This is a genomic window from Paractinoplanes globisporus DSM 43857, assembly GCF_000379645.1.
Taxonomy (GTDB): Bacteria; Actinomycetota; Actinomycetes; order Mycobacteriales; family Micromonosporaceae; genus Actinoplanes; species Actinoplanes globisporus.
Genome location: NZ_KB903312.1, coordinates 58,298 through 114,424, shown reverse-complemented (window position 1 = coordinate 114,424; position 56,127 = coordinate 58,298). Strand labels below are relative to the sequence as shown.

General features: G+C 68.8%; 54 protein-coding genes and 3 pseudogenes (1 of these 57 running past the window's edge). 30 read left to right on the top strand and 27 right to left on the bottom strand.

The window, feature by feature from the left end; translation table 11 throughout:
* Window positions 1-80: 80 nt before the first annotated feature.
* Both A3CQ_RS0127095 and A3CQ_RS0127090 read left to right on the top strand, forming a co-directional pair.
* Window positions 81-380, top strand: coding sequence for a hypothetical protein (locus tag A3CQ_RS0127095; RefSeq protein WP_020514092.1), 300 nt, complete (start codon window positions 81-83; stop codon window positions 378-380).
* Window positions 377-1,870 (top strand): MFS transporter, encoded by a 1,494-nt coding sequence (locus A3CQ_RS0127090; protein ID WP_020514091.1) that lies wholly within the window; start codon window positions 377-379, stop codon window positions 1,868-1,870. Before A3CQ_RS0127095 ends, A3CQ_RS0127090 begins: the two co-directional genes overlap by 4 nt.
* 358 nt (window positions 1,871-2,228) lie before the next feature.
* On the opposite strand, the gene A3CQ_RS57725 is transcribed toward A3CQ_RS0127090, so the two are convergent.
* The 4 genes from A3CQ_RS57725 to A3CQ_RS0127070 form a co-directional block, all read right to left on the bottom strand.
* Window positions 2,229-2,885, bottom strand: coding sequence for a hypothetical protein (locus A3CQ_RS57725; RefSeq protein ID WP_020514090.1), 657 nt, complete (start codon window positions 2,883-2,885; stop codon window positions 2,229-2,231).
* An 897-nt stretch (window positions 2,886-3,782) separates the two neighbouring features.
* Complete coding sequence (locus A3CQ_RS54165) at window positions 3,783-5,534, bottom strand: ATP-binding protein (RefSeq protein ID WP_084699238.1); 1,752 nt, start codon at window positions 5,532-5,534, stop codon at window positions 3,783-3,785.
* 77 nt (window positions 5,535-5,611) lie between these two features.
* Entirely contained in the window at window positions 5,612-6,082 is a 471-nt protein-coding gene (locus tag A3CQ_RS54160; protein WP_084699237.1) for a response regulator, read from the bottom strand.
* A gap of 207 nt (window positions 6,083-6,289) precedes the next feature.
* Entirely contained in the window at window positions 6,290-7,276 is a 987-nt protein-coding gene (locus A3CQ_RS0127070) for a quinone oxidoreductase family protein (protein WP_020514087.1), read from the bottom strand.
* A 109-nt stretch (window positions 7,277-7,385) separates the two neighbouring features.
* Here A3CQ_RS0127070 and A3CQ_RS0127065 point away from each other — a divergent pair, with 109 nt between their 5' ends.
* A complete protein-coding gene (locus A3CQ_RS0127065) occupies window positions 7,386-8,042 on the top strand; it encodes a hypothetical protein (protein WP_020514086.1) in 657 nt (218 codons plus the stop codon).
* Between the two features lie 228 nt (window positions 8,043-8,270).
* The gene (locus tag A3CQ_RS0127060; protein ID WP_020514085.1) at window positions 8,271-9,851 is read left to right on the top strand and encodes a GMC oxidoreductase; all 1,581 of its coding nucleotides are present in this window, start codon (window positions 8,271-8,273) and stop codon (window positions 9,849-9,851) included.
* A 6-nt stretch (window positions 9,852-9,857) separates the two neighbouring features.
* Here the strand turns inward: A3CQ_RS0127060 and A3CQ_RS0127055 are convergent, their stop codons facing one another.
* Window positions 9,858-10,901, bottom strand: a complete 1,044-nt coding sequence (locus tag A3CQ_RS0127055; protein ID WP_020514084.1) for a cytochrome d ubiquinol oxidase subunit II — start codon at window positions 10,899-10,901, stop codon at window positions 9,858-9,860.
* Entirely contained in the window at window positions 10,898-12,319 is a 1,422-nt protein-coding gene (locus tag A3CQ_RS0127050; protein WP_020514083.1) for a cytochrome ubiquinol oxidase subunit I, read from the bottom strand. The genes A3CQ_RS0127055 and A3CQ_RS0127050 overlap by 4 nt, the downstream gene beginning before the upstream one ends.
* A gap of 196 nt (window positions 12,320-12,515) precedes the next feature.
* Here A3CQ_RS0127050 and A3CQ_RS0127045 point away from each other — a divergent pair, with 196 nt between their 5' ends.
* From A3CQ_RS0127045 to A3CQ_RS54155, 3 genes are all read left to right on the top strand, one after another.
* Window positions 12,516-13,847, top strand: a complete 1,332-nt coding sequence (locus tag A3CQ_RS0127045; protein ID WP_020514082.1) for an NAD(P)/FAD-dependent oxidoreductase — start codon at window positions 12,516-12,518, stop codon at window positions 13,845-13,847.
* An 11-nt stretch (window positions 13,848-13,858) separates the two neighbouring features.
* Window positions 13,859-15,250, top strand: coding sequence for a glucose-6-phosphate dehydrogenase (gene zwf / locus A3CQ_RS0127040; protein ID WP_020514081.1), 1,392 nt, complete (start codon window positions 13,859-13,861; stop codon window positions 15,248-15,250).
* 80 nt (window positions 15,251-15,330) lie between these two features.
* Window positions 15,331-16,677 (top strand): chloride channel protein, encoded by a 1,347-nt coding sequence (locus A3CQ_RS54155; RefSeq protein ID WP_020514080.1) that lies wholly within the window; start codon window positions 15,331-15,333, stop codon window positions 16,675-16,677.
* Window positions 16,678-16,837: 160 nt separating this feature from the next.
* Here A3CQ_RS54155 and A3CQ_RS0127030 read toward each other — a convergent pair whose 3' ends face one another.
* The 4 genes from A3CQ_RS0127030 to A3CQ_RS54150 all read right to left on the bottom strand — a co-directional run bounded on the left by A3CQ_RS0127030 (window position 16,838) and on the right by A3CQ_RS54150 (window position 19,462).
* Window positions 16,838-17,698 carry a phosphotransferase enzyme family protein gene (locus tag A3CQ_RS0127030; protein WP_020514079.1) on the bottom strand — a complete coding sequence of 287 codons (861 nt, stop codon included), beginning with the start codon at window positions 17,696-17,698 and terminating at the stop codon, window positions 16,838-16,840.
* An 86-nt stretch (window positions 17,699-17,784) separates the two neighbouring features.
* Window positions 17,785-18,633, bottom strand: a complete 849-nt coding sequence (locus A3CQ_RS0127025; protein ID WP_020514078.1) for an MBL fold metallo-hydrolase — start codon at window positions 18,631-18,633, stop codon at window positions 17,785-17,787.
* A gap of 27 nt (window positions 18,634-18,660) precedes the next feature.
* Window positions 18,661-19,098 (bottom strand): Rrf2 family transcriptional regulator, encoded by a 438-nt coding sequence (locus tag A3CQ_RS0127020; RefSeq protein WP_020514077.1) that lies wholly within the window; start codon window positions 19,096-19,098, stop codon window positions 18,661-18,663.
* 112 nt (window positions 19,099-19,210) lie between these two features.
* Window positions 19,211-19,462 (bottom strand): hypothetical protein, encoded by a 252-nt coding sequence (locus tag A3CQ_RS54150; protein ID WP_169516314.1) that lies wholly within the window; start codon window positions 19,460-19,462, stop codon window positions 19,211-19,213.
* A 112-nt stretch (window positions 19,463-19,574) separates the two neighbouring features.
* Here A3CQ_RS54150 and A3CQ_RS0127010 point away from each other — a divergent pair, with 112 nt between their 5' ends.
* Together A3CQ_RS0127010 and A3CQ_RS0127005 are read left to right on the top strand one after the other, a co-directional pair.
* Window positions 19,575-19,823: a hypothetical protein gene (locus A3CQ_RS0127010; protein ID WP_020514075.1), complete on the top strand. Its 249-nt coding sequence runs from the start codon at window positions 19,575-19,577 to the stop codon at window positions 19,821-19,823.
* Between the two features lie 11 nt (window positions 19,824-19,834).
* Window positions 19,835-20,302: a hypothetical protein gene (locus A3CQ_RS0127005; protein WP_020514074.1), complete on the top strand. Its 468-nt coding sequence runs from the start codon at window positions 19,835-19,837 to the stop codon at window positions 20,300-20,302.
* Here A3CQ_RS0127005 and A3CQ_RS0127000 read toward each other — a convergent pair.
* Together A3CQ_RS0127000 and A3CQ_RS0126995 are read right to left on the bottom strand one after the other, a co-directional pair.
* Complete coding sequence (locus A3CQ_RS0127000) at window positions 20,299-22,512, bottom strand: WD40/YVTN/BNR-like repeat-containing protein (protein WP_020514073.1); 2,214 nt, start codon at window positions 22,510-22,512, stop codon at window positions 20,299-20,301. The genes A3CQ_RS0127005 and A3CQ_RS0127000 overlap by 4 nt on opposite strands.
* A gap of 17 nt (window positions 22,513-22,529) precedes the next feature.
* A complete protein-coding gene (locus tag A3CQ_RS0126995; RefSeq protein ID WP_026206250.1) occupies window positions 22,530-22,766 on the bottom strand; it encodes a hypothetical protein in 237 nt (78 codons plus the stop codon).
* A gap of 141 nt (window positions 22,767-22,907) precedes the next feature.
* Between A3CQ_RS0126995 and A3CQ_RS54145 the strand changes: the two are divergent.
* Together A3CQ_RS54145 and A3CQ_RS0126985 are read left to right on the top strand one after the other, a co-directional pair.
* Window positions 22,908-23,613: pseudogene (locus A3CQ_RS54145) on the top strand (IS6 family transposase).
* A gap of 193 nt (window positions 23,614-23,806) precedes the next feature.
* Window positions 23,807-24,409: a dihydrofolate reductase family protein gene (locus tag A3CQ_RS0126985; RefSeq protein WP_026206249.1), complete on the top strand. Its 603-nt coding sequence runs from the start codon at window positions 23,807-23,809 to the stop codon at window positions 24,407-24,409.
* Here the strand turns inward: A3CQ_RS0126985 and A3CQ_RS61070 are convergent.
* The 5 genes from A3CQ_RS61070 to A3CQ_RS0126965 all read right to left on the bottom strand — a co-directional run bounded on the left by A3CQ_RS61070 (window position 24,390) and on the right by A3CQ_RS0126965 (window position 32,152).
* Entirely contained in the window at window positions 24,390-24,791 is a 402-nt protein-coding gene (locus tag A3CQ_RS61070) for a hypothetical protein (protein ID WP_157296382.1), read from the bottom strand. The two genes, A3CQ_RS0126985 and A3CQ_RS61070, sit on opposite strands and share 20 nt — an antisense overlap.
* Window positions 24,792-24,850: 59 nt before the next feature.
* Window positions 24,851-25,690: an alpha/beta hydrolase gene (locus tag A3CQ_RS0126980; protein WP_020514068.1), complete on the bottom strand. Its 840-nt coding sequence runs from the start codon at window positions 25,688-25,690 to the stop codon at window positions 24,851-24,853.
* A gap of 35 nt (window positions 25,691-25,725) precedes the next feature.
* Window positions 25,726-26,562, bottom strand: a complete 837-nt coding sequence (locus tag A3CQ_RS0126975) for an alpha/beta fold hydrolase (protein ID WP_020514067.1) — start codon at window positions 26,560-26,562, stop codon at window positions 25,726-25,728.
* A gap of 132 nt (window positions 26,563-26,694) precedes the next feature.
* Window positions 26,695-29,445: a helix-turn-helix transcriptional regulator gene (locus A3CQ_RS0126970; protein ID WP_020514066.1), complete on the bottom strand. Its 2,751-nt coding sequence runs from the start codon at window positions 29,443-29,445 to the stop codon at window positions 26,695-26,697.
* A 40-nt stretch (window positions 29,446-29,485) separates the two neighbouring features.
* Window positions 29,486-32,152 carry a helix-turn-helix transcriptional regulator gene (locus A3CQ_RS0126965; RefSeq protein ID WP_157296378.1) on the bottom strand — a complete coding sequence of 889 codons (2,667 nt, stop codon included), beginning with the start codon at window positions 32,150-32,152 and terminating at the stop codon, window positions 29,486-29,488.
* A 405-nt stretch (window positions 32,153-32,557) separates the two neighbouring features.
* Here A3CQ_RS0126965 and A3CQ_RS63930 point away from each other — a divergent pair.
* Window positions 32,558-32,734: pseudogene (locus A3CQ_RS63930) on the top strand (EthD family reductase); the annotation flags it as partial.
* Window positions 32,735-32,775: 41 nt separating this feature from the next.
* On the opposite strand, the gene A3CQ_RS63735 reads toward A3CQ_RS63930, so the two are convergent.
* The 6 genes and pseudogenes from A3CQ_RS63735 to A3CQ_RS0126940 form a co-directional block, all read right to left on the bottom strand.
* Complete coding sequence (locus tag A3CQ_RS63735; RefSeq protein WP_020514064.1) at window positions 32,776-32,904, bottom strand: hypothetical protein; 129 nt, start codon at window positions 32,902-32,904, stop codon at window positions 32,776-32,778.
* Window positions 32,905-33,875: 971 nt separating this feature from the next.
* Entirely contained in the window at window positions 33,876-34,421 is a 546-nt protein-coding gene (locus A3CQ_RS54140; RefSeq protein ID WP_245577346.1) for a nuclear transport factor 2 family protein, read from the bottom strand.
* A 51-nt stretch (window positions 34,422-34,472) separates the two neighbouring features.
* Window positions 34,473-34,553: pseudogene (locus A3CQ_RS63040) on the bottom strand (IS6 family transposase); the annotation flags it as partial.
* 232 nt (window positions 34,554-34,785) lie between these two features.
* Window positions 34,786-37,530: an AAA family ATPase gene (locus tag A3CQ_RS0126950; RefSeq protein ID WP_084699235.1), complete on the bottom strand. Its 2,745-nt coding sequence runs from the start codon at window positions 37,528-37,530 to the stop codon at window positions 34,786-34,788.
* Window positions 37,531-37,959: 429 nt separating this feature from the next.
* Window positions 37,960-38,250, bottom strand: a complete 291-nt coding sequence (locus A3CQ_RS0126945; RefSeq protein ID WP_020514061.1) for a hypothetical protein — start codon at window positions 38,248-38,250, stop codon at window positions 37,960-37,962.
* A gap of 143 nt (window positions 38,251-38,393) precedes the next feature.
* The gene (locus tag A3CQ_RS0126940; RefSeq protein WP_020514060.1) at window positions 38,394-38,852 is read right to left on the bottom strand and encodes a hypothetical protein; all 459 of its coding nucleotides are present in this window, start codon (window positions 38,850-38,852) and stop codon (window positions 38,394-38,396) included.
* 234 nt (window positions 38,853-39,086) lie between these two features.
* On the opposite strand from A3CQ_RS0126940, the gene A3CQ_RS0126935 reads away from it, so the two are divergent.
* The 5 genes from A3CQ_RS0126935 (at window position 39,087) to A3CQ_RS63030 (ending at window position 43,376) form a co-directional block, all read left to right on the top strand.
* Window positions 39,087-40,085, top strand: coding sequence for an AAA family ATPase (locus tag A3CQ_RS0126935; protein WP_026206247.1), 999 nt, complete (start codon window positions 39,087-39,089; stop codon window positions 40,083-40,085).
* Between the two features lie 606 nt (window positions 40,086-40,691).
* Window positions 40,692-41,561 (top strand): hypothetical protein, encoded by an 870-nt coding sequence (locus tag A3CQ_RS57720; RefSeq protein WP_157296376.1) that lies wholly within the window; start codon window positions 40,692-40,694, stop codon window positions 41,559-41,561.
* On the top strand, window positions 41,530-41,826 hold the full coding sequence (locus A3CQ_RS0126925; RefSeq protein ID WP_020514058.1) for a helix-turn-helix domain-containing protein: 297 nt from the start codon (window positions 41,530-41,532) through the stop codon (window positions 41,824-41,826). The genes A3CQ_RS57720 and A3CQ_RS0126925 overlap by 32 nt, the downstream gene beginning before the upstream one ends.
* 375 nt (window positions 41,827-42,201) lie before the next feature.
* A complete protein-coding gene (locus A3CQ_RS63035; protein WP_245577343.1) occupies window positions 42,202-42,783 on the top strand; it encodes an IS110 family transposase in 582 nt (193 codons plus the stop codon).
* An 8-nt stretch (window positions 42,784-42,791) separates the two neighbouring features.
* Window positions 42,792-43,376, top strand: a complete 585-nt coding sequence (locus A3CQ_RS63030; protein WP_245577342.1) for a transposase — start codon at window positions 42,792-42,794, stop codon at window positions 43,374-43,376.
* Window positions 43,377-44,380: 1,004 nt separating this feature from the next.
* On the opposite strand, the gene A3CQ_RS61065 is transcribed toward A3CQ_RS63030, so the two are convergent.
* The gene (locus A3CQ_RS61065) at window positions 44,381-44,995 is read right to left on the bottom strand and encodes a hypothetical protein (protein ID WP_157296374.1); all 615 of its coding nucleotides are present in this window, start codon (window positions 44,993-44,995) and stop codon (window positions 44,381-44,383) included.
* Between the two features lie 220 nt (window positions 44,996-45,215).
* Here A3CQ_RS61065 and A3CQ_RS61060 point away from each other — a divergent pair, with 220 nt between their 5' ends.
* Complete coding sequence (locus A3CQ_RS61060; RefSeq protein WP_157296372.1) at window positions 45,216-45,989, top strand: hypothetical protein; 774 nt, start codon at window positions 45,216-45,218, stop codon at window positions 45,987-45,989.
* 496 nt (window positions 45,990-46,485) lie between these two features.
* On the opposite strand, the gene A3CQ_RS54125 is transcribed toward A3CQ_RS61060, so the two are convergent.
* Genes A3CQ_RS54125 through A3CQ_RS59385 form a run of 3 tightly spaced genes read right to left on the bottom strand, consistent with a single transcriptional unit; the run spans window position 46,486 to window position 48,538 of the window.
* Window positions 46,486-46,953 (bottom strand): NUDIX hydrolase, encoded by a 468-nt coding sequence (locus A3CQ_RS54125; RefSeq protein WP_051115364.1) that lies wholly within the window; start codon window positions 46,951-46,953, stop codon window positions 46,486-46,488.
* Window positions 46,950-47,768: a hypothetical protein gene (locus A3CQ_RS61055; protein WP_157296370.1), complete on the bottom strand. Its 819-nt coding sequence runs from the start codon at window positions 47,766-47,768 to the stop codon at window positions 46,950-46,952. Before A3CQ_RS61055 ends, A3CQ_RS54125 begins: the two co-directional genes overlap by 4 nt.
* Entirely contained in the window at window positions 47,765-48,538 is a 774-nt protein-coding gene (locus tag A3CQ_RS59385; protein ID WP_084699234.1) for a GntR family transcriptional regulator, read from the bottom strand. The genes A3CQ_RS61055 and A3CQ_RS59385 overlap by 4 nt, the downstream gene beginning before the upstream one ends.
* A 183-nt stretch (window positions 48,539-48,721) precedes the next feature.
* Here A3CQ_RS59385 and A3CQ_RS0126910 point away from each other — a divergent pair, with 183 nt between their 5' ends.
* From A3CQ_RS0126910 to A3CQ_RS0126855, 12 genes are all read left to right on the top strand, one after another.
* Window positions 48,722-48,961, top strand: coding sequence for a DUF6284 family protein (locus A3CQ_RS0126910; RefSeq protein ID WP_026206246.1), 240 nt, complete (start codon window positions 48,722-48,724; stop codon window positions 48,959-48,961).
* Window positions 48,961-49,689, top strand: a complete 729-nt coding sequence (locus A3CQ_RS0126905) for a DUF2637 domain-containing protein (RefSeq protein WP_020514055.1) — start codon at window positions 48,961-48,963, stop codon at window positions 49,687-49,689. Before A3CQ_RS0126910 ends, A3CQ_RS0126905 begins: the two co-directional genes overlap by 1 nt.
* Window positions 49,690-49,699: 10 nt before the next feature.
* On the top strand, window positions 49,700-49,915 hold the full coding sequence (locus tag A3CQ_RS0126900) for a hypothetical protein (RefSeq protein WP_169516313.1): 216 nt from the start codon (window positions 49,700-49,702) through the stop codon (window positions 49,913-49,915).
* Window positions 49,916-49,921: 6 nt separating this feature from the next.
* Window positions 49,922-50,113, top strand: a complete 192-nt coding sequence (locus A3CQ_RS0126895) for a hypothetical protein (protein ID WP_020514053.1) — start codon at window positions 49,922-49,924, stop codon at window positions 50,111-50,113.
* Between the two features lie 243 nt (window positions 50,114-50,356).
* Window positions 50,357-52,573 carry a hypothetical protein gene (locus A3CQ_RS0126890; RefSeq protein ID WP_020514052.1) on the top strand — a complete coding sequence of 739 codons (2,217 nt, stop codon included), beginning with the start codon at window positions 50,357-50,359 and terminating at the stop codon, window positions 52,571-52,573.
* A 143-nt stretch (window positions 52,574-52,716) separates the two neighbouring features.
* Window positions 52,717-52,965, top strand: coding sequence for a hypothetical protein (locus tag A3CQ_RS0126885; RefSeq protein WP_020514051.1), 249 nt, complete (start codon window positions 52,717-52,719; stop codon window positions 52,963-52,965).
* Window positions 52,962-53,300 (top strand): hypothetical protein, encoded by a 339-nt coding sequence (locus A3CQ_RS0126880; RefSeq protein WP_020514050.1) that lies wholly within the window; start codon window positions 52,962-52,964, stop codon window positions 53,298-53,300. The genes A3CQ_RS0126885 and A3CQ_RS0126880 overlap by 4 nt, the downstream gene beginning before the upstream one ends.
* Window positions 53,300-54,007: a hypothetical protein gene (locus tag A3CQ_RS0126875; RefSeq protein WP_020514049.1), complete on the top strand. Its 708-nt coding sequence runs from the start codon at window positions 53,300-53,302 to the stop codon at window positions 54,005-54,007. Before A3CQ_RS0126880 ends, A3CQ_RS0126875 begins: the two co-directional genes overlap by 1 nt.
* Entirely contained in the window at window positions 54,007-54,378 is a 372-nt protein-coding gene (locus A3CQ_RS0126870) for an RRQRL motif-containing zinc-binding protein (protein WP_020514048.1), read from the top strand. The genes A3CQ_RS0126875 and A3CQ_RS0126870 overlap by 1 nt, the downstream gene beginning before the upstream one ends.
* Entirely contained in the window at window positions 54,375-55,046 is a 672-nt protein-coding gene (locus tag A3CQ_RS0126865; RefSeq protein WP_020514047.1) for a DUF4417 domain-containing protein, read from the top strand. Before A3CQ_RS0126870 ends, A3CQ_RS0126865 begins: the two co-directional genes overlap by 4 nt.
* Complete coding sequence (locus A3CQ_RS0126860) at window positions 55,031-55,477, top strand: hypothetical protein (protein WP_020514046.1); 447 nt, start codon at window positions 55,031-55,033, stop codon at window positions 55,475-55,477. The genes A3CQ_RS0126865 and A3CQ_RS0126860 overlap by 16 nt, the downstream gene beginning before the upstream one ends.
* Before the next feature lie 191 nt (window positions 55,478-55,668).
* A protein-coding gene (locus A3CQ_RS0126855) for a bifunctional DNA primase/polymerase (protein ID WP_020514045.1) crosses the window boundary here: on the top strand, window positions 55,669-56,127 show its 5' portion. The gene runs 408 nt beyond the window's last position; 459 of the gene's 867 nt are visible here — the first part of the coding sequence; its start codon is at window positions 55,669-55,671; its stop codon lies off the right edge, out of view.

Below are 56,127 nucleotides of genomic sequence, written 5' to 3'. Positions count from 1 at the left end.
AGGGCGGGCGGTGGCGTCTACCCGGTTGGAGGCCGTCCCAGCCCGGGACACGCCCCGGATACAGAACAGGACCACAAATCATGGCCAAGTACGTCTTCTCCTTCCGCGTGCCCTCCGACTACCGGCCCAACGGCGGGACGCCGGCCGAGTGGCAGGCCTGGTTCGGCCGGCTGGGCCCGGCCCTGATGGACATCGGCCACGCGGTGACCGACTACGCCTCGCTCGGCGAGGTCGGCGGCAGCGACTCCAGGATGATCGCCTATTCGGTCGTGTCCGCCGAGGACATGGACTCCGCGCTGGCGCTGGCCAAGGACTGCCCGGTGATGCGGGTCGGCGGTGGGGTCGAGGTCGGCCCCGTGATGGAAGTCGCCGGGTCGTGAGCGACACCATGACCGCATCGACGGCGTCGCGGGAGGGGTCGTTCCTTTCGACCGGGCGCGGCAGGATCACGCTGGCGCTGCTGTGCGCGGTGACGTTCCTGGACGTCGTGGACGGCTCGATCGTGAACGTCGCGCTGCCGACCATCCGTACGCATCTGGGCTTTTCGGTGCAGAACCTGCAGTGGGTGGTCAGCGGCTATCTGATCACCTATGGCGGGTTCCTGCTGCTGGGCGGCCGGGCCGGGGACCAGCTGGGCCGGCGGCGGCTGCTGATCGCCGGGACCGCCCTGTTCGCGGCCTCCTCGCTGGCCTGCGGATTGGCCGACAGCCAGGGGCTGCTGGTCGGCGGCCGGCTCGCCCAGGGCTTCGGGGCGGCGATGATGTCCCCGGCCGCGCTGTCCATCCTGACCACCACCTTCCAGGGCTCCGACCGGCACAAGGCGCTGGGCGTGTGGGCCGGGATCAGCGGGCTGGCCGCCGCGGTCGGGGTGTTCTTCGGCGGACTGCTCACCCAGGACTTCGGCTGGCGGTGGGTGTTCTTCGTGAACCTCCCGCTGTGCGCGCTGGTGCTGCTCGGGGCCTTCCAGATGCTGAAGTCCGACCACGGCCGGTCCATGCCGGGCGGTTTCGACGCGGTCGGCGCGGTGCTGGTCACCGCCGGCATGCTGCTGCTGATCTTCACGTTGGTGAAGGCCCCGGACGAGGGATGGGGTGCGGGACGCACCATCGGCGGGCTGGCCGCCTCGGCGGTGCTGATGGCCGCGTTCGTGTTCAATGAGCAGCGGCGCGCCCATCCGCTGGTCCCGATGTCGATCTTCCGGATCAAGGGCCTGGCCGCTGCCGATGTCACCCAGGTGATCGCCTGGGCCGGGTTCTACTCGATGTTCTTCTTCGTCACCCTGTACATGCAGAACGTCCTGGGCTACTCCCAGCTCCGGACCGGGATCTCCTATCTGCCGGTGACCGTCGGCATCGGGTTCGGCTCGACCGTGGCGACGAAGATGTTCGTCCGCACCGGTACCCGTCCGATCATCGTCTCTGGTGCGCTGCTCGCTGCCGGTGGCATCTTGTGGCTCTCCCGCATCCCGGCGGACGGCACCTATCTAGGCAACCTGCTCGCCCCGCTGGTGCTCATGGCGGCCGGGTTGGGGCTGCTGTACGCCGGTGTGCAAACGGCCGCGAACGCGGGCGTGCCGGAGGATCAGGCCGGACTGGCCGCGGCTCTGATCACCGCCTCGTTCCAGCTCGGGTCGGCGCTCGGCCTGGCGGTGTTCAGCGGGATCGCGACCAGCCGCACCAGCGACCTGCTGGCCGCACACACCCCGCCCTCGGAGGCGCTCACCGCCGGATTCCAGCGGGCCCTGCTCGTCGGTGCCCTCTGCCTGGTGGCGGCCGGAGCCATCGCGCTGCGCGCCTCCAACACCCGCGGCGAACCCGCCGCGACACCAGAAATCCAGCAAAACCCGCAACCGTCCTACGGCCCCGCATAACACAGCACAACGAAATCCCGGGATGGCCTTCAGCGCCATCCCGGGATTCTCTCTACCCTCGGGTCAAGACCACGCCGGGCAGAAGGCCGAGAGATAGGGCGGGTCTGCTGTGTTGGCCGACTGGAAGATCTAGGCACGCTGAGCAGTGATGCGTGCAACGCGGTCTCGCGTCTGGTCGCCTCCTCGCTCAGCGTCCGCCGGGTTCCGGTTCCCGGCCGAGATCACCGCCGAGCCGATGACCTATCCCGCCGCGGCCGGAATCCCGGTGATCGTCGAGCCCCCCAGTGTCGAGCACGAGGGCCGCACGTACGACATCGCCCTCCTCGAATCGCTGCGACAAACCCGGGCCGAAACCCTTTCAGCGGCCAGGCAGCTGCGCGAGCCCCCTGTACACATGACCTGAGCACGCATCGACGCCCTCGTAGCGCTCGGCGCCATGCCGGCCCGGACGTTGCCGATCGGCGCGTTTGCGCCGCAGTACGACGATCGCGGCGATGGCGCCGTTGACCACGCCGAAGTACACCGGATACAGCAACAGCTCGGGTTGCAGAGATCCGACCGAGGCCGCGCCCAGCCCGCCCGCGATCCCGGCGAGCAGGAAGCTCGACGCGGTCTCCGAGTCAGGGTCGCGCCACATCTTGGGCAGCATCAGCAGGGCACCGGCCAGGTCGGCCACGACCACGCACACGGTGGCGAGCACCGGCGTCGACAACGCGAGCCAGCCGGCGAGGCCGAGCGCCGCGACGACCAGCAGGGCGAAGTTTCCCAGATCCAGACCGCCCACCCCGCGTGTTGTCGACAGCACGAGGATGACCGTGATACTGACCGCCTGGATGCCGAGCATCAGCAGGCTCCAGCCGCCGCCGTCGGCCGCTTGGGACGCGAACGCGGTCACGCCGAGGATGCTCCAAATGCACCAGGTGCCGCGGTGCGGACGGGTGCTGCCCCGCAAGATGCCACGGATGTAGGGCACGGCGTCCACGCAGGAGATCATCCCGGCGAGGATGCCGAACACCGCACATACGCTCACCCGTCAGTGTCCGTGCTGCGTCGTCTGCGGACGCCGATGAACAGCGACCGCCGTCGGCCGTGATCTCCGGCGGTGCTCGTTGATGATGGCTGTGCGCCGTTCATGTATGCCTCTCCGAACGTCGGTCCTGTGCGCCCATGCTGACCCGGACCGCCCTGCGGCCTCATCGTGGAGCCATACGGAGATTTCGAGCCTCAGCCTCGACCGCGTCACCACCGGGCAGGCGCAAGACCGACCCGGTCGACACGTACAGCGTCGAGGTCGCCGAGGGCGGCCTGTTCGGTGGGGCTAGTCGCTGGCTCCACGCGCCGCCACGGGCGACGGCGGCGGCGCGGCCAGTCCGGACCGCGTACCGCCCCTGACAGGGCCAGGAGCACGGACAGTTCGAAGGCCCGGATCCCGCGGCCGGCTGGACTCGAAATCCAGCACGCCGGTCACCGCCCCGGTGTCCGGGCTGACCAGCACGTTGGACGCGGCGACTCAGCCCTCGTCCTCTTCCTCGTCGTTGAGGTCATGCAGCGCGGGGACCCCCAGCGCGAGTCTCGGCACTGGGAACTGTTCGAGGAGGCCGTACCGTGCTCGAGATTCGGGTGGGACGTCCGGGTCGGGTATTGCGTGCCCTGCGTGCCGTAGCAGGTTGGCCAGGTCGTGGCGGGTGCGCTCGACGGCTCGACCGAGATCGCGCTGCCACCGGCGGTCAGCGTCGGACCATTGTCCGTCGGTCATTGGACCATCAGGGCTGGGCGCCAGCTGGAGCACGCCTCGGCGGCCCAGTTGTGCAGCGCGATTGGTGACACGTCGTCCGGGTCGATTTCAGGTTTGGATGGCACCGCTTCGGCGTTTCGATGGTGGTTGTCACCGGCACGGTAGATCCCGAGGCGGTCAGGGTGTCGGTGACGCTTGCGCGGTGGGCAGCGCCGCTGGTTTCGGTCGTTGCGGATCGTCGGCGTGGGGGCCGAGGTGCTGGTCGAGGGTGTCGAGGAGTTCCCCGACGGCTACGGGTTTGGTGAGGTAGCCGGAGACTCCGGCGGCCTGGAGTTGTTCGATGTGGTGTTGGGTGGCGTCGGCACTGAGCACCACGACGGGGATGTCGTGGGTGGCCGGTTCCTGGCGTAGCAGCGCGAGGAGTTGTTCGCCGGGCATGTCGGGCAGGTGCAGGTCGAGCAGGATCAGGTCGGGGTGGCGTTCGCGGGCCAGGTCGAGGGCGACGCCGGCGAGCATGGCGGGGACCAGGGTTACTGAGGGCCGGCGGGTGAGGATTTCCTGGACGAGGCGGATGTTGTCGGCCAGGTCTTCCACGTAGACGACGGTTTTGGTGGTGGGGTAGTCGTGTCGGGCGAGGTTGTCGGTGTCTTCGGTGTGGTGGCGGTCGGCGCCGGGCGTGGTGGTGGGCAGGTCGATCCAGAAGGTGCTGCCGCTGCCCGGGTGGCTGGACACGTCCAGGTGGCCGCCCATGGCTTCGGCGAGGTGGCGGGATAGAGCCAGGCCCAGGCCGGTACCTTCAAAGCCGGCCTGGGCGGCGTCGAGGCGTTCGAACGGAGTGAACAGCTTGCCGATTGATTCGGCGGCGATACCGCGGCCGGTGTCGGTCACCTCGATCCGCAGCCACCGCTCGGGTCGGTGGTGCACGCCGATGGTCGCGGTTCCACCGGGGTGGTTGTACTTGACCGCGTTGGACATCAGGTTGATCAGCACCTGCCGCAGTCTTTGCCGGTCGGCGGCCACGCACAGGTCGGCCGGCACTGCCGGTGCCGGAGAGAGTTGGACGGCGGCGGTCTCGGCGAGGGGCCTGATCAGATCGAGGACGTCAGCGAACAGCGATCCGACGGGCACCGGTTCCAGAGATACCGGTAGGTTCCCGCTTTCGATGCGGGAGATGTCGAGTACGTCGTTGAGCAGGGTGAGCAGGTGCCGTCCTGCCTTGAGGATCAGTTCGGTCCAGTCGTGCTGCTCGGCGGTGAGCTCGTCGACGCTGAGCAGTTCGCTGAAGCCGAGGACGGCGTTCAGCGGGGTGCGCAGTTCGTGGCTGACGCGGGAGAGAAAGTCGTTCTTGGCTCGGTCAGCTGACCGCAGCGCCTGGTTGGCGTCGTGCAGTTCCTGGGAGCGGCGCAGGATCTCCGCCTGCATCTGCGCGGTCGCCTCCCGCAACTCGGCCGTCTGGATGCGGGCGCGGCTGTCCTGCTCTCGCAGCAGCACGAACTCGGTGACGTCCTGGACCTGATGAATGAGGTAGCGCGCCTGCCCGTCCGGGCCGAGGACCGGGGTGTTGCACGGGCTCCAGTAGCGTGCTTCGAAGCCGCCGCCGGCCGACGCCGGGCGGGCCACGTCGTACTTCTGGACCGCCATCGTGTCCGGCACCCGCCGGTGCAACGCCCGCTGCAGCGAGGCCCTCAGGTTGGCGACGCCGGTCGCCTCCGGATCGTCTGGATTGTCGGGGAACACGTCGAAGATGTCCCGCCCGAGGATCTCCTCCCGGATCGTCATCGTCGCGGCCAGGTAGGCGTCGCTGACCGCCACGATCCGCAACCCGGAATCCAAGACCAGGTAAAGACCGGGGGCCGACTCGAACAACGCCCGGAAGTCGACAGAGTCCCCGACGCCGCCGCCTTTCACGGAGCCATCAGATGCGGTCATACCGGACACCTTTCGAGGGCTCGACGCGGAACCGGGTTCGTCGGCAGACTCCCCGATGGCACGCGGGGCGATGGCTCCTAGGCGCTCTCGCGACCGGGCGGCCGGGGTGATCTCCCATGGTCCGCGGGGGCCGTGGCCGACGCCGACGCAATAGGGCTGCCGGCGCCGGAGCTGGTCGCCGCCCGATCGATCAGCTCCTTGACCCCTGACTGTAAGTCAGCGGCAGCGATCGGCTTCGCCAGATAGCCGTCTGCGCCGGCCGCGTGCGCGGCGGCGACATCGGACTCGAACGTCCATCCCGACACCACCAGCACCGGGATTCTCGCTGTGGCCGGGTTCGCGCGGATCGCCCGGCACACATCCAGCCCGGTCATCGACCCGGCGAGCGAGAGGTCCAGCAGCACCAGATCCGGCAGCCGCCGTGCCACGATGTCCAGCGCGGCCGCCCCCTCGCCGGTCATCAGCACCCGGTGCCCATCGCGGCGCAGCACCGTCTCGGTGAGTACCGCGTTGATCGGGTCATCCTCCACAACCAAGACCACGCCCACCGCACTCGCCCCCGTCTCCCCAGTGCCCGCGACCGTACGTGCCGACGGCCGGCGAACGTCCTAACCGCAACGTAGACCCCGACAAAGCACGAGGTCACGGGCTTGGATACATCCGCCGACGCGGATCCCGAGCCTCGATCACCCGTGGAAGCCGTGTGAGCAAGCGCTGTTTGCGGGAGGAGCGGGCTCTCCCGGAACAGGGGCCCGTCAGGCTGGGGTGAGGACGATGCGACCGTTGACGGTCCGGTTCTCCATCCGCTCGTGCGCGATGGCAGCCTCGGCGAACGGGAGCACGTCGACCTCGGTGTCGCCCAGCCCCGCGGCAACCGCCTTCAGCGCCGCTTCGAGTGCGGGCCGAACCAGTTGCGGGTGCGTCGGCAGGTAGGCGCCGGCGTTGAAGCCGGACACGGTGATGCTTCCCAGCCAGAGCCGGTTGCTGCCGATCTGATGAGTCCAGTCGCCGCCGGCGTTTCCCACCACCAGCAGGCGCCCGCCGGCAGCCAGCAGGTCCAGGCTCTGGGTGCGAACCTCGCCACCCACCGGGTCGACGATGACGTCGAACTTCTCACCGCCGAGGGCGTCCCGCAGCTCGGCCGAGTCGACGATCTTGTCGTACGGCAGCTTGGTCGTCGAGGCGGCGTTGAGCTTGCTCGACCGCACCGACCCCACGACCCGAGACGCTCCGAGTTGCCGTGCCATCCCGGGGAACGCCGCGGAGAAGCCACCGAGGGCGCCGTGCACGAGGACGCTCTCGCCCTCGGTGAGGTGGGCGACTCGGGTGAGGGCGATGTGAGCCATCGCCGCGTTCGGCACGATCGAGACGGCGAGCGCGGGATCGAGGTCGTAGCCCTCGGTCGACACGACCAGGGGCGCCAGAGCGAGGTAAACCGACGCGTAGCCGCCGGTGCCCCCGCTGCCCGACATCGAGACGACCTTCTCGCCGACTCTGAACCCGGTCACGCCGTCGCCCAGCTCGCGGACGGTCCCGGCGACCTCGAGGCCGGGAATGAACGGCGGCTGCGGCATTCCGGGCCGGTCGGAGAACACCCCCTGCCGGAAGAACACGTCGACGAGGCCGACCGCGGCGTGGGTGACGTCGATCGTCAGCTGGCCCGGGCCGGGTGTCGGATCCGGCAGGTCGGCGAGCGCGAGCGAGGCCGGGTCTCCGAACCCGATGACCTGAACTGCCTTCATGAGGGCTTCTCCTTCGAACGTGGAGCGCGTTAACGCACTCCGTGATGCGCTAACGGACCGTAGCACGCGGCGGCAGTTAACGCATCGTCGAGTGCGCTAAAGTTGCCGGATGCGCCAGCGGGCTCGATCGACCGATGACAAGGCACAACGCTCCGAGGAGCTCTTGGCAGCCGCGGAGGCGATCGCCCTGGAACGCGGCGGTGTTCGGTTCGTCACGCTCGCGCCGGTCACCGCACGGGCCGGCCTGCACCGCACCGGCGTACGGCGCTACTACGCCAGCAAGGAGGAACTGCTCCTCGAACTGGCCGAACGGGGGTGGCGCGAGTGGAGCGCCGCGATCAATCAGATGCTCGGTGATCGCGAAGATCTGCAGCCGCGGGACGTCGCGGCGGTGTTGGCCGACACCATTGCGTCACTGCCGGTGTTCTGCGACCTGCTGACGCACGTGACCTTGAGCCTGGAAGGCGATGTCGACATCGAACGAGCCCGGCAGTACAAGACCAACTCGTTCGCCGCCTATGACGAGATCGTGAGCGCGCTGGAGAACGCGAGCAGCATGGCAATCGAGCAGATCCAGGCCCTGGTGGCCGCCGCGCTCGCGTTCGCCGCGAGCTTCTGGCAGGTATCACACCCCACACCGACGCTTGCCGCGCTCTACGAACAGGTGCCGAGATGGGGCCACGTCGCCCTCGACTTCCACCCCCGGCTCCGCCAGCTTCTCCAGGCGACAGCCACCGGGCTCGCCGAACCGGTACCCACCAGGTGAAAGTGACGTCCGCGTCTGGGCCAGCCACTGTTCCTACCGTTGTGGCCGCCGGCCCCCGCCCTCCAGCGTCGGCGGCCTTCCAGCGTGCCAGCCACGCGAGCGGGCCTCTTCATCCGGAGTAGATGAGCCGATCGGCCGTCCGCGGATGCCGGGTCATCCCGTGCAGATGAGTCGATCGAGCCTCCGCGGATGCCAGGTTGAGGGGAAACCACCGACTCAGGGGGATTCGTGGTCGAGGATCAGCATTACGACGTCATCGTGATCGGCACCGGGGCCGGCGGGGGCACGCTCGCGTACCGGCTGGCCGGCACGGGCAAGAGTGTCCTGGTGCTCGAGCGTGGGGACTATCTGCCCCGTGAGCGGGACAACTGGGACTCCACCGCCGTCTTCGTCAGGGGCAAGTATCGGGCGCCGGAGTTCTGGCTGGACAAACACGGCCACGAGTTCCCGCCGGAGGTCAACTACTACGTCGGCGGCAACACCAAGTTCTACGGCGCCGCGCTGTTCCGGCTGCGGCCGCAGGACTTCGGCGAGCTGCGCCACCACGGCGGCCTCTCCCCGGCCTGGCCGATCCGGTACGAGGATCTGGAGCCGTACTACACCCAGGCCGAGCATCTCTACCGGGTGCACGGCCGGCACGGCGAGGATCCGACCGAGGGACCGGCCGGCAGCGACTACGCCTTCCCGCCGGTGCGGCACGAGGCGCGCATCCAGCAGCTCAGCGACGACCTGGAGAAGCAGGGCCTGCACCCGTTCCACCTGCCGATCGGGGTGAACCTCACCCAGGACGAGCAGGGCGGCGCCCAGCACGGCAGCGCCTGCATCCGGTGCGATCGGGTCGACGGCTTCCCCTGCCTGCTCGGCGCCAAATCGGACGCTCAGGTCATCTGCGTCGAGCCCGCTCTGACCCACCCGAACGTGCAACTGCTCACCAACGCGTACGCCGAGCGTCTGGAGACCGATCCGACCGGCCGGACGGTGACCGCGGTCGTCACCAAGCTCGGCGACGGCACGACCACCCGGCTGAGCGCGGACATCGTCGTGGTCGCGTGCGGCGCGGTCAACTCGGCCGCGCTGCTGCTGCGCTCGGCCGGCGACCGGCACCCGGACGGCCTGGCCAACAGCTCCGGCGTGGTGGGCCGGTACTACATGCGGCACAACAACCTGGCCCTGATGGCGGTGTCGAAGGAGCCGAACCCGACTCGCTTCCAGAAGACGCTGGCCCTGCACGATTGGTATCTGGGCGCCGAGGACTGGGAGTACCCGCTCGGCGGCATCCAGATGCTCGGCAAATCGGACGCCGAACAGATCAAGGCGAACGCGCCGCGGTTGGCCGGCAAGCTCTCCCCCGAGATGCCGTTCGAGGTGCTCGCGCACCACGCCGTGGACTTCTGGCTGTGCGGGGAGGACCTTCCGCTGCAAGACAACCGGGTCACCGTCGACCGGGACGGCCGCATCACCCTGGCACTGGACGAGGACAACAACATGGAGGGGCTCAAGCGGCTGCGGCACAAGCTGGAGGGCATGCTCGGCCACCTCGGCATGCATGAGCACCGCCTGCTCGACCACAGCATCTACCTGCACAAGGGGATGCCGATCGGGGCGACCGCACACCAGGCCGGCACGGTTCGCTTCGGCGCCGACCCGGCGACCTCCGCGCTGGATCCCCTGTGCAAGGCGCACGACCTGGACAACCTGTACGTGGTCGACACGAGCTTCTTCCCGAGCATCGGCGCCGTGAACCCGTCACTGACCGCCATCGCCAACGCGCTGCGGGTCGGCGACCACCTCGCCGAGCGGCTCGGCTGACGGCGCTCAGCCCCGGGTACCAACCGTGGCCTCGCGGGACGTGGTGGGATCCTCGCCCACCCGTTCCCGCTGGTCCAGGACGAAGAGCAGGGTGAGCGCCGGACCCACGGTGAGCACCGCCAGCAGCGAGCAGACGAGCACCCATCGCAGCGTCGCCGGGGCGCCCGCCGCCTCGCTGATCGTCACCGAGAACGGCAGCAGGTACGGATACTGCGCGACCCCCCAGGCCGCGACCAGGGCGGCGACCCCGGCCGCGGCCACCAGCCGCAGTCCGCGCGTCACCCCGCGCACGGCGAGCCAGAAGGACACCGCCAGCGCCAGCACACCGAGAACGAGCAACGGCCAGCTGCGGCCGATCACCCGGTCGAACATCGTCCGCTGGCCGGCCAGCAGCGCGCCGAGGGCGGCCCCGCCGGCGATCAACCCGGCCACGCCGGCCACCAGCGCGCGGGTGCGGAAGTAGCCCTGCAGGTCCGGCGCGCCGCGCCGGCGAGCCTCGGCGATCAGGTAGACGGCCGACAGGAACGCGCCGGTCAGCAGCACCAGCAGGCCGGTGGCCAGCGAGATCGGGTTGAACCAGCTGGTCAGCTCGTTGCCGGCGGCGTTGCCCTCGGGCACCCGGCCGGCCAGCAACCCGCCGAGCGCGGCGCCCAGGAAGAACGGGGTGAGCACCGATCCGACGCCGAACAGGTAGCCGGCCACGTGCCGGGCGCCGGCCCGGGCGGCGTCCTTGCGCATGGCGAAGCTCGCCGCCCGCAGGACGATGCCGAGCAGGGCCAGTGCCAGCGGGACGAACAGCGTCGTGGTGATCGACGCGAACGCCGGCCCGAACGCGGTCCAGCACAGGATCAGCAGGAAGATCAGCCACACGTGGTTGGCCTCCCAGACCGGGGTGACCGCGGCGTCGATGAGCTCGCGCGGCCGTCGTCCGCGGTCCCGGCCGCCGGCCGTGAGATCCCAGAACCCGGCGCCGTAGTCGGCGACCCCGGTGCAGGCGTACACGATGATCACGAGCAGCAGCACTCCGGCCACGGCCTCGGCGGCGGTCATGAGGTGATCTCCTCGGCGGCGGCCGGCGGCGGCGACATGGCCGGCCGCGGTCCGTAGGGCGCGGTCTCGTCGAGCGGTTCGTCCAGTCGGCGCCAGCGCCGCGACATGGCCCGCAGAACCAGGACCGTCCCGGTGCCCAGCAGGAGATAGAGCAGCAAGACGACGGTGAAGGTGACCCAGAGACCGCCGGTCGCGGTGCTGGTGACCGCGTCGGAGGTCCGCAGGACGTTGTAGACGATCCACGGCTGCCGGCCGACCTCGGTGACGATCCAGCCCGCCTCGACCGCCACGTACGTCAGGAAGCCGGCCGCGGCGGCGGCGAGCAGGAAGAGCCGCCCGGAGGGCACCTCCCGGCGTCGCCAGTAGGCGATGGCGAACCAGATGACCAGCAGGAGCAGCAGGCTGGCGATGCCGACCATGACGTCGAAGGCCCAGTGCACGATGGTCACGTTGGACGGGTGGTTCTGCACCGGGATGTCGGCGAGCCCCTGGACGTCGGTCTCCTTGGTGCCGCCCGCGAGGTACGAGTCGAGGCCCGGAATGCTGATCCCGCCGTGCACGGTGTTGGTCGCGCTGTCGTACCGGCCGAAGAGGATCTCGGGCTGATCGACGCCGGACTGGGTGACCACCTCCATCGCGGCGAACTTGGCCGGCTGGTCCTGGAAGACCGCACGGGCCGCCGTGTCGCCGACGGCGAACTGCACCGGCGTGAGCACGGCCGCGATCGTGAACGGGATCAGGAAGCCCAGCCGGTGGTAACGATCCCGCCGGCCGCGCAGCCAGCCGACGGCGTAGATCGACGCCACCGTGAAGCCGGCCGCCATGTACGCCGCCACGATGAAGTGGCTCAACTCGTACGGAAGAGCCTTGTTGAAAATGACGCTCAGCGGGTCCACGTTCTCGGGCCGGCCGTCCGCCCCCAGGGTGAAACCCCCGGGGGCGTTCATCCAGGCGTTCGCCGAGATGATCGAGACCGTGCCGAGCAGCGCGATGAACGGGATCGGCAGGCCGAGCCAGAAATGCGTCCCCGGCCGCAGCCGCCGCCACCCGTAGATGTAGATCGCGACGAAGACGGCTTCGAGGAAGAACGCGATGCCCTCGATCGCGAACGGAATGCCGAAAACGTCGCCGAACCGGCCGGTCAGCCCCGGCCAGAGCAGGCCCATCTCGAACGAGAGCACCGTGCCGGACGCCGCGCCCACCGCGAAGAGCAGAGCGGCCGCATGGGACCAGCGACGGGCCAGCTTGAGCGCCGCGGTGTCGTTGTTCTTGAGGCCCTTGTAGTTCGCGATGAGCATCAGCGCGGGCAGGGCCACACCCATCGGGACCAGGACGATGTGGAACATCAACGTGAACGCCATCTGTTCACGCGCGGGAAGCAGCTGCGCCGGCGCGGCGAGGGTTAGGTCGCTGATCATCGAGCGTCCTGGGCACGTTTCACCGACTCACCGTCCATGGTGGTGACCGGACGGCCATCATTCCGGGGGGATGAATCCCCGCGGACCGGAGCCGGATCCATTCATCCCACCCGGATGAGGCATCGCGGTCCCGCGACGGGCGACGCTGGCGCCAACAGCCCCGGACTGTGGCGGAGCGCCGCGGGAAGGACACCTCATGTCCGGCACCGAGCAGCCGGTGGGACAGGACCAGCACCGGCGAACCGAGGTCGTCATCGTGGGCGGTGGATTCGCCGGGATCGCCTGCGCGAAACGGCTGTCCACCGAGCCTCGTACGCATGTGACGCTGCTCGACCGCACCGGCTACCACCAGTTCCAGCCGCTCCTCTACCAGGTCGCGACCGCCGAGCTGGCCGCGTCGGACATCCGCTTCGATCTGTCGTCGATGTTCCACCGGCACGCCCATATCGACGTGCGGACCGCGGAAGTCGTCTCGGTCGACCCCGGGGCCGGGATGGTCAGCCTCGCCGACGGCACCTCGCTCGCGGCGGACACGCTGGTTCTCGGCGTCGGCGCCCAGCCCAACTTCTTCCGCACGCCGGGGGCCGACCAGCACGCCGTTCCGCTGTACAGCCTCGACGACGCCGACCGCGTACGCCGCCGGCTGCTGGATCTCTTCCGGGACGCCGCCGAGAAGCCCGAGCGGGCCGAGGACGGCACGCTGACCTTCGTGATCGTCGGGGCGGGCCCCACCGGGGTGGAGACCGCGGGCGCCGTCGCGGAGCTGGTCCACAACGTGATGCCGCACGTCTATCCGCACCTCGCCACGGCCGGCGCCCGGGTCATCCTGGTCGATCTCGGGCATACCGTCCTCGGCGCCTTCTCCGACGAGGCCCACACGTACGCGGTGAAGCAGTTGCAACGCCGCGGGGTCGAGCTGCGCCTCGGCGTCTCGGTGACCGGAGTCGAGGAGGACCGGCTCACTCTCGGCGACGGAACGACGATCAAGACCCACCTCGTGGTGTGGGGCGGCGGCGAGATGGCCGCGCCGCTCGCCTTCCGCTCGGGTCTCGGCCAGGGCCGCGGCGGGCGCATCGACGTCCGGCCCGACCTGACCGTGGAGGGATTCCCGAGGGTGTACGCGCTGGGCGACGTCGCGAACATCCCCGGCCCCGACGGCGAGGCGCTGCCACAACTGGGCAGCGTCGCCCAGCAGGCGGGCCACTGGGCGGGCGGCAACATCATCGCCGGCCTGGAGGGCGGCGGCCGGCAGCCGTTCCACTACAACGACAAGGGAATCATGGCGATGATCGGCCGCAAGGCGGCGGTCGCCGAGTTCGGCGCGCACCGGCACGAGCTGAACGGGCGCTTCGCGTTCGCGGCCTGGCTCGGGGTTCACGCGCAGCTCCTGGCCAACACCGGCGCGGAGGTGAAGGCGTTCCTCGCCTGGGCCGAGGACTTCTACGTACGGCCGGCGCACCGCTCGGCCGCGCTGCTCGACCCGGGGAACGCCGACAAACCCCGCATCGACTGGAACAGTGCTGAGTGAGGAGTAGTCCCGTGTCCCAGAATCCCGCGGACGTCCTGGTCATTTTCGGCATCACCGGCGACCTGGCCAAGGTGATGACCTTTCGTTCGCTCTACCGGCTGGAGGCGCGCGGGCTGCTCTCCTGCCCGATCGTCGGGGTGGCCGTCGACGACTGGAGCCACGACGACCTCGTCCAGCACGCACGCGCGGCGATCGAAGGGACCGGCGAGAAGATCGACGACAGCGTCTTCCATCGCCTCACCGGGCGGATGAGCTACCTGAGCGGCGACTTCGGCGACGCGTCCACCTACCGGAGGGTGGCCGACGCCATCCCGGACGCCGCCACCCCGATCTTCTACCTCGAGATACCGCCGTTCCTGTTCGGCCCGGTCACCCAGGGCCTTGCGGACGCCGGATTGATCCGGAACGGCCGGGTGGTCGTGGAAAAGCCGTTCGGCCACGACCTCGAGTCGGCCCGGGAACTCGCCGCGGAGCTGCACCAACACCTCGACGAGTCACAGCTTTACCGGATCGATCACTTCCTCGGCAAGATGGGCATCGACGAACTGCTGTATCTCCGGTTCGCGAACGCCATGCTCGAGCCGATCTGGAACCGCAACTACGTCGAGTCGGTCCAGATCACCATGGCGGAGAACTTCGGGGTCGCCGACCGCGGACACTTCTACGACGCGGTCGGTGCCCTGCGCGACGTCGTGGTCAATCACCTCATGCAGGTCGTCTCGGCGGGGGCGATGGAGGCGCCCGCCGGCCGCGACCCCGAAACGATCAAGAACGCCCAGGTTGCCCTCTGGCGTGCCACCGACGAAGCCGACCCCGCGCAGTACGTGCGAGGTCAGTACGACGGATACCTCGACGTGCCGGGCGTGGCGGCCGGCTCGACCACCGAGACGTATGCCGCCTTGCGCCTCGACATCGACAACTGGCGCTGGTCGGGCGTGCCGTTCTACATCCGGACCGGCAAGCTCCTGCCGGCCACCCAGACCGAGTTCCGCCTCGTGTTCAAGCGGCCGCCGCGACTCGGCCTGCAGGTTCCCGGCGCCCGCCGGCCCGGGCGGAACGACCTGGTCGTCAAGCTCGACCCGTCGACCGGAATCCGCCTGCACCTCGACGCCCACCGATCGGGCACGCGCGGCCCGGAGGCCATCACCCTCGACATGGAGTTCGCCGAGGAGGGTGGCGAGGGCCCGACCCCGTACGAGGTGCTGCTGCAGGCTGCGATGGCCGGCAACAGCTTGCGGTTCACCCGGCAGGACGGTGTCGAGGAGACCTGGCGAATCATGCAGCCACTGCTCACCTCTCCGCCCCCGGTCGCCCGGTACAAGCCGGGCACGTGGGGACCGGAATCCGCGGACGCGCTGGTACCCGGATCCGGCGGCTGGCGTGACCCGTGGATCACGCCATGAGCACGGCCGGTCCCGGTGGGCGGCAGGGTCTCTCCGCCCGCACGTGAGCAAGTCACCGGATCACCGCGAAGGAGTTGCCGATGACTCGAGAGTCGGCACCCGCCGACGCCGGGCCGCCGGCCGCGGCCGAGCAGCCGACGCCGCGGCAATACCTGTGGATCCTGGTCGTCGCAGCGCTGCTGGGGATCCCGGTCGCCTTCGCCGCGGCCGCCTTCATGAGCCTCACGCACGTCGTGACGACCCTGGTCTGGACCACGATCCCCGAGCACGCGGCGTGGAGCGGCGGCCCACCTTGGTGGTACGTGGTGCTGATGCCGGTCGTGGCCGGCCTGGTGGTCGCGATCGCCCTGCGGCTACCGGGACACGCGGGGGAACCGGCGGTCGCCGGGATCGGTCTGGCCCCGCTACGGCCGGTGGAGCTGCTCAGCGCCCTGCTCGCCGCGCTCGCCGCCCTCGGGCTGGGACTGGTGCTCGGCCCGGAAGCGCCGCTGACCGCTCTGGGGCTGAGCGCCGGGCTGGTCGCCACCCGGGCGCTGCGACCGTCCACCCCGGGCGCGAACATGCTGGTCATCGCGGGGGCGTTCGCGGCGATCAGCACGGTGTTCGACGGTCCGCTGCCGTCGGCGCTGCTGCTGTTCGAGCTGGTGGCGCGCAGTGGCGCGGTCCCGGCCGCCGTTCTGGGCCAGGCGCTGCTGCCAGGCCTGCTGGCCTCGGGCACCGCGGCTCTGGTCTTCACCGGCATCGACCACTGGCCGGGCGTCACCGAGGTGGCTCTGCAACTGCCCGCCTTACCCAACTATCCGACCGTACGTCTGCCCGACGTGGCCTGGTGCCTGCTGGTGGCGGTGGTCGCCGCCGTGGTGGCCGCCGGCGCCCGCGGGATCGCGGTGGGCATCGCCGCCCGTACCGCCAAGCTCCCGCGCGTTGTCGTGCTGTGCTGCGCCGGCGCGCTGGTCGGCGGGCTGGCGATCGGCTTCCGGGCGGCGACCGGACAATCGGTCGACCTCGTGCTGTTCTCGGGTGAGGACTCGCTCCCGCAGGTCCTCGGCGCGACTTCGGCCGGCGTCCTGGCGCTGCTGATCCTGATGAAGGGCGCCGCATACGCCCTGTCGCTGGGCGCTGCCTTCCGCGGCGGACCGACCTTCCCCGCCGTGACGCTCGGGGTCGCCGTCGGGGTGCTCGCCGCCCTGGTGCTGCCCGGGCTCGACCTCACCCCGGCCGTGGTCGCCGGCCTCGCCGCGGCTGCCGCCGCCGCGCTCCGCCTGCCGTTCTTCGGAGCGCTGCTGGCGGCGCTGCTGGCGGGCTCGGTGGCCGCCGAGACGATCCCGATCGCGGTCATCGCCGCGGTCGTCGGCTGGCTGGTGGCCACCGTCCTGCACCAACGCGAGACCCGACGGGAAAGCCAAGCCGCGTCCGCCGGCCGATGAGTCATGGCGAGCACGAAGGCGAGCCAGAACAGCATGACGTTGGGGATGCCGGCCGAACAGGACCGCCGGCAGGCCGGGCGATCAGCGTCGCCATACCAGCTGCTTCGCCCTCAGCGCGGGCGGCGGCAGATCACTGACCAGTTCCTCGATGTCGAGATCTTCATCGATCGCAGAACGGCCGGGCGAGTTCGAGGTCGGCGTCGACTCGGCGCAATAGGTCGAAGCCCCAGGTGTTGATGCCGTGCTGGTCGACCTGGTTGTCGATGCGAGCGGCGAGGTCGTGAAGCGAGCGGGCGAGCCGGGCGTACTCGAGGTGGGTGAGGTCGAGTCGCGGTGTGCCATAGGCGTTCAGGAAGCGCACGGGGTCGGGCCCGCACAAGCCGGTGAACACGTCGTGCTCGCGCGGTGCCAGCCTCGTGCCACCCCAGTCGAGCAGTGCCACGACGCGACCGTCGCGGTCGACGAGGACGTTGTGCGGGAACAGGTCGTGGTGACACACGACGTGCGGAACGTCGATCGCACGTGCCCTTTCGATCACCGCTTCGAGCCGGTCGACGTTGGCCATGACCTCGTCGCGGCGGTCGGCGATCCACGGGTGGTCGCGCCGGTCGCGCAGCACCTCGACGCACCATTCGTCCATGTCGGTGCGGGGCAGCAGGAGGCCGGCGATCCCGTGCACGGCGCGCATCGCCCCGGCGATCGCGTCGGCGTCGTCCCAGGTCGCCTGGCGGCCATCGACGAATGGGAACAGCGCATAGCGTCGGCCAAGATGCGCGGAGGTGTACGAGCCGTCGAGAGTTCGCTGCGCCGCAGGAACGGGGATGCCCCGGGCAGCCAGCTCAGCGGTCAGCGCCAGGGCGGCATCGCTGTCTGGCTGCTGACGCCAGAGTTTCACGAACCAGCGCCCGTCGGTGAAAGCATCCGCTTCGAACCCGCCCGGATGCGGCCGCAGCTCGCCAACCTCGACACCGAACGCATCGCGGACCTGAGCCGCGGCCGGCGGGGGCACCACGCTCCACATCACCCCAGGACGCTACTCGTCGCCGAGCAACGCGTCCCGGGCCATCTCGCACCGGCGTTGCTGGTCCAGGCCCACGCTGCCAGTCGCTACGCCGGCTTGGCGGCCTTGGCGCCGCCCCAGAGGGCGCCGGGGTTGGCGCGGCGCGGGTAGAGCTCGAGCATCCGGTCGTACAGCTCCTCCGCGGTCCGGGAGTCGTCCGCGGCGGCGGTGAAGCTGCGCAGGTAGGCGGCGGTCTCGGCGAGGATTTTCGGGTCGTCGGCCGCGTCCGGCTTCTTGTGGCCCGCGACGACCGCTACCGGGTCGAGCGCGGCGAGCCGCTCGGTGGCCTGCGCCCACTGCTCGCGCGTCTCCCGCGTCGTTTCGGCCGTGTACTGGTGCGTGTCGTTGTAGACGACGTCGCCGGCGACGATCAGGCGCAGGTCGGGAACCCACAGCGAGGTGGAGTCGGCGGTGTCGGTGAACCCGGTCTCGATCACCTGCAGCTGGTGGCCCTCGAGCTCGAACTGGTGGCCGTCGACCGGCTCCGGGAAGACGATTTCCGGGATCTGGCCGGGGAACAGCTTTCCCCAGAATCCGTCGCGCCACTGGGGCTCACCCTGGGTGTGCGCTCGCGCCACGGATCCGGCTGCGGCGATCGCCTTCGCGTCCGGGAACGCCGCCAGGAGTTGACCGATGCCGAAGAAGTGGTCACCGTGGCCGTGGGTGATGAAGACGTAGGTCAGGTTGCGGCCGAACGACTTCACCCAGTCCACCAGTTCGGCGTTCTGGTCGATCGACGTGTACGTGTCGACCAGAACCGCATCGTGTTCGCCGTAGATGAGGGTGGCGCTGTTGGCGACCCACTGCAGATCCTGCGGCCCGTGCGGCAGGTCGCGGGTGACGCCCTGCCGGGTTGCGGTGTGCACGGCGTACGCGAGATTGGTGTTGTTGGTCATCGGTATCTCCTGGGATGTGTCGCCGGGTCAGGCGCCACTGACGGTGAGCGTGTCCCGCAGGACATCGGCGAGGCGGGTGCCGGCCAGCTCACGACGGATCGCGTCGTCGACGCGGGCATAAACGGGTGTGAGTGCCGGGCGGATACCGCGGGCGACCGGGCAGGACTCGCTGGGTTCGTTGCGGTGCAGCGCGAACGCCGCTTCCGCACCGAGTGCCTCGTTGATGTCCCACAGGCTGATGTCTTCCGGAGCCCTGGCCAGACGCCAGCCGGCGCCCGGGCCGCGCTGCGTCTCGATCAGCCCGGACTTGGCCATCTCGCTCATCAGCCGCCGGATCACCACCGGGTTGGTCGCCACGCTCTTCGCGATCTGCTCGGAGGTGGCGAACTTGCCGCCCAGGCGCTCGTTGAGAGCCATCCACGCGAGGGCGTGGGTGGCGATCGTCAGCTTGCTGTTGGCACTCACGGGAGAACTGTAACCAAATCAGTTACATTTGCCAAGCGCGGGCCTCACGCAGCAAGGCGGCAAACCCGGATCTCCGGTTCTGCCGCCTTGGCGATGCGGTGTTGTTCGGTTGTCAGCAGTGACGCAGCTGGCAGATCACCGCGTCGGATCGATCGGCCTGTTCCTGGCCGTGCTGCGCCACGCCGGCCAGGATCGCCAGGACCGGCACCACCACGGCGACGGCAGCGATTCGCTTGAGTATGGGAGCTCCCTTGGGGAAGGTCGGCACCACCGTTGGTGCCTGCCGGCGACCCTCATCGCGGCCCGCCATCGGCGCCGAGGCCACCGCAGTTCGCTCCGGCTGCGGATTCAACTCTGCTCGCATAGCCGGGAATCCGCGCCCGAGCCCGCATTGAGCGTGACGGTCGATCGCAAGCGCGGTGGACCCTCGGAGCCATGAGCGGGCAGGGTTTTCCATCGGGTGTCACGAGGAGCTGATGGACACCGACAACATGGAGGGCGTCTGCCCGGCGGCGGTCGAGTTCATCAACATGATGACCGAGACCGGCAGCCTGCCGACGGCCGCGGAGATCCTCCGGTACGTCGAGTCGACCGGCCCGACCTGGGCGACGCTGGTCGCCCGGCGCCAGGGACCCGGGTCGCCGGCCCGCCGGCCGGCCGGTCTGCCGGGTTCACCGCGAGGCGCTTCGGTACATGCACCGGGCGCTTCGCTGAGCCGGCGATAGAATCGGCGGTCATGGAGGCCCGGCTACCTCCCCGGTGGACGACGACCGACGCGTTCGAGGAACCCGCTTCGCCCGACCCGCTCACGCGCCTCGACGCGGTCGTCCGGGAGCGCGGGATCGAGGCGCGCCGGTGGCGGTCCACGACCGGCGGGCGCGCCTTGCTGATTCCCCCGGGCGGTCCGCTGCCGGTCACTGGACCGGCCGGGCTGCTGTTCGTCGACCCGGCCACCGCCGAATCCCTGGGCCCCCTGCTCGCCGCGGTCGGGGAGCCACGAGTGCGGATAGCGATGCCCGAGGACGCCGGCATCGAAGGCCTCGCCGCCGAGGCGGAGCAAATCACGCTGGCGGCCGGCACGTGGCGGCTGTATCGCCCGGTGCCCGCGGAGGGCCCGTGGTCCGAGCCGGGGCCGGAGGCAGCCGCCGACGCGCCGAGCCCCCGCGAGCGCTGGTTCGGCAGCCGCCACGGCGGGCCGGCCTAATCGACCTGCAGCCGCCAGATGCCCCGCCCGTACGTCGCCGCGGTCAGCGTGTGGTCGCGCTCGTGGTACACCAGGTCGACGACCATCACGTTGGGCAGGTTCCCGGTCAGGTTCGACCAGCCGGTGTCCTCGTCGTCAGTGACGAAGACGCCCGCGTCACCGCAGACGTAGACACGCCCCGGCCGGTCGGCCGGCAGCGCGATCGAATGCACCGGCGCGTCCGGCAGATTGCCCCGGTCCACGTCGGTCCACGTCTCCCCGCCGTCGATCGAGCGGAAGACATGCCGGCTGCCGAAATTGGCGACGGTTGCGTAGACGATCTCCGCGTTGTCGGCCCGGCTCTGCAGACGGGTGATGAGGAACCCGGGCAGCACCGTGCTGGCCAGGTTGCCGCTCCAGGTCTCCCCCCGGTCGACGCTGCGGAAGAACCCACCGTTCTCGGTACCCACGTAGATGCGGTTGCGGTCGGCGCGGGCCACCTCGACGGCAGTGATGTCGCTGCCGTCGAGCGGCGCGGAGACCGCTTGCCACGTGTCGCCGTCGTCGTCGGTGCGCCAGACCCGCCGCGAGCCGGTGAACAGCGTGCCGCGGTGCCGGCCGTCCAGGGACAGGAAGACCATCCACATCTTGAACTGCTGCTCCGGCGGCGAGACATCCTTCCAGCGCTGCCCGGCCGGGTCGCCGCCGCGGAAGCGGAAGACGACCATCCCCTGGCAGGAGCTGAAGAGGCGGCCCGCGTCCTGCGTGTCGATGACCACCCAGCCACCGTCCCCGCCGGGCGGGATCGGAAAGTAGGTGTCCGGTTTGCCGTCGACGGTCACCGCGGTGCCGTTGTCCTGCGCGCCACCCGCGATGAAGTTACCGTCGGTCTGCGCCACCTCCAGGTCGTAGAACATGTTGGTGGCCAGCCCGCTGCTGCGGTTCTGCCAGGTGCTACCGGAGTCCCCGCTGCGATCCATGCCACCGTCGTTGAAGTCGTAGACCACACCCGGCCGGCTCGCCGGCATCAGCAGGGCGTGGTGGTCGGCGTGGGCGTACGTGGGGGTGCCTCGTTTGTCGTTCCAGCGGGTCACCTGCTCCCAGTGCCCGCCGCCGTCCCGGGTGCGATGCAGGTCGACGCCGCCGCACAGCACCAGGTTCGGATCCTCGGGATGCACCACGATGGTGTTTCCGTAGGTCATCTGCCGTTCCTCGGCGAAATGCTGTCCGCCGATGGAGCGCCAGTTGTCACCACCGTCCTCGGTGCGGAAGACGCCGAGCACACGGGATACGTTCGGATCCGTCGGGTCAGGAGTCGCCATCTGCGCGTAGATGACGTCGGGGTCGGACGGGGCCATCGCCAGCGACGTCCGGTTGATCCGGTCCGGCGCCGGCAGCCCGCCGCGCAACTGCTCCCAGCCGAGGCCGCCGTCGCGGGAGCGCCAGATGCCGCTCTGCATGCCCCGCGCGGTGATCGTGGCCAGCACCAGTCCGCGCTGGTGCGGTGTGAAGCGGATGTCGTGACAGAAGAATGCCCCCGCGCCGGCGATCGGCACGAAGGCCCATGAGGCGCCCCCGTCGGTAGACGCGAAGAGCCCGGTGGGGGTGCCGGGAGCGTGGCGCACACCGCCGACCAGCAGATGGCGCGGGTCGAACGGATCGACCGCCACCGCGCCGATGCGCGTCGGCAGGCCCGCGGCCTCGGCGGACGCCAGCAGGTTCCAGGACGCTCCCGCGTCGAGCGTGCGCATCAGCCCGACACCCGGGTGCGAATCGGCGGAGAGGTTGGCCTCGCCGGTGCCGCAGTAGAGGACGTCGGGGTTGTCCGGATCGAACGCGAGAGCGCCGACGTTGAGCGTCGGCTCGTCGTGCCACTGGGCCGACCAGGTGAGCCCACCGTCCGGGCTGTGCCACACGCCGCCGCCGGCCGCGCCGGCCCACAACCGGTCGGCTTCGGTGGGGTGGTGCACGGCGCACGTCATGCGGCCACCCACGTTGGCCGGCCCCATGAACGACCACTCGTGCGCCGTCCCGGCCGCGGTCAGCTCGACCGCGGCGCGGGCGCGCTCGCGGGTCAGCAGCCGCACCGGCGCCTCCCGGAGCGGCCACGACTCGCGCGCCTGGAACCACGCGCTGCGCAACTTGTGGGTCGAGGCGCGGGGTGTGGGCACCCCGGCCGCCGAGACTCCAGGTTCGAACGCTTCGGTCAGCGCTTCAAGGTCGTAAGCCATGCCGTCACCCAACCCAGCTACGGATGTGCGTGTCTCCATTCGGCGCGGGCGAGAATGCCGAACGTCAGGGTCGCCGCGGCGAGGACGACGACGATGCCCACTTCGAGCGCGCCGCTGCCGCCGTCCGGATCCACCCCGAAGATGATCTCGATCCACTCCCGCGAGATCAGCGTCGCGACGGCGAGGATCCCCGTCACCGACGCCAGCACCGCCTCGACGTAGAAGCGATGACGCAATGCCGACTCCGCAGACATATCCCTCTCCCGCCGATTCTGCCGTGCGCCGCGGACTCATCATCGGCCGCATATCACGTCCCGCGCTGTCAGGGTGGCGACTCGGTCGGCGCTGTTGCGTTGGCTGATCGCATGATCAGGCAAGGTTGATCGGTGAAGTCCGTGGCTCGCGCGCGTTTTTGGTCTCCTCCTCGCTCCGCGTTCGCTGGGTTTCGGTTCCCGGTCGAGGTGATCGTGGTGGCGGTGCGCTGGTATCTGCGCTACGGCCTCTCAAATCGGGACGTCGAGGAACTGCTCGCCGAACACGGCATCCAGGTCGACCATGTCTCGGTATACCGGTGGGTGCAGCGGTTCACGCCGTTGCTCGCCGACGCCGCCCGGTTCACCCGCCACACGCCAGGCGACCGTTGGTTCGTCGACGAGACCTACGTCAAGGTCAACGGAGTCTGGCGCTACGTTTACCGCGCCGTCGATCAGCACGGCCAGGTCATCGACGTGCTGCTCACCGACCGCCGAGATACCACGGCGGCCCGGCAGTTCTTCACTCATGCGCACGCTGAAAGTCATCCCGACTGAGGTGGTGACCGATGCCGCGCCGGTCTACCCGGCCGTCCTCGAGGAGCTGGTGCCGGCGGCGTGGCATCACCTCGAGCAGTACGCGAACAACCCGATCGAGGCCGACCACGGCCGGCTCAAGCACCGGCTGAGACCGATGCGCGGACTTCGGACTGATCGGAGCGCCCAGGTGGTGATCGCCGGGCATGCCTTCGTCCAGAACCTGCGCCGTGGACACTACGAACTCGCCGTTGAGGTCCCTCCCGCGCTGCGGGTCGCCGCGGCCTTCACCGAACTCGCCCACGCGATTTGACACCTGCCCCAGCTGAGCTGAACTTGTCTCACGGTCGCGCAACGCAACAGCGCCGCACGTCTCACCCGGTAGAGGCCGTCGCGGGACCGCCCCTGCGTCGGTAGCGTCGGCGCGAACGAATCCACGTCGGGAGCCGGCCGGGTCATTCTCCGGCCGGCTCCCGACGTTTCGACGAACGTGGGAGCGAGTGAAGATGGCCAGAGTTGTCATGCAGGCCGTGGTCTCGGTGGACGGCTACATCGCCTATCCCGATGACACGGTCGGGCCGCTGTTCGACTGGTACGGCAACGGCGACCGCACGGTCCAGGCCAACGAGAAGTGGGCCTTCCAGGTCAGTCCCGCCTCCGCCGAATATGTGAAGCATTTCTGGGACGCCATCAGGGTCACGGTGATCGGCCGCCACCTGTTCGACACCACCGACGGCTGGGCGGGGGTGCCCGCCGCCGGCGACGAGCTCGTCGTCGTCACCCACCGGCCGCTGCCCGCGGAGTGGCTCGCCAGGTTTCCCTACGCGCCGTTCCACACGGCCGACTCGGTCGAGGCCGGCATCGCTCTCGCGAAGGAGATCGCCGGCGACGGTCTGGTCTGCGTGACGGCCGGCGACGTCGGCGGGCAGGCGTTCTCGGCGGGCCTCGTCGACGAGGTGGCGATGGACGTCGTGCCGGTGGTCATGGGCGAAGGAGTCCGGTTCTTCGGAAGCCACACCGGCACCGTCCTGCTCGACGACCCGGACATGATGGTCCAGGGCACCCGTGTCCTGCACCTGCACTACACCGTCAACCACGATCGAAACTGAACCCCGTCAGCCCGTCATGACGAGACAGCGCATAGCCGGCGACAGCTCCGGACGGCGTCCTGGCCGCGTGTCGACCGTTTCGAAAGCGCGGTCCGGCCGGTTCAGTAGCCGCTCCACTCGTAGACCTCGGGGATGGCTTTGATCGCGCCGGTTGGCGCCTTCGGGACGTCACCGAGCTGTACCGGTAGACGAAGGTGAAGGTGAACGCCGGGAACTTGCCGGTGGCGGGGGTCACGACGGACGCGTTGGTGAGCCGGCCGTGGGTGTCGAGTGTCATGGTGAAGGGCAGCTTGGTGGCCGCGTCGCCGAGTGCCTCGAGCCGGGCGTCGCCGAGGATGTCGCTGCCTGAGTCGGTCAGGGTTTTCCATGGCAGGAACGGCATGGCGGCGACTCCGGCGACGTGGTGCCCGGCCGATGGCCGGGCACCACGTCGCCGGGCAGCTAGGAGATCGCGTTGGCTGCGCTGACGATCACGCGGGTGACCTGCTGTGGGTGCAGGATGAGCGTCAGGTGCGGTCCGTCGACTGTGGTGATGTGGGCTTTGGCCCGACCGGCCATGGCCATCTGCGCCTGTTCCGGAATCACCATGTCCTTCGTTCCGACGACCGCCCACGAGGGGATCGTCTTCCAGGCCGGCACTCCGGACGACTCTCCGAGCGCGCTCGTGGCGAGCGGCATCTGGGACGCCGCCAGGGCCTCGGCCTGGCGATGCGACATGTGACCGGTGAAGCCCGGAACGAAGACGCTAGGCAGGACGTAGGAGTCCGCGACGCCGGGCGCCGCGCCCGGGAACGGCACCAGGTTGAAGACGCTGGCCGGGTCGGTGAGCGCGGGCTCGACGACCGAACCGGAGCCCTTGGCGAGGCCGGCTATCGACTCGCCCTGGTCGGGGATGAACGCGTCCACATAGACCAGCGCTTTGACGTTGGGATTTCCGGTCGCCGCGTTCGTGGTGACGAATCCGCCGTAGGAGTGACCGACCAGCACGATCGGGCCCTTGACGGTGCTGAGGTAGCTCTTGAGGTAGGCGGTGTCACTGGCCACGCCGCGCAGCGGGTTCGGCGCCACGTCGACGGTGTATCCCGCGCTCTGCAGGAGCGAGACCTCGCGACTCCAACTCGACCCGTCCGCCCACGCTCCGTGTACCAGGACAATGGTTGGTTTGGCTGTGGTCGAACCGTTCGCCACCGCGGCTGAGGTGGTCACCGCGGTGACTCCCGCGATCACCCCGGCCGCCGCGGTCGCGGCTACCAGCCACCGCCAGATGTTGGCCCTTTTCATGGATTACCTTTCGATATTCAAGTCGGTGAGGGAAATCATTCGGCGAGAAAGTTGATGAGGACCTTGTTGACCTCGTCGGCGTGGGTCCAGCCCATGCCGTGCGGGGCGCCGGCGATGACTTCGAGGCGACTGCCCGGGATCATCTCGTGGGTGCGGCGGCCGCTGATCTCGAACGGAACGATCCGGTCCGCGTCGCCGTGGATCACGAGGGTGGGGACCGTGACCGTGGCCAAGTCGTCCCGGAAGTCGGTGTGGCTGAACGAGGTGACCAATTCCCAGGTGCCGATCGCGGAGCCGGCGGCGGCGATGTTCCAGCTCGACTGAATGGCCGCGTCGCTGATGCGGGTGCCGCCGAAAACATCGGCGTTGTAGAAATCCTGGAACAGGTGGCTCAGCCATCCGGGCCGGTCGGCCGCTATCTGAGCCTGGAGGCCGCTGAACAGTTCCGGCGGCGCACCTTCGGGATTGTCGTCGGTGTGCAGCAGGAACGGCGGCACCGCGGACATGAATACGACCGAGGCGAGCCGGTCGACGCCGTGGGTGCCGACATAGCGGGCGACCTCACCGCCGCCCATGGAGAATCCGACAAGCGTGGCGTCGCGCAGGTCGAGTTCGGTCATCAGCGTGTCGAGGTCGGCGACCAGCGTGTCGTAGTCGTACCCGGTGGCCGGTCGGCTCGACGCCCCGAACCCGCGCCGATCGTAGGTGATGACGCGAAAACCGGCGTTCAACAACGCCACGACCTGGCGTTCCCAGGACGCGCCGCTGAGCGGCCAACCGTGGGCAAGCACGACCGGCCGGCCGGCGCCGTGGTCCTCGTAGTAGATCGAGATCGGACCAGAGTTCTCCTGGCCCACGGTGACGAATGGCATGTGCTACTACTCCTCGTGAATCGCCTGCGATGCGGATAACACCTGCATGCGGCGCATTTCCGGACTGGTCCCATCCGACCACGGACGCAAGGGACGGGCATCGCATGGTTTGGTGAACTCGGCCCCGGATGCCTAGCTCGGTGTGGTGTCGCCGCCGGTTTCGGTCTGTTCGCGTAGTGCGACGGCAAGTTCGGCGCGAGATGTCACACCCAGCTTCGCGAACGCGTGCCGTAGGTGCGTGCTGACGGTGTGCGGCGAGAGCGACAGAGCGGCGGCGACTTCACGGTTCGTGGCCCCGTCCACGACGAGCCGGACGACGTCCCGCTCCGCCCGGGTGAGGCGACCACCGGTGTGGTGCGAGTCCGCCTCCGGGCCGAGGATCGCCCGTGGCCGGCGTACGCCCAGGTCGCGTAGGTGTCGTCGGATCCGTGCCGCCGGACGTTCCGCGCCTGCGGCCAACGCCAGCGCCAACGCCTCGTCCAGCGCCGCGATTGCACGGGCCGGTGACGATTCCAGAGCGGCCACGTCCTGCAGCGCATTCACCAGCGCCAGCGTCCGCCCGACCGGACGAAGCACGTCGATCGCCCGGCCGATGGTGTCGATGTCCTCGTCGTACAGGCCGCGGCAGTGCAGCGCCACCGCTACGAACAGAGGAACCTCGTGATTGATCTTCGCGCGGGTCTCGGCGAGGTCGAGCACCCGCGTGGCGATGTCCGTGCGACCGCCCCGGCGGGCGATTCGCAGCATCGTGGGGGCGTCGGCCGGCTCGGCGAACTGCATCTCCGGCATTTCCGAGCCGGCGAACGCGTACGGCGCGATCGCCTCCCCCAAGAGCTGCGCGGCGCGTTCCGCCTGCCCGACGCCGTCCGCAGTGATGGATTCGATCCACCAACCCATGGATCGCACCAGGACGGAGTCGTCCCGGGTCATCGAGCGGACTCGTTCGGTGGCTCGTCGCACCTGCTCCGGGTCGCCGATAGCCAAGGCCGCCCGGCAGAATGCCACGCCCGCCGTAGCGGCGGCGATGTTGTCCATCTGGGCGCCCTCCACTTCGGCCAGTGCGGCGTCGGCCGTCGCGAGCGCGGCCGCCAGCCGACCGCCGTCGAGGAGGACCTTGGACCTGGCCAGACGCAACTGACGCCCGAAGGTCACGTCGCTCCGGCGGACCGCCTCGGCCGCACCCCGGTCGATCTCCGCGAGGGCCGCGTCGAGGGCGCCGACACGCGAGAGCAGCAGCGGGAGCCACGTCACCGCGACCCAGTGCCGATGCTTGCCGCCCAGCCGGCGCGCAAGCATCTCGGCGCGGTCAGCCATCGCGAGCGCGCCCGACCAATCGCAAACCAGCGTGCGCACGTACGATGCGGCGAGCAGAACGGCGCTGGCTGCCGCGTCGTCGACGCCCTGGTCGAGAAGTGCGAGCGCCCGAGGCAACTCGGCCAACGACTTCTCCGAACGCCCGGCGAGCGCGAGGTTGACGAGGCGGTGCGCCCGCAGCGCGGCCTCGGTCGATCGCGACGTCGGCCCGGCAGCCAGGCCGGCGTCGGCATGCCACACCGCCCGAGCGAACGACTGCTGGCCGATCACCTCGCTGAGCTGGAGGTGCAGGATGGCGGCGGCGTCGGCGTCCCATCCCGAGCGGGTCTGCTCCCGCTCGGCCACCAGGCGAGCGCCCGAGAGGTCGCCGCTGCGGCTGAGGGCGAACACGGCTCGTCGTGCCAATGCGAATCGTCGGCTCCAGGCCGGCGGCGCGAGTTCGACGGCACGGCGAAGAAGCTGGGCAGATTCGGCCGGACGTGTCTTGGACAACTCGGTAGCGGCGCGATCGAGCAGCCGGACCGTATCGACATCGCCGGCTTCTGCCACCGCGAGCACCGCCGTCACGCCCGGATCGTCGCGGTCCTGGAGGTCCGGCAGCGTCAACAGACGCCGTCGCAGCGATCGCAGGAGCACCCGCGGAAACTCGTCCTGGGCGGCCGCACGGACGAACTCGTGCGGGAACAGCAGGCAATCGCCGTCTGGCACGAGCAAGCCATCCGCGATCAGGGCCTGGGCTCGCCGTTGTACCGCTTCGGCCGGCCAACCGAGCGCCGCGGCGGCGACGCCGACGGTGAACCGCGTGCCCAGCAGCGATGCCAGGGCCAGCAGAAGCTGCGTGTCCTCGGGCAGCACGAGCAGCCGGCCGGCGAGGTCGTGCCGGAGTCGCACCGGGACGGACTCGCCGGAAGGTTCGCCCGCGGCGGCGGGCAACTCGTCCAGAAGCCCGCGGAACAGCGCGTTCAACTGCCGGGGCTGACGATTGGTCAGCCGGCTCGATCGGACCGGGTCCAGTGCATCCGGAACTCCGAGCGCGGTGGCGAGGCGTTGGACCGCGTCATCGTCGAGGGGTTCGAGCGGGATCGTCCGGCAGTCGCTCGGGAGCGGGTCGCCCGGGCGTTGTGCCGCGAGGAGCCACAGGACGGGGACGTCCGCCAGCATCGGCGCCCCCTGCCGGACCGCCGACGCCGACTGCGGGTCGGCGCCATCGACGTCGTCGATGACAATCGCGATCGGACCGTCCGCGGCCAGCCGCCGCAGGTGCGCGGCGATCTCCGGGACGACGGACGCGTCCGAGCCCGCGGCGAGGTCGTCCAGATCGAGGAGCGGCATCGATCCGGAGGCCAGGGCGGCGAGCAGGGCCCCATAAGGCACATTCGGGCCGTACGAGACACCGGAACGAGCCACCCGGAAGCCATCACGTGCCGCGAGCCCAGCCGCGATCGCTGTCATTGTGGTGCGGCCGGAACCTGGCGGGCCGATGAACGCGACCGTCGCGCCGGCGCCTTGTCCAACCCTGGCGATGACGGTCTCCGCCGCCTCGATACACAGCTCGCGACCCTCGATCACCGCGCCGGCGTCGTTTGATGCCGCGCTGGGACCGCTGGGATCATTCGTCTCCGGAGGCAAGGGCTCTGGTCAACTCCACCCGTGAGCGGACGCCGAGTTTGCGGAACGCGCGCCGCAGGTGGGACGCGACCGTGTTCGGCGAGAGAAACAACATCGCGGCCGTCTCCCGATTGGACGCTCCGGCCGCGACCATGGCAACCACTCGCTCCTCGGCGGGTGTGAGCGTCCGCCGGCGATGCAGAACCTCGTGTCGCAGTCGGGTGCGGACGGCTCCTCGCTCGCGTAACCGGCGGCTCACCCGGGCCGCGTCGGCGCTGGCGCCGGCCATCTCCATCATGTGGAGCGAGTCCCGCAGCAGGTCACAGGCGGAGTCGTCGTCGACGGTCACATCCGCAAGGTCTTCGATGACGTTCGCTCGTACGAGGGCGCGCGGATGAGCTTCGAGCAGCCGTGACGCCTCCAGCAGCAGGACCGGATCGCCTTGCGCCAGCCCTTGGGCATGAGTCGCGATCGCGGTCAAGAACCGCAGTTCCGGGCTCCGCCTCGCCAGCGACATCGCGGTGCCGACGGCGAACCGGGCCAGTTCGTCGTCGCCGACAGCGTTCGCCAGTCGTACCAGCATCGGTAGTTCCGCCGGATCCCAGTACGGCCACTCCACACCCGGGCCCGGGCGAAATACCTGCCAGGCGTACTCAGCCGCGGCGGCGGTGTCGCCGTCTGCAGCCGCAAGCCTCGCCAGCAGCCAGATCGCGGTCGCGCGGACCGGGCCGGTTTCCCGTGCCGCCATGCCGGTGGCCAACTGCCGGATCCGGGCCGCGGCGGCGACATCGCGCGCCCGGACGACGCAGTCGCCGGCCGTGACCAACGCGACCATGTCCGCGAGGTTCGCGTATTGGCCCGTTCGGTTACTGGCCAGCACTCGGTCGGCGTGGGTCCGCGCCCGGCTCAGATCGCCGGCGAGGTAAGCCAGTCGGGCCCGCACCGCATCGGCCAGGCGCGGCGACGCTCCCAGAGGCACCCGCAACGCCCGGTCGAGGTCCGCGGTGGCATCGTCGATCTGGCCGATGGCACCCAGAAGCAGGGCGCGATGGAGTGCCGCCGGCCGGGTCTCGGCGACGGCGTGCGATTCGGCTGCGCTGCGCGTATCCGCGAGCCCGATTGCCGTGCCCGCGAGCTCCACCGCGGCGGACCACCGCAGTGCCTGCACGGACTCCACCGACTCGCGCATGGTCCGGTAGACGCCCGCGACCGCGTCGTCGACTGCCGGTTGTCGCGGCGGGGCGGGACGAACACCGGACATGCTGCCGGTCAGCGCGGCGAACGCCTCCATGCGCGCGGCGATCAGATCGAACCGGCGTGCCGGGTCATGCTCTGCGCTCAACGCAATGGCGTCGACCACCTCGATCGCGTCCGTGAAGGAACTCTCGATCGCCAGTAAGGTCGCGATCGACTGCAACGCCCGGCAGCCCCGAACACCGCCGGAATCCGCGAGCTCAAGGGCCGCCTCCCGCTCGCCGGACAGCCACAGCAGCCGAACCGCGTCCGCGTGTCGAGCGACCCAATCGGCTGATGCCACGGGCGTCAGGTCGAGCGCGCGGCGTGACCATCGGATCGCGTCGCCCGCGCACGACGTGGCCACGGCCGCCGCCTGAAGAATGCCAAGGGCTGCGGCGTCGCCCATGTCGGCCACGTCGAAAAGCTGGTCGGCCACGTCGATCGGCGAGGCCCCCCGCGTCAGCTTGACGTCGACGCGGCGGCGGCTCAGATGACGGAAACGCTCCAGGGACAGTTCAGATGCAACCACACGGCGGGTTATTTCCTGGGCGAACCGGATGGTATCGCCGCTCTCCACCCAGACGCCGCAGCCAAGGAGGTCCGCAGCGGCCCCGATCACCGACACCGGATCGCGCTGCAGCACATCGGCGAGCTCGGCCACGGTGAACGGCTCCAGAATGACCGAAGCCTCGACGAACAGCCGGTGCGCGGCGGTGGGCACCGTCGCGATGAGCCGATGGACGGCCGCGTGCACCGTGTCCGGAAGGCCAGTGCCGACGTGGGCGGGAGCGCCCTCGCGGAGGCCGGTGAGCAGTGGCAGGAGCAGCGCCGGCGCACCACCGGCCTGGGCCGCCACCGGAATGGCCGAGGGCATTTCAAGATCGCGGACGATCTCATCGACCGCCTCGGCGGTCAGCGCCGGCACCGAGATCTGCCGGACGCCTGGCGTCTTGGCAAGGCTGTCGAGGGCAGCGGTGACATCACGCCGATGGCGTCCAAGGGTCGTCGCCACGAGCCACCGGATCGGCAGCTCCGCCAGGTCGATCGGAAAAGCTCGCAGCCCTGCCAACCCGAGCGGGTCCAGCCGGGGCAAGTCATCGATCGTGATCAGGAGCGGATCCCGGCGCGCCGCCGCCGTGAGCCACTGTCGCCATGCGTGCAGCCGTCTGTAGGGATCAATCAGGTTGCCGTCCACGTCGGGTCCGGCCGGGAAACCGTGCGCCACCCGTATGCCACGACCGGCCGCCAGACCCTGTGCCTCGACCAGCAGGCGACTCAGGCCCACGCCGGACGCGCCAGTCAGCACAGTTACGCCGCCACCGCCCCCACGCACACCGGACAAAAAGCCTGAAAGCTCCTGAATGATCTCGACACGACCGCGAAGCGGGCTCTGCGTCGACGCCACGGTCGGTCGCGATCCCACCGTTCGCACGCTGCCACCCCCACCGCGTCAGTGATCTTCCGGGGCCGCACCGGGCGGACACCTCCACAGTTCCACTATCCTCCGGGAGCCGTCATCACGTGTTTGGAGTAATCGAGACCCGCAAGAGGCACAGCGACTCGCTTGCTCAGACGCTTGGACCGTGACGTGCGATGACGCCGACGAGGGCGATCGCCATGACACTTCCCCACGTCCAAATCCCGCCTGGTGACTTCGGCGGCAAACGGGTCCTGATCACCGGCGCCAACAGTGGGAAAGGCTTCGGGCTCACCGGCCGGTTCGCCGGCGCCGAGGTCATCCTCGCCGTACGCAACGAAGCGAAAGGACTTGCCGCGCTCGAGCGGGTCCGCACCAGTCGGGGTGTCACGGTCGCTCGACGCCCCCACGGAGGTTCTCATGCACAAGCTGGTGGTCCTGTATGCCAAGCCCGCCGATCCCGACCACTTCCGCGACTACTACGTGACCAACCACCTCCCGCTGGTCAGGCAGATGCCCGGCCTGCTCGCATGCCGCTACAGCTTCGACGTGGCAGCGACACAGGGAGAGACGCCGTACTTCGCGGTCTTCGAGGCCGAGTTCGCTGACACTGTGGCAGTGACCGCGGCACGGGAGTCTCAGCAAGGCCGGCGGGTCGTCTCCGGATGGTTCGCGGCCCGCAGCGACCGGTCCCAGTCACGGATCAGGCCGCCCCAGTCGGTCTCGTCGAGACCGGCGCAGAGGGAGTCGAGGGTGTACAGGGCCATGGTTCGTCACCTGCCGAGTCAAGGGGTCTACAAGCGGCGTGCTCGACCCGGCACCACGTCCCATGATCACAAAAGAGGGCCTCTGACCTGCAGAGACCCTCTCGCTGTCGGGCTGACAGGATTTGAACCTGCGACCCCTTGTACTGACTCACAGGGTTTCCGGTCCTTTCACTGCCTGCCACGAACCGTCATCTACCTGCGGAAACGCCTCCCGGAACCGTCGTCGGCTTTCACTGCTTGTCTCGCCTTCGCATTGTTTTCGAGGCGTAAACGAGGGGCGGTCAAACTCGCCCTCTCCCCCGCCGAAGGTTCGTCGATGGTGTCGGCAGGCAAGCTGTCCAGTGGTCCGACACCCGCAGATCGGCAGGTCATCGGCCGCTATCGCCAGCCGCCCCTGTAGGGAGCAGGTTTTGGGATGTATCCCGCCACCGAGATCGACCTGCACCTCGATCGTATTTGCGCAGCTCAGCGACCGAATCCGACAGCGCCTGGGGGCGCGTTTCGGGCCCTCGATGTACGGCACCAACCTGCTCCCCGTCGACACCATCTCGCCAAAGAGGACCAGCCGCGGTGCCGTGATCGCCGACATGACGGCCGAAGACCAGCGATCCGAGAGCAGCCGACCGTACGCAGCCCACGGCCGCCGAACTCGCCGGCGATGCCCACCACCGACCGGCCGACCCGCCCGGCCTGAGCGGCAACAGTGACAGCACTCGCCCGTCGCCTGCCCCGGTGACGGGAAAGCCGACCCACTTCGCGGCCGGCTCCCCCGAGAGGACTACCCGGCACGCTGCAACCACCAGCTCCGGCAGCCACCACAGCGGATCACTATCACCACACCCCCGCGCGGCTGCATAACGGTGCGTAGCGTTCGGATCGCGGCCAAATCCGCACACCCGATCTTGGCGGGATCGTGGGGGTCGTGGACGGCTTCCCGTTGTCGCGAGCCGCTCAAGCCGGAGCCGTGCCGCTCAGCGCGGCTGGATCGGAGGATCGAAGTAGCTGACCTCCTCACGGACGATCGCGCTGCTGGCAACGGTGTACAGGGACAGTTTCGTCGCCTCAGTGCGCTGCCCGGTCGGGCGGTGGGTCTGGTCGAAGGTGAACCGGACGGCGAAGCGATCGCCGCCGACGAACGGGCCGTCGGCGGTCACGGCGTGGATCTCCAGGTCGGCGGTCAGCCGCTCGGCGTTGGCCATGATGTCGGGCAGCCCGTGCAACTCGATGCGCTCGCCGCCGGTCTCGGCGGGCGCGATGCGGACCAAGCCTGGGTCGGTGAGCGTCAGCGCGCGGTCCAGCCGCCCGGCGCGGTACGCCTCGACGTAGCGCCGGGCGACCTCCTCGACCGGCAGCGGACGGAAGTCGGCAGCGTGGTCGCGGGCCCACGACGCTATCGGTCGGGCCGACGATCCGGTCAACTGTCGTACCGCGTCAGTCACCGGCTCCGGCGTGGTGACCAGCGAGGCCCAGTACGCCAGGGCGGCGTCGGCAAAGCCGGGCTCCGCCCAGCTCAGCATTTCCGCCCGGCCTCGTCGTGTCCAGCCTCTTGGGCCGACACCGGTAGACCGGCCGCGTTCGGCGAGCAGTTCCTCGACGTCGCGATATGAGAGGCCGTAGCGCAGATACCAGCGCACCGCCACCACGATCACCTCGACCGGGAACCGGAACCCAGCGAACGCCGTGAGAGGAGGAGACCAAAAACGCGCGCGAGCCACGGACTTCACCGATCAACCTTGCCTGATCATGCGATCAGCCAACGCAACAGCGCCGACACGAGGAATCACGTAGGTCTGCATTGCCACGGTTCCAGCCAACGTGACGGCACCAGACTGGTAGATCTCGACCAGAGCCTGCGCGTAAAGGCGGTCGTTGGCTTGGTCATCACCGCGGGCCGTCGGCTCTGCGGGCGATGTCCACCCGACCGCGGACACCGCGTTTGCGATAGATGCGGGTGAGATTCGCCTCGATCGTCTTCTCTCGTAGCAGCAGGATCGCGGCGATTTCGGCGTTGGTGTTCCCGAGCTCGACCAGCTCGACGATTCGTTGCTCGGTCGGGGTGAGCGGGCCGTCCGTGGAGTGGGCCAGCTTGGCACGTTCGGCGCGTGCCTGTCCTGCCCACCCGTCGGCACCCAGCTTCTCGAGGAGTCTGACTGTCTCGTCCAGCGCGGCGGTGGCGGCCCGGCGCAAGCGTGCTCGGCGGCGCGCTGTGCCAAGTATGAGGAGGAACCGGCCCAGCTCAATCGGCACCTCGCTCTGGCGTGCGGCCGGCAGCATTGCCTCGAGGTCAGCCGCGGCTTTAGCCGCGTCACCCGTGGCCAGGTCGAGCACCGCCCTGCAGCGGGCGGCGGCGATTTGCGCAAGTGGGTTGTCAAGCAGGTCCGCCTTGGTCCGGAACCAGTTGAGCCGATCGGCCGCCTCGCCGGTCCTGCCCACTCGGGCGTAGCTCTCGATGAGGTCCGTCTCAATTCCGGTCATGAGGATGTTGCCGAACGCGTGTCCCCACATCGACTCGGCGACTGGGTCCAGCCAGGCGACGGCGGCAGCCGGGTCACCGATCGACAGTTCCAGGTGGGCGGCGATGCCGCGCAACAGGATGAGGTCGACGATCGAGTCGTTCACGACGTTGGTGGCGAGTGCCTCGGTGACCGTTCCGCGTACCTCCGCGGTGTGCCCGCGGCCGGCGGGCACCAGGGTGCGTACCACATAGCGATCGGTGGTGAACTCGACGCCGTGGACGGTCGAGTTCTGCAGGATCGCCAGGGCGTACTCGTCGGCCTGCGCCCAGCGCCCCGCCGCGAACTCCACGAGCATCAGGCACTGCAGACTGCTGACCAATCCGTGGGTGTGCCCCGACTGCTCACTCGCTTGGTGTACCTGCTCGAGTCGGGATCGGGCCGCGGACAGCTCTCCTCGCTCCAGGTGCCAGAGGCCGAGGGTCGCCTCCGGTGTGAGCATGGGTATCTCTGTCGGATCCCATCCGGGGAGGTCGACTGCCTCTTGCAGCAGGCGTCCGGCCTCCGGAAGTGGAGTTGCGGCGGCGAGGCGGGCTTGGACGCCGAGTGTCCAGCGAAGAATGTCGGGTCGCTCCGTCGTCCGGGCGACCCGCACGGCCTGCTCGGCCAGCGGGCGCGCCGCCTCGAATTTCCACTCCCCCATCAGCCAGTTCGCGAGCAGCGCGGAGGTGTAAGCGTGCTTGGCCGGGTCGGCCGCCAACTGTTCCACAGCCTCGGCGAGAAGCTCGCAGGAGACGGCGTATGCCGGTTCCAGGAGGCTCCGGAAGAAGGTCAGGCGCCCTCGAACCACGTCCTCGTCCGGCGGATCCTCGGCAATCCACTGGGCAGCGAGGACTCTGGCTCGTTCCCGTTCGTCGGCGCGCTCCAGAATCTCGAGCATGTCGATGCGCCGGTTCCAGGCAGCCAGGCTGGCGCCGTCCGGGCTCAGCCGCAGTGCCGCCTCTGCCAGCACGACGGCGCCGGCCAACATGCCCCGCCGGGACATGCGCCACGCCACGTCGGCCACCAGCGCGGCGACCTCCTCGTCCGGACCATCGGTGCCCTCCGCCAGATGGCCGGCGGCCTCGTCCGGGTCCGAGACGACCGACGCCAGCATTCGGTGCGCGGTTCTTCGCGCCGACCGGTCCATCGATCGCAGGACCACCTCAGTGACTAGCGGGTGGGTGAACCGCACGACCTCCGTAGGCTCGCGGTACTCCAGTACCTCCAGCCGCACTGCCTGTTCGATTGCGGCGTCGGCCGATTCGCCAAGCAGCGATCGCAACAGCCGCCGAGTCGGCTGCTGCGTGAGAGCCGCGAAGCGGACCACCTCCGTGGCGACCAGACTCAGCCGCAGCAGCCGCGCTCGGAGCGAGTCGGCCAACGTGGGGGGTACGCGGGCATCGTGTCGACCGGATGCCGCTGTCTCGCGCGCTAGTTCCAATGCCGTATACGGGTTGCCACCAGACAACGTCACCACACGGCGAATTACGCCAGTGGGCCACGGCCCAGGGAATCGCTCCGTGACCAGGTGATACAGAATCGCGTCATCGAGCGGTGGCACAGCAATCGTGACCGCGTCCTGCGCCAGCTCGTGAAGAACAGTCCGCGCGATACCGCTACCCTCGTGGCCTGCCCGGACTGCTACTAACCATCCGATCGGAAGGTCGCGGAGCCAGGTGGCCGCCAGGCACAGCAGGCGCGCTGTGTCCGGGTCCAGCCACTGCGCGTCGTCGATCGCCAGGACCACGCGCCGGCGCACGCAGAGCGCCCGTAGGGCGTTCGTCACCGCCCGGACGAGCAGAAAGCCGTCGACCTCGTGGTCATCGGCGGTCATCCGCAGGGTGAACCGCAATGCGCTCGCCTGCGGGTCTGGGAGCTGATCGAGAACCTCCCGGACGGCTGGGTCGAGCAGGTCAGCGAGGTTCCCCAGGGGAACGTCTGCCTCTGCGCGAAGACCAGTCGTCGCCAGCACTTGCCCACCCGCAGCCGCCGCGTCGGCGGTTGCCGCCCGCAGCAACGATGTCTTACCGATTCCAGGTGCGCCGACGAGCACGGCGGCGGAAGCACACTGTGCCGATCTCCACGCGATTTGGCACGCCGAGAGGTGATCTTCCCGGCCGAGCAATGGCATGGACCATGCTACCGCTGCGCCGTGGCGAGCGAGCGGTGCGGGAATGTGCACCCCTCGTCCGCCGTGTCGCTATCGGCTGCTATCTCAGGCTTAGGTTATAGGCGACCGAAGCCGCCGAACGTCTCAATGATGATCTCGGCGTGCCTCTTTGCCGCCGTGTCCAAGCGATTCGGCGGCGGACGCAGGCGCTCGAGAGCGCCCCGGTTTCCAGCGGAAAACGCCCAGCGACTATTTCCTTCGCGATCGGCGGCAGAAGAATGCGCGGTAAATCTTGAAATCTCGGCCTACACGGGGCACATTGTCGCGCCATTGTCCGAAATTGCGCGAGGATATTGCTGCTTGGCGGCAATCTGGACCGGGAGGTCACGTACTCCGCCGATTCGGCGAACGAGTTCGGAGGATCTCCCGGTCGAGCAGGTACTTTGCCAGTCAGGCGCCGTCGTTGCCGTCTCTGGGCGGCGGCCAGCCGGATAGTCTGTCACCGAGGACCGCTGAACGGGCGCGCTCAGCTCGGACCTGGCGCTGGAAGAAGTACGTGGGGATGGTGCCGATCGCGACGCCGAGCAGAGCGGCGGTCGAGGCCCAAATCTCCGCGAAGTTCTGCCCTGGGCCGGTGGCACGCCAGAAGATGAGACCAATCAAGGCGAGGAAGCCCAACGCGACGATCGCCGCGGCGATCGCCTGAGCCGCCGATGCCCATCCATTCCTGTTGTCGAACATGGTTTTCTCCTTGGTTGCTGTTGCTATTGCTGCCCGTGTGAGTCGAGGTCGTTGATCAGATCGACCAGGGGACGCGGCGAGCGGGACATGTCTTGTGGTGGCGTCCTCCGGCCGGGCCGGAGGACGCCACCTGACCTGTGATTTCAGGGCTGGCTGGGGTTGTCCCGGCTGCACAGGAACACGACCGTCTTGCCCAGGTGGCACTCGACGTCGAGGACCTGGGTGGTGATGTAGCTGGGGACGCCGAGGAAGCCCGCCTTCCAGAAGTCGAGCTTCAACGTCCCGGATTGCGCGTCCGCGGCGGTCAGATCCACCGACGCTGTCTTGGTGCCGTTCGCCGTCTCCAGCCGGCGGATGGGGAACCAGTAGCCGAAGAAGCTGGCGTGCACCTCGATCCGCTTCCACCAGGTGATGACGTCCGCGATCTGCAGCTGGAGCGTGAGAACGCCGGGTGCGCCGGGCAGGACGAGGTAGTGCCAGCGATCCCACCCGTTGTCGACGAACGTGCCGCTGCCTTGCAGGGCAGCACCGCTGCTCGCGAGTTGCTCGGCGGGCGGGTGGTCGAGTGCGCGGTCGGTCGATTCTTGAATTTGCTGAGTCACGACGGTTCCTTTCGACGGTTTTCATGGCCGAGGTCTGGCAGCTGGACGGAGGCGCCCGGCCGCGCGGGACCTCGGCTCTCATGAGGCGGGCAACGGCTTGCGGGCCTGCGGTGCCAGCAAGCTGGTTGTGGTTCGTCATGCTTGCCACCCTGCGGTCGCCTGGCCGCCGTTTCATTGGGGGAAACCCGATGTCCAAGGACGGGATGGCGCTCGGCTGGGGCGGTAGCATCGGCTATGGCGCTGGTGGGCCGGGAAGATCAGTTGTCGGCTTGCCGGGTCGTGGTGAACGAGGGCCGCGCTGCATCCGCCGTGGTTCTCGTCGGCGTGCCTGGCGTCGGCAAGACGTCGGTGCTGCGAGCGGTGACGTCGATGGCTGTGCTTGCGGGTCGCGAGGTGCTAGCTACGACTGGTCTGCCCGGCGGGGCCGCGCTGCCCATGGGCAACATGGCCGACCTTTTCGGCCGGGCGGTTCGCCCGGTGCTCGGGCAGTTGCCCGGACCGCAGGCCGACGCCCTGAGGGTCACGCTTCGGCTGGTCTCTGCCCCGGCCGAGAGCGACGACCTGCTGGTCGCACTCGCCGCCGCAAACGCGGTGCGTGCCCTTTGTATCGATCGGCGGGTGGTGGTCACCATCGATGACGCACAGTGGCTCGACCGCGACTCAGAGCGGTTGCTGACCGTCATGGCTACCTGGCTCCGGGATCTACCCATCAGCTGGCTGCTGGCCGTCCGCAGTGGTCACGAGACGGCCGGCCTCACTGGTGCGATCCTGCACGAACTCGGTCATGACGCAGTTACGGTGACCGTGCCGCCGCTGGATGACGTATCGCTGTACGAGGTGATCGCGGAACGCTTCCCGGGCCCATGGCGCGGTTCCCTGATCGGCCGGATTGTGGCGCTTTCCGGGGGCAATCCGTACACGGCGGTGGAGCTGGCCCGGGAGACCGTCGCATCCGCAGGGTACGACGCGCCGTCGGCGCAAGTTCCTCCGACGCTGGCTGCCTCGCTCCAGGCACGCTTGCGCCGGCTGACCCCGGCCGCAGTGCAGGCAGCACACTTTGTCGCGCTGACCGCCCGGCCGGACCGGCGGCTGCTTCGTCGAGTTATCGGGCCCGCCGGCGACAAGGTCGTCGATCAGGGACTCGAGCCGGTGTTCTGGAGTGCTGCGCGGACCCGGACGGCCGGCTCGCCTTCACCCACCCACTACTCGCCGAGGTCGCCCAGAAGTCGATGAGCTGGTCCGACCGGCAATCCGCACACCTCGCATTGGCGGACGCGGTCGACGATCCGGACGAGGCCGCGCGCCACCTGGCCGAGGGAACGGATGATCCGGACGACGCGATCTCTCTCGCCGTGCACGAGGCGGCCTGGCGCCTCTCGCGCCGCGGGATGCCTGCCGGCGCGGCCACCCTCGGCGAGGCGGCGCTGCGGCTGACACCCACCAGCTCGAAACGGGCCTTGTGGCAGCGCCGCACGGAGCTGCTCGACCTGCTCGAGAGGGCCGGCGAGGTGGACAAGATCAGGCGGCTCGCCGCCTGCTGGAGTGCCGAGGACCCGCCGATGGACACTCCGTTCCGCGGGCGGGTGACCTTCTTCCGCGGGCTGATGGAGCCGGACATCCTCGCCTCCAACCGGCTTCTGTGCGCAGTCCATCGACGAGTCCGCCGGCGATCACAGCAGTCAGACGCACACGGCCGCCCTGGTCGCCTATCGCCTCCTGGGCCAATGGCGATTCGAGGAGGCCCAGCCGTTCGTCGAGCGGGCAGTCCAGTTGGCCGCGGAGGGAGTGCCGCCCGAGGTACAGCGCTGGGTAGCCGGCGTACGGGGGTGGGCGGCAGCGGTGACACTCGATCCCGCGGCGGGCGACTTGCTTCGCGAGGCGGTACGGCAACCCGGAGCGGAACGGATGTGGGTCGCGGGGCTCTGCCCGGAAGTCGACCTCGCACACTGGCACCTCGGGCGAGGGGAACTGACCGAAGCGGGTCTCCTCCTCGACAAGGTGCGCACCGCTGTCGAGAGCTCCCACCATGTCGGCAGCACGTTCTGGCTGGAGACACAGACGTTGTTCCTCGACTACGCGGCCGGACGATGGAACCGTGCCGAGGACCGTGCTTCGTCGCTGCGGCGGTACGTGTTCCTGTTCCCCGACTCCGCCGTCGAACAGGCAACAGTGAGCATTGCCCTGGCCGCGGCCCGCGGCCACACCGCAGAAGCCCGGCGGCTGGTATCGCTTGTGCTTGCCGAGGTGCCCGCGGACGATCTTGTCGCATCCGTGTGGATCCGGGGCTTCGCCGCCCACGCCGAGCTGTCGGTCGGCGACCCGGTCGCCGCGGTGAACTGGCTGGACCCGATCGCGGCGCGACTACGCGGCCGGGCGTACGCCGACGCCATGATCGTTTGCTTCGAATGCGATTTGATCGAGAGCTATGCCCGGGTCGGACGCATGGGGGAGGCCGCCGAACGCCTGACCTGGCTGCGACAGACCGCCGACCGGCTGGAACACCCGCTGGCCCGGCTGGTCGGAAGCCGATGCGCGGGGTGCTCGCCCTGGCCCGAGGCGATCCCGCCGCAGCGCTGGCCGAGCTCAACCCAACGCTGCCTGAAGCCCGGCGGACCGAAGTACCGATCGAGAAAGGCCGCTTCTGCTCACGCTCGCCTCGGCGCAGAGACGAGCCCGAATGCGGCGTGCCGCCGCCACCTCCATCGATGAAGCAATCGTAATTTTCACCCGACTGGGCGCCGAAGCATGGACGGTCCAGGCGCGCGCCGAGCGCGCTAAGCTCGCCCATCAGTCCGACGGCACCCTCACTCCAACCGAGCAACGCATCGCCGACCTCGTCCAGCTCGGTCGGACCAACGCCGAGATCGCCACAATCCTGCTGCTGCGCGAGAAAACGATCGAGGCCAACCTCACCCGCATATACCGCAAACTTGGCATCCGCAGCCGAAAAGACCTGATCCGGCTACACCAATGAACCGGCAATCACACATTTCCAGGCGGCTCGCCTCATCAATTCTCGCTGGCTTGCACTGCCAAGAGATTACAGCCGCAGCCGCAATTTTGATTAGTTCCTAATTGTCGGTGGCGCACTCGTAGACCCATGATCGAGTGCACTCACATCGGCTACTTGTTTCATTGCTCTAGGACCGCGGCCCGGCCAGGCTTCGGTCCAGGCGTCCGGGCTGTCGCTCTCATTTCGGCTGCCCACCTTGGTGTGGCTCTCATTTGGCCTGCGCAGTCCCGGGCGTCGCTGCAGGGCAGGGAGTGGCTCAAGAGGGGTTTGCACAGCTCGAAGTAGCGATGCCCTCCCGGCTCGACGAACCTGTCGGATCGAGCAGAGGGAGAGTCAGTGAGCCTGCCAGAGCGTGTGGTGATCGGCATGGACCCGCACAAACGCTCCGCCACCATCGAGGTGATGGCCGGCGACGAGACCATCCTGGGCACCGGCCGCTTCGGCACTGACCGCGCCGGCTACTCGGCCATGGTCACGTACGCCAAACAGTGGCCAGACCGGGTCTGGGCGATCGAAGGCTGCCAGGGCATCGGCCGGCACATCGCCACCCGGCTGCTCGCCGACGGCGAGCAGGTCACCGACGTCCCGCCGAAACTGTCGGCGCGGGCCCGGGTGTTCGCGACCGGCCAGGGCCGCAAGACCGACGCCACCGACGCGCATTCGGTCGCGCTGGTCGGCACGCGCATGGCCGGGCTGCGTCCGCTGGTCAACGACGAACAGCTGGCCGTGTTACGGATCCTGGTCGACCGTCGCCGTTCCCTCGGCGAGGACCACACCCGGATGGTGTCGCAACTGCACCAACTGCTGCTGGAACTGATCCCCGGTGGCGCCAAGAAGAGCTTGTCCGCTGCCCAGGCGAAGGCGCTGCTGGCACGGTCCGGCCCCGGGACGCGGCCGGCAAGGCCCGGCGCCGGGTAGCCGCCGAGTTGATCGCTGACCTCGAGCGCGTTTACCAACGCTCGAAGCAGGCCGACAAGGAACTCAAAGACCTGGTCGCTGCGACCGGCACCACGCTGATGGACCTGCCCGGCATCGGCCCGTCGGGCGCGGCGCGGCTGCTCGTGGAGGTCGGTGACGTCACCCGGTTTCCGGACCGGGGTCACTTCGCGTCCTGGAACGGCACCGCGCCGATCGATGCGTCCTCGGGCGACCAGGTCCGGCATCGGCTCTCCCGGGCGGGCAACCGGCAGATCAACCGGGTCCTGCACATCATGGCGACCGTCCAGCTGCGCCGTCCAACTGAAGGACGCGCCTATTTCGACCGCAAGAAGGCAGCCGGCAAGACGTCGATGGAAGCGATGAGGGCCTTGAAAAGGCGGCTGTCCGACATCGTCTACCGGCAGATGATCAACGACGCCACAGCAGCGCTGGCGACGGGTCCGGGAGGACACCGGGGCACGTCTACAAACTCCAGCGTGACCAGCTCTCATCCCCATGCCGGCTCTTCGGAAAAGTCACTTCCCGAACCCGCCGACAACAAGCTTAGAGTCTCGACCTCGATGGCGCCTTGACAGAGAGGGGAGCCAAATCCGGACGTCGCCGGCGACCTCGACATCGCCCTTTGTAGCCGATGCGTTTCGGGCACTGCTCCGGCTCACCCTCCTGCCACCTGGTTCGCGCTTTGCTGCACCAACGCCGGCATCGCCAACGGCTGGATGACGTTCAGCCGCCGCAGCGGCGAGGGTCTCGGGACCACCGGAGACCATCTCAGACCACTTCCGCGGCCCACCACCGCGCAGGATCATGAAGTCATGGTCAGGAAAGCCGCACGGGCGATCGGCACCTTGCCGGGACGCGGTTCGAGCCGCCGCCACGAGGACCGAGATAGATGCCGGTGGCCTGAACGCCCGCCCATCGGTAGCCATCCAACAGGCATCCGCCGTGCCCACTGAATACGGCCTGTGGCCGGGCGGTCAGGCCAAGATCACCGTACGGGCGTTCGTGTCACCGATGTGTCGTGATCATCCTGAGTGGACATCGAGCAACCGCGATACTCAAGGTCGTGGCCACACGCCGATGGCCGGCAGATCGCAGGACGGAATGCCTGTCCAACGCCACTTTCGCAGCGCATGCGCTCGCGTGGAGACCGGACGCCGCACTCCCCCCACGGGCTGGCGTGAAGGACGCGATCACCGACGATTTGGTAAACCGTACGCACGTTCGGGCGAAAATGCGTGTCATGAAGATCCGGAAGCATTCACGGGAGGAAATGAAAAAGGCCAGCTGAGCTGGCCTTTCACAAAGTCGGGCTGACAGGATTTGAACCTGCGACCCCTTGACCCCCAGGCCGTTGGAGTAGACGTTTCCGCACGTCAAGCGCGATGCGCACCGTTCACGGGAATATCAAGTGTGCAGGTCCGCGCACAGGCGCGCATACCGTGTGGTCCCCGGATGGTCCCCGCAGTCCTCCGCCCCGCATAGTGACACCCCTCGATCATCTGTCACTCACCTTTTCCCAGGTCAGTGCCTATCGAGTGACAGCACTGACAGCGGTGACAGGTCCTCAACAGCGTCACTATTCTTTGCGTGCCCGCGCCTTCAAGACCTTTGCCGCTTCAAGGTCGTTGGCCCGGATCGCTTCCAGCCTGTCCGCTAGGTCGACGAGACTTCGTCGTAAGCCCGGACTGGGTTCGCCTTCCAAATCAAAAGCTGAGAGGATTCGAGCATCGGTCGCAAGTGTTGACAATGCCGCAGCGCGCTGCTCCGCAGCCGTGCCCTTAGCCTCGCTCCCGAGAAATCCAGACGCGGCCGACATAGCGGCTGCACAAAGTGCCAAGACGCCGGCAGGAACACGACCCGCTGTTGACGCGAGTGCGGTAGCGCCGGAAACGGCCGCAACCACAGCCGTAGGAAGGCCGAGTATGAGGTGGATCCGACCCCACCGCCGCGCAGATTTTAATTCGGCGCTCGCGACCAGGTTCGCAGTTTCAGCTAACTCCTTGATTTCTGCGCGAAGCCGAAGCACTAGACTGCTATCCCCAGAAATCTGGGAAACAACGATGTCGCCGAAGATAACGCCTGACGCAACAGAGCCTTCACCACCTGCTGTTACTTCGCTGGCTTCGGGCTCGATGCGACTCCATCGTGGCCATTCGTGCAGGGACCGACCTTCATCTTCGTCATAAACCATGCGGAAACTCCGGCCCGACTCTACTCGTCGCTGGAAGGAGGCATCGAGGACCAACTCTCATCATCCCATCATCCCATCATGGTGGACCGAGCGCACGCGACCCGACCGCTTGGCCAGACATCACGAGATTGAGTCAGCTACTCCCCCGTCACCTCTCCCCGCACTTGCATAGCCTGGGCGGCAAGCGGACGCTATATCGAAGCATGGACGGGGAGACGACATGACTATCGATCAAGACACGGCTAGATTCGTCCAGGCCGCACTACCGTGGGTGACAAGTATAGCGACCACGGTTCTGGCTGCAATTGCCATTATTGCAACACGCCGCAACGCGAAGGAGACCGTAGCCAGCCAGCTTAGTCAGCGAATGTGGGATAAGCGGGCCGACGTGTATCGCGAAATCCTCTATTGGACCCAAGTTCAGGATCCGGGCCGCCGGCCGACGTCTAAGGGATTTAAGGAGCGGAGCGACGGTGCAGATGGGACTTTGCTCCTCGCCTTTGATACTGATAGCGAGGAGTGGCATAGATTCGAATGCGGAGTTGAGGCGTATTCGTCGGATGACATCTATCGACTCTTCATGCTGTGGCAAAGTACGTTAACCGCCTGGGCTTGGCAGATGACAAAAGCAGTCATTCACCAGCCGCCCTCCGAGTACCACGGCAAGGCGGAACGAGAACTCGCCGAGTGTTACAAGACGACACACAGCGCCCGAGAGCTGCTCGCAGAGCAAATTCGAGCAGAACTGCGGTTCGAGAAACGCAAGCCACCGCGCATAACTATTCAAGCGCATCGGTTGTTCGGGGTCCGACGGATCGAAGTCAACAGAGACCCAGTCACCCTCCTGGCGGAGCAGATTGAACGGCGAATAGGCACTCTCACCAACAAGCACAGCGAGAGCGAAGGAGCACAAGCGGACGCAACCACGCGCCCAAACCCTTGTGCACCCAGCAATGAGCCCCAAGATCCTGACGCAGCGGGCCGCCATATCTAACGCGCCGCGTCAGTTGAGACTCTCCATCCCGGGTTCGTCGTCTAGTTAGGTCGGGCGCGGACCGGGGAGCCGCTCTGCCCGCGGTCTGAGTTTGGTGCGTCGGCCGCCCGCGCAGGATCCATCTCGCGCCACTCGCCCGGCCCAGGCGCACTCGTCAGCCGCTCGATCATGGCCCGCGCGTCATCCTCCGAGTCGAAGTCCCAGCGAAGCACGTTGCCGGTTTCCGAGTCTCCGTCCCGTGCGGTCACCCGGTAGCTGACTGTGAGCCAGACGTCTCGCCGTGCGAGGCGGCCCCACACACCGTTCCACCACCTGGCGAGCACCTTCATACGATCAGGCTAGTCGAACGTATGTGCTAGTGGATAGTGACAGAGCTGCCGGGACGTGTCACACCCCTTTTCCTGGTCAGAGTGGGTCGAGTGACACCAGTGACAGCGGTGACAGCGGTGACACGGGAGGTCACCGACCGTATCCGTTCAGCGACGTCCTGGCCAGGTCAATCCCGGTCGGTGGGTACGGGCGACGCCTCAGTGTCGCCATCGATGAAACGGGCGCCGTCGTGCTGTCGGATGGCCGGCGAGGCTCCCGGCGCCAGAGCATCGAGGATCCGCGCAGCGAAGGTCTCATTCATCTCGGTTGCCACTCGATCGACAGTCCACCAATCCACCGCGGCTGACTCCTCGGTCGGGTGCGGAGTGCCGTCAAGGAGACGGCCTCTAAAGACCAGGGCGACCACGCCGAGTTTCATGTTCTTGTAGACACCGGTGAGGCCGATCGGCTCTATCACGACGCCGGTTTCCTCATGGAACTCCCGGCGGACACCGTCCTCGACGCTCTCCTCGAGTTCCAGGATGCCGCCCGGAAGCTGCCAAGCGCCGTTGTCACGCCGCTGGATCACCAGAACTCGATCCTGCTCGTCGGTGACGACAGCGGCAACACTGACTGAATGGCGTGGAGTTGTCATTTTGACTCCTCGAAAAGGCAGAGTGCGGCGGTAGCGTCGTCATGCCGCTTGTAACGCGGAAATTCGTTCCCGGAAGGGTCAGCATTCTCTGCCTGCCGAACCCGGCGTATTAGAGCGCGCGGCCCCGATTCGGTGAGTAGGTCGAGTAAACCGCCCCAGGTCATTAGGTGGTATCGGTCGACTGCGCAGGACAGGCCGTCAGTGAGAAGGGCTGCCCGCCGCACGCCGCTAAATTGTCCAGTTACGGCGTGGTACGCGGCTTGAGGATTTGCCGCGGCGATCCAGTACCCGCAGGGCTTGTTGATCAGTGCATATTTGCCCGGTGTCGGAGTGCCGGCAGGTCGGCTTATTCCCCCGTCTGCCAGCGCTGCTCGCCGAATTTCCGTAACTGCGTTGCCGAAGCGCTCGTCCGTGAGAACGGTGGGAGTTTGACTGCCATGGTCAACGACAAGAGTGCAGTCGGCCAAAATTAGGTATTCGAGGCGGTCGTCATCCGCACGTGCCAAACAAATGGCAGCGGCAGGGGTTGCAGGGTTGTCCAAGTCGCAATGGCCCTGATGATCCCCGCGGACTCTGGTTATCGCTTCAGCCAGCAAGTTCGACAGGCCGTCATTTGGTGTAGCTCTGGCAACTGAGCCGAGCTGCGCTGTCAGGCGTTTTACGTACCAGGCCGGGCCATGAATGCAACCTGATGGAATGTCGGGCGGTGCGGTCACGCCGTCAAATACGCCAACGAGGCCGCCGATATGCAGCGCGCCGTCCTCGTTGGCGAGTCGGCCGGGCGCCGCTTCGGATGCCAAAGTAACGTGCATCACTTACCTGTCTCGACGATCGATTCTTCCCATCCGTAGCCTAGGGACCATAGATGCTGCGGCATTACGTGAATGCATACTTCGATCGGCAGATCGGTCGCCGTGTAGGCCACGTGCCGGATCTCGAATACCCATTGTGTCGGGTCAAGGTCAAGTATTCGTTGTTCAGAATCTGTCGGTGTTCTGCCTGTGACATCTTCAGTGAAACGGACCGGGCCGTAACCGATTTCTGCAAGTCGGCCATAGGATCCACCGGTCCCGGCGTCCGGCTTCATCAACGCCTTGCAGTCCTTTGTCTTCGACCAGGGGAAGTAGGAGTCGGCGATTTGAGTTGGCTCGTTGTTAGCGTAGAGAACGCGACTTCGTAGAAGCGAGGATTCGCTCGCGGGAATTCCGAGAACCGAGGCCACGGCCGGTGGCGTGTCGACACGGCCAATCTGCCGGTACTCGGTTCGAGATTCAAGGTTCAGTTCTCGGGCCTCGACCTCACCGGCGCCCGTTCCTTGCTGGCGAGCTGCGTAACGCTTCCGGGAATCGCGATGGATTCGCGCCAGGGAGCGGACCGTCGTGCCGGCCCCGCGGCGCACTTTGACATCGCCCGAAGATCGGAGTTGGCCGATCGCGCGGTTCACGGTCGGGCGGGTGACGCCGAACTCTCGGGCGAAATCCTCTTCGCTGGGCAACGTCGAGCCTGGCGGGTAGGTGCCCTCCTCGATCCTGGCGCGAATCGTCTCGGCGATTTGTGTGTACTGCGCGCGAGGGGTCTCGATCATGAGTGCTCGCTGTCTCCCCTGCTCGTAAGACGTCTTACGGCGATCGTACTAGCGCCACGCGTGTGGCGCTCAGCCGCAAAGTTGAAGTCTGACACGTCTTACGTCTTGCGTCTGCACTCGTTCGGGCCTTAATCTGCTGAGCAAAGACGTCTTACGTCTTTCCTCTCCATGAAGGAGTCCGAGATGCAGTCCCTTCCGTTGGGTGAGCCGTCTCCGGCCGACCTGTCCGCGATCGTGGCCGAGTGGCCGCTGATCGCGGCCGAGTTGGACCTACTGGACGCCGAGATCACCAACATTTACGCCGTCGAGCACGGCGGTCCGTCGCCGTTGGACTGGCGACGTCTGCGCCGGGCCGAGGCCCGCGTCACCCGCATGGCCGCCGAGCTGGCCGCGCGTCCTGCCTCCCGCCGGGAGGTGGCGTAATGACCAAGGACATTCACCAGCTCAAGCGGATCGGCTGGGGTACCCGAGGTGTGTTTGCCCTCGGCATCTCCGCCTCGTTGGCCGGCAACGTGCTGCACGCCGCGGACAACCCGGTCAGCAAGGCCATCTCGGCGTGGTCGCCGCTGGCGCTGCTGCTGACCGTCGAGCTGATCTCCCGCATCCCGACGCGACGCGGCTGGATGACGGTCGCCCGGCTCGGCGCTACCGCGGTGATCGCGGGCATCGCCGCGTGGGTGTCGTACTGGCACATGGCCGGCGTCGCGGCCCGCTACGGCGAGACGGGCGCGAGCCCTTACCTGCTGCCGTTCAGTGTGGACGGTCTGATCGTGGCCGCCTCGATCAGCCTGGTCGAGATCGGCGGCCGGATCCGCGCGCTGAGCGAGCCCGCCGAGGACGTCACCCCGGCCGTCAGAATCGCCCCGATCGTTGCCGAGCCGGTCATCCCCGCGCCGCTGGCCGAGGTCGAGCCGGTTATCCCCGAGCTGGTCAAGAAGACTGCCGCGAAGCGCGTCACGCCGCGGCCGGCGTCGGCCGACAAGGTGGCCCGCGCTGCGGCCAAGCACCCGGGCGCGAGCGTCGCCGAGATCGCGAAGAAGGCCGGCGTGTCCGTCTCGACGGCCCGGCGTCACCTGCCCGCGGCTCGGCTCACCGATGCGTCAGCATCTGCCCCGGTTCCTGGGGAAACACCCGTTCTCGTGGCTGCGTGAGGGGCTGACCGTGATGCGCCTGTTCCGCGACGAGACCCGCACCCACCGCGCCGCCCTGATCGCCGCCCGCCGTCGACTTCGCGAGGTCAGCGACCGCGACGGGCACGTGTCGGACGACTTCTGCGACGCCAACGCCGCCGTGATCGAGGCGGAGAAGCCGCTGCGCTGGTGGCAGCGCCTCGACATCGACATCGACCTGTACACCGCCACGTCGGGAGAGGACTGACCCGCGATGACCGAGATCGAGATCTTCGAGGCGTGCGCCGAGCTGCACAACCTGCGCGTCGAGCTGGCCGAGTTGCACGAGTGGGCCGAGGCCGCGCTCAGCAACGACGGCCACGACCGGCAGTACATCGCCGAGCACTTGTCCGACGCGCTCGACGCCCTGGCGACCGGCCACGACGTGCCGGTGCACCCGTTCTGATTCCGCCCGGCGGCGGGGCTCCTACCGACCAAAGCAGCGCCGTACCGCCGGTCCCTCCGTCAGCCAGCAAAGACCCTAGGAGAGGCCCTCATGGTCGCGCAGACCACCCGCACTGTCACGACTCGACTCACCTGCGGCTGCACCGTTGCGAGCCGGCCTGGCGAGTACGCCACCTGCCCGGCCGGCCACGCGCCGATACGCCCCGACCACCTGACCCGTACCCGTCGGAAGGGCTGAGCACAGATGACCACCCCTGACCGCGGCCAGCCGGACGACTTCGACTGGACCGCTGCCGAGAACGACGTCGCCGACGCTGAGGTCGTCGACCTGGACGCCGCCCGCGCGCTGCGGACCGGCGGCCCGGCCGCCGAGCCGGTGCCGGACGACGAGATCCCCGCCGAGCTGGACGACGACGCACCGGTGCTGGTGGACAGCCTCGCCGCGCAGCGCCGCCCGGGCCGGCTCTCCCTCGCCTCGTTCCGCGACGCCACGCGGGTGCCGATCGTCCCGTCGTGGATGAAGTCGACCGCCGAGTTCAGCGGGAACCTGGCGTGGGCGGCCGGGTTCGGCGTGCACGCCCTCGCCTACCACGGCTTCCGGGTGCCGAAGTACACGGCCCGGATCGCATGGCGGATCCCCCGCGGCCTGATCCTGGTCGTGGGCGGCTACTTCCGGTGGCTGTTCGACCTGGAGGGCGAGGCCGTCCGGCAGGCCACCGTGCGGACCGAGGACGCCGAGACCTACATCAAACTGGCCCGCCAGCGTGACCGCCGGGTCCGGTGGCGGGGCATCACCGCCGTCGGCACCCTGGCCGCGTTGGTCGTGGCCGCGGTATGGCTGGCGTTCTTCGCCTCCCCGGTCGCGCGCTACGGCGTGCTGGCCGCGCTGGGTGTGCTGCTGGGCTACCTCGGCACGCCCGCGGACAAGCCACTGTTGGACACCGCGGTCGTGCGGCGTGACGTCGCGCCGCTGACCTCGATCGAGGTGTTCACCGCGCTGTGCTCGCTGCGGATCCCGGGCATCGACGCCGCGGTCCGGCGCGGGGACACCGGCCGGTCGTGGTTCCCCGAGCCGATCTCTCGGGAGAACGGCGTCGGCTGGCGCTGCGCGGTCGAGTTGCCCCGCGGCGTGGTCGCCTCGACGGTGGTCGACAAGCGGGAGGAGTTGGCCGGTGCGTTGACGCGTCCGCTGGGCTGCGTGTGGCCGGAGACCAACGCCGACGTACACCCCGGCCGGCTGGTCCTGTTCGTCGCCGATCACGACATGTCCCGGGCGAAGCAGAGCCCGTTCCCGCTGCTCAAGTCCGGAACGGTGAACCTGTTCAAGGCGTCACCGTTCGGCACCGACCCCCGCGGAGCGCTGGTGACGCTGACGCTCATGTTCGCGTCGATGATCATCGGTTCGATCCCGCGGATGGGTAAGACGTTCGCGCTGCGGTTGGCGCTGCTGATCGCCGCGCTTGACCCGCGGGCGTGGATCCTGGCGTTCGACCTGAAGGGCACCGGCGACCTCAGCCCGTTGGAGCCGGTCGCGCACCGGTATCGGGCCGGTGACGACGATGAGGACATCGCCTATGACCTGACCGCGATGCGCGAGGTGCGCACCGAGATGCGCCGGCGTACGAAGGTGATCCGGGAGCTGCCGCGGGACCTGTGCCCGGAGAACAAGGTCACCGACGACCTGGCGAACACCCGCAAGCTTGGCTTGCAGCCGGTCGTGATCGGTGTGGACGAGTGCCAGGTGTGGTTCGAGCACCCGAAGTACGGCGACGAGTTCGAGGAGATCTGCACCGACCTGATCAAGCGTGGCCCGGCCACCGGCATCACACTGATCCTGGCCACCCAACGCCCGGACGCCAAGAGTCTGCCGCCGGGAATCAGCTCGAACGCCGTGCTGCGGTTCTGCCTCAAGGTCATGGGCCACATCGAGAACGACATGGTTCTCGGCCCGTCGCAGTACAAGAACGGTGTGCGGGCCACGATGTTCGGCCGCCGCGACCGAGGCATCGGCTACCTCGCCGGTGAGGGCGATGACCCGGTCATCTCGCGGACGTTCTACATCGACGCCCCGGGCGCCGAGGTCATCGTGCGGCGGGCACGGGTGCTGCGGGAGAAGGCCGGCAACATCACCGGCCACGCCGCCGGGGTCGTGCTCGACGTCGCCGAGGTCCGCCGGGACACCGTTCTCGAGGACGTCGCCGCGGTGATGGCCGGCAAGAAGAAGCTGTGGGCGGCTGTGCTGGTCAAGCTGCTGGCCGAGCTGCGCCCGGACGTCTACGCCGAGCTGACCACCGACCAGCTCCGGGCCGCGCTCGCCCCGCACGAGGTCGCGCCGGGGCAGGTGTGGGGCAGCGACCCGGACACGAGCGAGACCGGCAACCGGCAGGGCTACGCCCTCGCCGACATCACCGCGGCCATCACCCGGCGTGACGGAAACGGCGGGCGCGGCAAGACCAAGTGACCCGCGAATCGGTCCTAGGTCTAGGACCGCAGGACTCCTAGACCTAGGACCCCTCCTAGAACCCCATCCGATCCCTGATCAGCGCCCTAGCACCTAGGAGCGCCGACCCCGTGCACCCTGAAACCGGCCCTGGAGGCACTGCCGTGACGACCCTCGCCCTCCTAGTCGCTCTTGGAATCCTCGGTTACACAGCGTTCTACATCCTCAACTGCGCCTACAACCCGTGGGGCGTCTGCAAACGCCCCCGCTGCCGCTCCGGACGGATCTACTCCCGGATCTTCACCAAGACGTTCCGCGAGTGCCCGCGCTGCAACGGCACCGGCCGGCGCGTGCGTGTCGGCCGCCGGATCTACGAGTACCTGCGCTCCGAGCACAAGGCAGGCACCAAGTGAGCGCCCGGACCATGGCCCGGCTGCACCGCGAGCCGACCGAACACACCACGTGGTGCGCCCGCGACCACCGGTGCGGCGCCGCCGAGCACCGCTCGGCCGACCTGATCGCCGACAGCGTCGGCGGCCGGGCCATCGTCACCCGCGTCCGGGCCGGCAACGTCGAGTACGTCGAGATCCGCGCCCGGATCCCGTTGCACCGCAACGAGGACCGCGCCCGCTGGCAACTCGCCACCACCCTGCGCCTCATGCGCGACCTGATCACCACCGTCATCGGACACACCCCCGCGATCACCCGGCGCGGCGACCGGCCGGCGATCGAGCGGAGGTTCGCGTGATGGCCCGCCCGCTGCTGCTGGATCTGTTCTGCTGCGCCGGCGGCGCCTCGGCCGGCTACGCGGCGGCCGGGTTCGACGTGATCGGCGTGGACATCGCCGACCGGCCGCGCTACCCGTTCGGGTTCGTCCGCAACGACGCGCTGACCTACCTGGACATCCTCATCACCGGTGGCGGATACCGCGCCTTCACCCTGATCAGCGCATCCCCGCCGTGCCAAGCGGACTGCGCACTGACCCAGGGCACCAACCAGGCGATGGGCTGGGGCCGCGAGCACCCGCAGCTCATCCCCGCCCTACGCGCCCGGCTGGAGCGCACCGGGCTGCCGTACGTGATCGAGCAACCCAACGGCACCGCCCCGGTCCGCAAGGACATCACGCTGTGCGGGGAGATGTTCGGGCTCGGCGTGATCCGGCACCGCAACTTCGAGCTGGGCGGCTGGACGACCGGTCGGCCGGTGCACGTCAAGCACCGGGGTCGGGTGCGTGGCTGGCGACACGGCGTCTACTACGACGGGCCGTACGTGGCCGCGTACGGCGCCGGTGGCGGCAAGGCCACCGAGGCCGAGATGCAGACCGCGATGCGGATCGGCTGGACGGACGTGCGGGAGGAGCTGACCGAGGCCATCCCGCCGGCCTACACCGAGTGGCTCGGCCGCGCGTTCCTTGCCGCCAACGGCCGGGCGATCAAGCTCGGGAGGGCCGCCTGATGTCCCGGATCCGGGCCGCCTACTGGGATCCCGACGGCGACCGGTACGGGCTACCCACCTACTGGTGGCGTGGCGCGCCCGCGGGCTACGCCACCCGGCGGCAACTGCGCATCGCCGGGCTGTGCCCCGGCCGGCAGCCGATCGCCGCGCAGATCCTGTGGGCCGGCGTCGGCGGCACCCGGACCGCGTACCTGTACCGGCGCGACCTCGCCCGACCCAAGCGCCCCGCCACCGTCGCCCAGCGGCGGGCGATCCGGGCCGCGCTGGCCGCCCGGCGCACCTGCCCGACCTGCCGCGAAGTGCGGCCGTACTTCATCCGCCGCTCGCTCGGCGAGTGCGAGACCTGCCACGACGCAAGGAGCACCCGATGACGCTCGCCCCCGAACACACCCTCGGCGCCACCCGATCAAGCCACCGCTGGGCCGCGATGCCCGGGAACTGGGACCGGCTCAACACCCGCGCCCTGTTCCCCAGCTCGAACGACTGGGGCATTCCCGACCTGCCCGCCGCGGCGGGCGAACCTGCTCGGTTGCTGCCGTACAACGCCCGGCACGCCATCAGCACCGCCCGGCCCGGCGACGCGGTGCATTTCTTCCTGGACGACTACCGGTTCGAGACCGTCTGGTCCAAGCCCGAACGCGGCCTGTCGCGATGCTGCACTATCGGTGCCGCGCTGACCCCGGATTTCAGTCTGTGGACCACGATGCCGCTGGTCATGCAGCTCTGGCAGGTCTACCGCTCCCGCTGGTGCGGCGCCTGGCTGGCCGCGCACGGCGTCACGGTCATCCCGACCGTGTCCTGGTCGACGCCGGACAGCTACCCGTTCGCGTTCGCCGGCATCACCGGCGGCTCGACCGTGGCGGTCTCCACCGTCGGGATCGTCCGTGACCGTGAGGCGCGGGCGCTGTTCGCCGCCGGCTATGCGGCGATGCTGGCCGCGATCCGCCCGGCCTGCGTGCTCGTCTACGGCAGCCGGCCGACCTGCTCGGTTGGCGACGTGCCGGTCCGGGTCTACCCGTCGCGATGGGCGGCCCGGTGATGGGCGGCCGGGGAAGCCGCGGCCGGGCCCTTCCGCAGCCCGGCCGGGAGAACGGGCGGCCAGACCAGCCGACACCAATTGACCAGGTTGGCCGGCCGGACCGCGCGGATCCGGCGGGGCCGGGCCGCGAACCGCAGGACAAGCCGACGCCGCGCACCACCGGCGAGATCCAAACCCGGATCCGGGAGATCTACGCCGACCTGGTGGCCCACGGCAGTCACCCGTGGGTGCACCTGACCGACGTCCGCGACGCCCTCGGCGACCTGCCCAAAGCCGACGTCGACCGCGCCCTGGAAGGCCTGCTGGACGACGAGAACATCGTCATCGACCCCGAGGTCCACCGGCACACGCTCGGCGAACGAGAACACGCTGCCGCGGTCTGGATCGGCGGCGAGTGGCGGCACCGCCTGTGGATCAACCCGGGCCGATGAACACCAACCGAGCAGCTCCGCCGTCCGGCGGCTGGCTGGACTGGCGTGATCACCGCACCGGGCCGCCGCTGCCCTGCCGCATCTGCGGCCGCCCATCGATCTTGCGCGACGACAACGACCGGCCTTGTCACAAGGTCTGCGCCGAGAACCAAACTGCACCATCCACACCCGACGCAAGGGAGCGGATTCCCATGCACAGCACCGAATTGCTGACCGCGGCGCTGTCGGCCGCGGTCCGCGGCTGGCACGTCTTCCCGCTACGGCCCGGCGACAAGCGGCCCGCGATCGACCGGTGGGAGGCTCGCGCCACCATCGACCCCGACCGGATCCGCCGGTGCTGGACGGCCGGGCCGTACGGGATCGGGCTGGCCTGCGGGCCGTCCGGACTGATCGTGCTCGACTTCGACACCCGCAAGACCGGGCAGGCCGCGCCCGCGGGCGCCGAGGGCTACCTGCACGGCTGGGGCGTGTTCACCGACCTGTGCCGCGACCTCGGCCACCCGATCCCGTACGACACGTACGCCGTGACGACCGGCCGGGGCGGGCTGCACCTGTACTTCCGGCACCCGGACGGGATCGAGCTGCGCAACACTGCCGGCCTGTTGGGCTGGCTGATCGACACCCGTGCACACGGCGGGTACGTCGTCGCG

Excerpts from the sequence above, each read along its gene's own strand:
- A3CQ_RS61070 (WP_157296382.1), bottom strand. The coding sequence starts at position 24,791 with ATGCCGTTCCTGCCATGGAAAACCCTGACCGACTCAGGCAGCGACATC.
- A3CQ_RS54140 (WP_245577346.1), bottom strand. The coding sequence starts at position 34,421 with ATGCTGAGCTGGGCGGAGCCCGGCTTTGCCGACGCCGCCCTGGCGTAC.
- A3CQ_RS0126875 (WP_020514049.1), top strand. The coding sequence starts at position 53,300 with ATGGCCCGCCCGCTGCTGCTGGATCTGTTCTGCTGCGCCGGCGGCGCC.
- A3CQ_RS0126975 (WP_020514067.1), bottom strand. The coding sequence starts at position 26,562 with ATGCCATTCGTCACCGTGGGCCAGGAGAACTCTGGTCCGATCTCGATC.
- A3CQ_RS0126865 (WP_020514047.1), top strand. The coding sequence starts at position 54,375 with ATGACGCTCGCCCCCGAACACACCCTCGGCGCCACCCGATCAAGCCAC.
- A3CQ_RS54150 (WP_169516314.1), bottom strand. The coding sequence starts at position 19,462 with ATGCGAGCAGAGTTGAATCCGCAGCCGGAGCGAACTGCGGTGGCCTCG.
- A3CQ_RS61060 (WP_157296372.1), top strand. The coding sequence starts at position 45,216 with ATGACTATCGATCAAGACACGGCTAGATTCGTCCAGGCCGCACTACCG.
- A3CQ_RS54155 (WP_020514080.1), top strand. The coding sequence starts at position 15,331 with ATGACTCGAGAGTCGGCACCCGCCGACGCCGGGCCGCCGGCCGCGGCC.
- A3CQ_RS0126985 (WP_026206249.1), top strand. The coding sequence starts at position 23,807 with ATGGCCAGAGTTGTCATGCAGGCCGTGGTCTCGGTGGACGGCTACATC.
- A3CQ_RS0127005 (WP_020514074.1), top strand. The coding sequence starts at position 19,835 with ATGGAGGCCCGGCTACCTCCCCGGTGGACGACGACCGACGCGTTCGAG.
- A3CQ_RS0126910 (WP_026206246.1), top strand. The coding sequence starts at position 48,722 with ATGCAGTCCCTTCCGTTGGGTGAGCCGTCTCCGGCCGACCTGTCCGCG.
- A3CQ_RS0127030 (WP_020514079.1), bottom strand. The coding sequence starts at position 17,698 with ATGTGGAGCGTGGTGCCCCCGCCGGCCGCGGCTCAGGTCCGCGATGCG.
- A3CQ_RS0126895 (WP_020514053.1), top strand. The coding sequence starts at position 49,922 with ATGACCGAGATCGAGATCTTCGAGGCGTGCGCCGAGCTGCACAACCTG.
- A3CQ_RS0126950 (WP_084699235.1), bottom strand. The coding sequence starts at position 37,530 with ATGCCATTGCTCGGCCGGGAAGATCACCTCTCGGCGTGCCAAATCGCG.
- A3CQ_RS0127050 (WP_020514083.1), bottom strand. The coding sequence starts at position 12,319 with ATGATCAGCGACCTAACCCTCGCCGCGCCGGCGCAGCTGCTTCCCGCG.
- A3CQ_RS54125 (WP_051115364.1), bottom strand. The coding sequence starts at position 46,953 with ATGACAACTCCACGCCATTCAGTCAGTGTTGCCGCTGTCGTCACCGAC.
- A3CQ_RS0126935 (WP_026206247.1), top strand. The coding sequence starts at position 39,087 with ATGGCGCTGGTGGGCCGGGAAGATCAGTTGTCGGCTTGCCGGGTCGTG.
- A3CQ_RS54165 (WP_084699238.1), bottom strand. The coding sequence starts at position 5,534 with ATGACCGCATCTGATGGCTCCGTGAAAGGCGGCGGCGTCGGGGACTCT.
- A3CQ_RS63735 (WP_020514064.1), bottom strand. The coding sequence starts at position 32,904 with ATGGCCCTGTACACCCTCGACTCCCTCTGCGCCGGTCTCGACGAGACC.
- A3CQ_RS0127010 (WP_020514075.1), top strand. The coding sequence starts at position 19,575 with ATGGACACCGACAACATGGAGGGCGTCTGCCCGGCGGCGGTCGAGTTC.
- A3CQ_RS0127095 (WP_020514092.1), top strand. The coding sequence starts at position 81 with ATGGCCAAGTACGTCTTCTCCTTCCGCGTGCCCTCCGACTACCGGCCC.
- A3CQ_RS59385 (WP_084699234.1), bottom strand. The coding sequence starts at position 48,538 with ATGATCGAGACCCCTCGCGCGCAGTACACACAAATCGCCGAGACGATT.
- A3CQ_RS0127055 (WP_020514084.1), bottom strand. The coding sequence starts at position 10,901 with ATGACCGCCGCCGAGGCCGTGGCCGGAGTGCTGCTGCTCGTGATCATC.
- A3CQ_RS0126890 (WP_020514052.1), top strand. The coding sequence starts at position 50,357 with ATGACCACCCCTGACCGCGGCCAGCCGGACGACTTCGACTGGACCGCT.
- A3CQ_RS0126995 (WP_026206250.1), bottom strand. The coding sequence starts at position 22,766 with ATGTCTGCGGAGTCGGCATTGCGTCATCGCTTCTACGTCGAGGCGGTG.
- A3CQ_RS0126925 (WP_020514058.1), top strand. The coding sequence starts at position 41,530 with ATGCGGCGTGCCGCCGCCACCTCCATCGATGAAGCAATCGTAATTTTC.
- A3CQ_RS0126905 (WP_020514055.1), top strand. The coding sequence starts at position 48,961 with ATGACCAAGGACATTCACCAGCTCAAGCGGATCGGCTGGGGTACCCGA.
- A3CQ_RS0127000 (WP_020514073.1), bottom strand. The coding sequence starts at position 22,512 with ATGGCTTACGACCTTGAAGCGCTGACCGAAGCGTTCGAACCTGGAGTC.
- A3CQ_RS0127065 (WP_020514086.1), top strand. The coding sequence starts at position 7,386 with ATGCGCCAGCGGGCTCGATCGACCGATGACAAGGCACAACGCTCCGAG.
- A3CQ_RS0126870 (WP_020514048.1), top strand. The coding sequence starts at position 54,007 with ATGTCCCGGATCCGGGCCGCCTACTGGGATCCCGACGGCGACCGGTAC.
- A3CQ_RS0126945 (WP_020514061.1), bottom strand. The coding sequence starts at position 38,250 with ATGTTCGACAACAGGAATGGATGGGCATCGGCGGCTCAGGCGATCGCC.
- A3CQ_RS0127070 (WP_020514087.1), bottom strand. The coding sequence starts at position 7,276 with ATGAAGGCAGTTCAGGTCATCGGGTTCGGAGACCCGGCCTCGCTCGCG.
- A3CQ_RS61065 (WP_157296374.1), bottom strand. The coding sequence starts at position 44,995 with ATGGTTTATGACGAAGATGAAGGTCGGTCCCTGCACGAATGGCCACGA.
- A3CQ_RS0126980 (WP_020514068.1), bottom strand. The coding sequence starts at position 25,690 with ATGAAAAGGGCCAACATCTGGCGGTGGCTGGTAGCCGCGACCGCGGCG.
- A3CQ_RS0127025 (WP_020514078.1), bottom strand. The coding sequence starts at position 18,633 with ATGACCAACAACACCAATCTCGCGTACGCCGTGCACACCGCAACCCGG.
- A3CQ_RS0127045 (WP_020514082.1), top strand. The coding sequence starts at position 12,516 with ATGTCCGGCACCGAGCAGCCGGTGGGACAGGACCAGCACCGGCGAACC.
- A3CQ_RS0126860 (WP_020514046.1), top strand. The coding sequence starts at position 55,031 with ATGGGCGGCCCGGTGATGGGCGGCCGGGGAAGCCGCGGCCGGGCCCTT.